The sequence below is a fragment of the Mycobacterium sp. TKK-01-0059 genome (assembly GCF_000709305.1).
Lineage (GTDB): Bacteria > Actinomycetota > Actinomycetes > Mycobacteriales > Mycobacteriaceae > Mycobacterium > Mycobacterium intracellulare.
Map to the genome: position 1 here is coordinate 2,694,218 of NZ_KL446993.1, position 54,924 is coordinate 2,749,141.

58 protein-coding genes, 4 pseudogenes and 1 riboswitch (1 of these 63 running past the window's edge) are annotated in these 54,924 nt (G+C 67.4%); of the genes and pseudogenes, 37 read left to right on the forward strand and 25 right to left on the reverse strand.

Annotated features, from left to right (window positions below):
* Positions 1–86 precede the first annotated feature (86 nt).
* On the forward strand, positions 87–452 hold the full coding sequence (locus K883_RS28260) for a hypothetical protein (RefSeq protein ID WP_036454650.1): 366 nt from the start codon (positions 87–89) through the stop codon (positions 450–452).
* Here K883_RS28260 and K883_RS13115 read toward each other — a convergent pair.
* Positions 449–1,534 carry an IS630 family transposase gene (locus K883_RS13115; protein WP_007168639.1) on the reverse strand — a complete coding sequence of 362 codons (1,086 nt, stop codon included), beginning with the start codon at positions 1,532–1,534 and terminating at the stop codon, positions 449–451. The two genes, K883_RS28260 and K883_RS13115, sit on opposite strands and share 4 nt — an antisense overlap.
* Positions 1,535–1,610: 76 nt before the next feature.
* A complete protein-coding gene (locus K883_RS13120) occupies positions 1,611–2,204 on the reverse strand; it encodes a TetR/AcrR family transcriptional regulator (protein WP_007168640.1) in 594 nt (197 codons plus the stop codon).
* Positions 2,205–2,310: 106 nt separating this feature from the next.
* On the opposite strand from K883_RS13120, the gene K883_RS13125 reads away from it, so the two are divergent.
* Positions 2,311–3,090 carry a hypothetical protein gene (locus tag K883_RS13125; protein WP_007168641.1) on the forward strand — a complete coding sequence of 260 codons (780 nt, stop codon included), beginning with the start codon at positions 2,311–2,313 and terminating at the stop codon, positions 3,088–3,090.
* Positions 3,091–3,101: 11 nt separating this feature from the next.
* On the opposite strand, the gene K883_RS13130 is transcribed toward K883_RS13125, so the two are convergent.
* A complete protein-coding gene (locus tag K883_RS13130; protein ID WP_007168642.1) occupies positions 3,102–4,346 on the reverse strand; it encodes an IS110 family RNA-guided transposase in 1,245 nt (414 codons plus the stop codon).
* Positions 4,347–4,645: 299 nt separating this feature from the next.
* Between K883_RS13130 and K883_RS13135 the strand changes: the two genes are divergently transcribed.
* The 3 genes from K883_RS13135 to K883_RS13145 are packed head-to-tail and all read left to right on the forward strand — an operon-like array spanning position 4,646 to position 6,337.
* Entirely contained in the window at positions 4,646–5,470 is an 825-nt protein-coding gene (locus K883_RS13135; RefSeq protein WP_007168644.1) for a hypothetical protein, read from the forward strand.
* The gene (locus K883_RS13140; RefSeq protein WP_036454654.1) at positions 5,470–6,048 is read left to right on the forward strand and encodes a cytochrome c oxidase subunit 3 family protein; all 579 of its coding nucleotides are present in this window, start codon (positions 5,470–5,472) and stop codon (positions 6,046–6,048) included. Before K883_RS13135 ends, K883_RS13140 begins: the two co-directional genes overlap by 1 nt.
* Positions 6,049–6,055: 7 nt before the next feature.
* Complete coding sequence (locus K883_RS13145; protein ID WP_036455485.1) at positions 6,056–6,337, forward strand: cytochrome C oxidase subunit IV family protein; 282 nt, start codon at positions 6,056–6,058, stop codon at positions 6,335–6,337.
* Between the two features lie 42 nt (positions 6,338–6,379).
* Here K883_RS13145 and K883_RS13150 read toward each other — a convergent pair whose 3' ends face one another.
* Positions 6,380–7,657 (reverse strand): cytochrome P450, encoded by a 1,278-nt coding sequence (locus K883_RS13150; protein WP_007168647.1) that lies wholly within the window; start codon positions 7,655–7,657, stop codon positions 6,380–6,382.
* A gap of 204 nt (positions 7,658–7,861) precedes the next feature.
* Here K883_RS13150 and K883_RS13155 point away from each other — a divergent pair, with 204 nt between their 5' ends.
* Complete coding sequence (locus K883_RS13155; RefSeq protein ID WP_020821659.1) at positions 7,862–8,563, forward strand: TetR/AcrR family transcriptional regulator; 702 nt, start codon at positions 7,862–7,864, stop codon at positions 8,561–8,563.
* On the opposite strand, the gene K883_RS13160 is transcribed toward K883_RS13155, so the two are convergent.
* Both K883_RS13160 and K883_RS13165 read right to left on the reverse strand, forming a co-directional pair.
* Positions 8,479–8,907 carry a hypothetical protein gene (locus tag K883_RS13160; protein WP_007168649.1) on the reverse strand — a complete coding sequence of 143 codons (429 nt, stop codon included), beginning with the start codon at positions 8,905–8,907 and terminating at the stop codon, positions 8,479–8,481. The genes K883_RS13155 and K883_RS13160 overlap by 85 nt on opposite strands.
* Positions 8,904–9,650, reverse strand: a complete 747-nt coding sequence (locus K883_RS13165; protein ID WP_007168650.1) for an enoyl-CoA hydratase/isomerase family protein — start codon at positions 9,648–9,650, stop codon at positions 8,904–8,906. Before K883_RS13165 ends, K883_RS13160 begins: the two co-directional genes overlap by 4 nt.
* Before the next feature lie 115 nt (positions 9,651–9,765).
* Here K883_RS13165 and K883_RS13170 point away from each other — a divergent pair, with 115 nt between their 5' ends.
* From K883_RS13170 to K883_RS26770, 7 genes are all read left to right on the forward strand, one after another.
* Positions 9,766–10,188 (forward strand): lipoprotein LpqH, encoded by a 423-nt coding sequence (locus K883_RS13170; protein ID WP_036454657.1) that lies wholly within the window; start codon positions 9,766–9,768, stop codon positions 10,186–10,188.
* Between the two features lie 90 nt (positions 10,189–10,278).
* Positions 10,279–11,469, forward strand: a complete 1,191-nt coding sequence (locus K883_RS13175; protein WP_007168652.1) for an amidohydrolase family protein — start codon at positions 10,279–10,281, stop codon at positions 11,467–11,469.
* A 7-nt stretch (positions 11,470–11,476) separates the two neighbouring features.
* Positions 11,477–12,913 carry a FadD3 family acyl-CoA ligase gene (locus K883_RS13180; RefSeq protein ID WP_081656309.1) on the forward strand — a complete coding sequence of 479 codons (1,437 nt, stop codon included), beginning with the start codon at positions 11,477–11,479 and terminating at the stop codon, positions 12,911–12,913.
* A 342-nt stretch (positions 12,914–13,255) separates the two neighbouring features.
* The gene (locus K883_RS13185) at positions 13,256–14,134 is read left to right on the forward strand and encodes a hypothetical protein (RefSeq protein WP_036454659.1); all 879 of its coding nucleotides are present in this window, start codon (positions 13,256–13,258) and stop codon (positions 14,132–14,134) included.
* A 152-nt stretch (positions 14,135–14,286) separates the two neighbouring features.
* Positions 14,287–14,805 carry a twin-arginine translocation pathway signal gene (locus K883_RS13190; protein ID WP_231504874.1) on the forward strand — a complete coding sequence of 173 codons (519 nt, stop codon included), beginning with the start codon at positions 14,287–14,289 and terminating at the stop codon, positions 14,803–14,805.
* A gap of 10 nt (positions 14,806–14,815) precedes the next feature.
* On the forward strand, positions 14,816–15,442 hold the full coding sequence (locus tag K883_RS13195) for a fatty-acid--CoA ligase (protein ID WP_086426963.1): 627 nt from the start codon (positions 14,816–14,818) through the stop codon (positions 15,440–15,442).
* Positions 15,443–15,453: 11 nt separating this feature from the next.
* Positions 15,454–15,657, forward strand: coding sequence for a (2Fe-2S)-binding protein (locus tag K883_RS26770; protein WP_007168657.1), 204 nt, complete (start codon positions 15,454–15,456; stop codon positions 15,655–15,657).
* Here the strand turns inward: K883_RS26770 and K883_RS13200 are convergent.
* Positions 15,654–17,339 (reverse strand): alpha-keto acid decarboxylase family protein, encoded by a 1,686-nt coding sequence (locus K883_RS13200; RefSeq protein ID WP_036454662.1) that lies wholly within the window; start codon positions 17,337–17,339, stop codon positions 15,654–15,656. The two genes, K883_RS26770 and K883_RS13200, sit on opposite strands and share 4 nt — an antisense overlap.
* Before the next feature lie 64 nt (positions 17,340–17,403).
* On the opposite strand from K883_RS13200, the gene K883_RS13205 reads away from it, so the two are divergent.
* Positions 17,404–17,847, forward strand: a complete 444-nt coding sequence (locus tag K883_RS13205; RefSeq protein ID WP_007168659.1) for an SRPBCC family protein — start codon at positions 17,404–17,406, stop codon at positions 17,845–17,847.
* A 131-nt stretch (positions 17,848–17,978) separates the two neighbouring features.
* Positions 17,979–18,969, forward strand: a pseudogene (locus K883_RS26775) (IS481 family transposase).
* Here the strand turns inward: K883_RS26775 and K883_RS28555 are convergent.
* A pseudogene (locus K883_RS28555) lies at positions 18,952–19,840 on the reverse strand (IS5 family transposase). The pseudogenes K883_RS26775 and K883_RS28555 overlap by 18 nt on opposite strands.
* Before the next feature lie 55 nt (positions 19,841–19,895).
* Here K883_RS28555 and K883_RS13225 point away from each other — a divergent pair.
* Genes K883_RS13225 through K883_RS13235 form a run of 3 tightly spaced genes read left to right on the forward strand, consistent with a single transcriptional unit; the run spans position 19,896 to position 21,994 of the window.
* The gene (locus K883_RS13225) at positions 19,896–20,975 is read left to right on the forward strand and encodes a CaiB/BaiF CoA transferase family protein (RefSeq protein WP_007168660.1); all 1,080 of its coding nucleotides are present in this window, start codon (positions 19,896–19,898) and stop codon (positions 20,973–20,975) included.
* Positions 20,976–21,032: 57 nt separating this feature from the next.
* Complete coding sequence (locus tag K883_RS13230; protein ID WP_007168661.1) at positions 21,033–21,488, forward strand: SRPBCC family protein; 456 nt, start codon at positions 21,033–21,035, stop codon at positions 21,486–21,488.
* A gap of 56 nt (positions 21,489–21,544) precedes the next feature.
* On the forward strand, positions 21,545–21,994 hold the full coding sequence (locus K883_RS13235; RefSeq protein WP_007168662.1) for an SRPBCC family protein: 450 nt from the start codon (positions 21,545–21,547) through the stop codon (positions 21,992–21,994).
* Here K883_RS13235 and K883_RS13240 read toward each other — a convergent pair.
* Positions 21,990–23,181, reverse strand: a pseudogene (locus K883_RS13240) (pyridoxal phosphate-dependent aminotransferase); the annotation flags it as partial. The gene K883_RS13235 and the pseudogene K883_RS13240 overlap by 5 nt on opposite strands.
* Positions 23,182–23,425: 244 nt before the next feature.
* Here K883_RS13240 and K883_RS13245 point away from each other — a divergent pair.
* Entirely contained in the window at positions 23,426–24,637 is a 1,212-nt protein-coding gene (locus tag K883_RS13245; RefSeq protein ID WP_020821665.1) for an acetyl-CoA C-acetyltransferase, read from the forward strand.
* 4 nt (positions 24,638–24,641) lie between these two features.
* Positions 24,642–26,786, forward strand: a complete 2,145-nt coding sequence (locus K883_RS13250) for a 3-hydroxyacyl-CoA dehydrogenase NAD-binding domain-containing protein (protein WP_020821666.1) — start codon at positions 24,642–24,644, stop codon at positions 26,784–26,786.
* Positions 26,787–26,857: 71 nt separating this feature from the next.
* On the opposite strand, the gene K883_RS13255 is transcribed toward K883_RS13250, so the two are convergent.
* From K883_RS13255 to K883_RS13265, 3 genes are all read right to left on the reverse strand, one after another.
* Positions 26,858–27,463, reverse strand: a complete 606-nt coding sequence (locus K883_RS13255; RefSeq protein ID WP_020821667.1) for a class I SAM-dependent methyltransferase — start codon at positions 27,461–27,463, stop codon at positions 26,858–26,860.
* Between the two features lie 32 nt (positions 27,464–27,495).
* Entirely contained in the window at positions 27,496–28,356 is an 861-nt protein-coding gene (locus tag K883_RS13260) for an LLM class F420-dependent oxidoreductase (protein ID WP_020821668.1), read from the reverse strand.
* 63 nt (positions 28,357–28,419) lie between these two features.
* Positions 28,420–29,628, reverse strand: coding sequence for an FAD-dependent monooxygenase (locus tag K883_RS13265; RefSeq protein ID WP_020821669.1), 1,209 nt, complete (start codon positions 29,626–29,628; stop codon positions 28,420–28,422).
* 81 nt (positions 29,629–29,709) lie between these two features.
* Here K883_RS13265 and K883_RS13270 point away from each other — a divergent pair, with 81 nt between their 5' ends.
* Both K883_RS13270 and K883_RS13275 read left to right on the forward strand, forming a co-directional pair.
* Positions 29,710–30,246: a TetR/AcrR family transcriptional regulator gene (locus tag K883_RS13270; protein ID WP_009951783.1), complete on the forward strand. Its 537-nt coding sequence runs from the start codon at positions 29,710–29,712 to the stop codon at positions 30,244–30,246.
* Between the two features lie 27 nt (positions 30,247–30,273).
* A complete protein-coding gene (locus tag K883_RS13275) occupies positions 30,274–31,263 on the forward strand; it encodes an LLM class F420-dependent oxidoreductase (protein WP_014383880.1) in 990 nt (329 codons plus the stop codon).
* Here the strand turns inward: K883_RS13275 and K883_RS13280 are convergent.
* Positions 31,260–31,754, reverse strand: a complete 495-nt coding sequence (locus tag K883_RS13280) for an anthrone oxygenase family protein (RefSeq protein WP_014383881.1) — start codon at positions 31,752–31,754, stop codon at positions 31,260–31,262. The genes K883_RS13275 and K883_RS13280 overlap by 4 nt on opposite strands.
* A gap of 82 nt (positions 31,755–31,836) precedes the next feature.
* On the opposite strand from K883_RS13280, the gene K883_RS13285 reads away from it, so the two are divergent.
* On the forward strand, positions 31,837–32,769 hold the full coding sequence (locus K883_RS13285) for an AraC family transcriptional regulator (protein WP_014383882.1): 933 nt from the start codon (positions 31,837–31,839) through the stop codon (positions 32,767–32,769).
* 14 nt (positions 32,770–32,783) lie between these two features.
* Here K883_RS13285 and K883_RS13290 read toward each other — a convergent pair whose 3' ends face one another.
* Positions 32,784–33,077 (reverse strand): putative quinol monooxygenase, encoded by a 294-nt coding sequence (locus tag K883_RS13290; RefSeq protein ID WP_008253825.1) that lies wholly within the window; start codon positions 33,075–33,077, stop codon positions 32,784–32,786.
* A 144-nt stretch (positions 33,078–33,221) separates the two neighbouring features.
* On the opposite strand from K883_RS13290, the gene K883_RS13295 reads away from it, so the two are divergent.
* A complete protein-coding gene (locus K883_RS13295) occupies positions 33,222–33,638 on the forward strand; it encodes a Zn-ribbon domain-containing OB-fold protein (RefSeq protein ID WP_009951778.1) in 417 nt (138 codons plus the stop codon).
* 15 nt (positions 33,639–33,653) lie between these two features.
* A complete protein-coding gene (locus K883_RS13300) occupies positions 33,654–34,799 on the forward strand; it encodes a thiolase family protein (protein WP_014383883.1) in 1,146 nt (381 codons plus the stop codon).
* Positions 34,800–34,859: 60 nt separating this feature from the next.
* On the opposite strand, the gene K883_RS13305 is transcribed toward K883_RS13300, so the two are convergent.
* Together K883_RS13305 and K883_RS13310 are read right to left on the reverse strand one after the other, a co-directional pair.
* The gene (locus K883_RS13305) at positions 34,860–36,509 is read right to left on the reverse strand and encodes a DNA repair helicase XPB (protein WP_014379227.1); all 1,650 of its coding nucleotides are present in this window, start codon (positions 36,507–36,509) and stop codon (positions 34,860–34,862) included.
* A gap of 54 nt (positions 36,510–36,563) precedes the next feature.
* Complete coding sequence (locus K883_RS13310; protein ID WP_014383884.1) at positions 36,564–38,822, reverse strand: helicase-associated domain-containing protein; 2,259 nt, start codon at positions 38,820–38,822, stop codon at positions 36,564–36,566.
* Positions 38,823–38,931: 109 nt separating this feature from the next.
* On the opposite strand from K883_RS13310, the gene K883_RS13315 reads away from it, so the two are divergent.
* Genes K883_RS13315 through K883_RS13330 form a run of 4 tightly spaced genes read left to right on the forward strand, consistent with a single transcriptional unit; the run spans position 38,932 to position 40,572 of the window.
* Positions 38,932–39,132, forward strand: a complete 201-nt coding sequence (locus tag K883_RS13315) for a hypothetical protein (RefSeq protein WP_008253834.1) — start codon at positions 38,932–38,934, stop codon at positions 39,130–39,132.
* Positions 39,133–39,140: 8 nt separating this feature from the next.
* Positions 39,141–39,671, forward strand: coding sequence for a cyclic pyranopterin monophosphate synthase MoaC (gene moaC / locus K883_RS13320; RefSeq protein ID WP_026071397.1), 531 nt, complete (start codon positions 39,141–39,143; stop codon positions 39,669–39,671).
* Positions 39,668–40,150 carry a MogA/MoaB family molybdenum cofactor biosynthesis protein gene (locus tag K883_RS13325; protein WP_009951770.1) on the forward strand — a complete coding sequence of 161 codons (483 nt, stop codon included), beginning with the start codon at positions 39,668–39,670 and terminating at the stop codon, positions 40,148–40,150. The genes moaC and K883_RS13325 overlap by 4 nt, the downstream gene beginning before the upstream one ends.
* Positions 40,147–40,572 carry a molybdenum cofactor biosynthesis protein MoaE gene (locus tag K883_RS13330; protein ID WP_020821670.1) on the forward strand — a complete coding sequence of 142 codons (426 nt, stop codon included), beginning with the start codon at positions 40,147–40,149 and terminating at the stop codon, positions 40,570–40,572. The genes K883_RS13325 and K883_RS13330 overlap by 4 nt, the downstream gene beginning before the upstream one ends.
* 100 nt (positions 40,573–40,672) lie before the next feature.
* On the opposite strand, the gene K883_RS13335 is transcribed toward K883_RS13330, so the two are convergent.
* From K883_RS13335 to K883_RS13350, 4 genes are all read right to left on the reverse strand, one after another.
* The gene (locus tag K883_RS13335) at positions 40,673–41,467 is read right to left on the reverse strand and encodes a transglycosylase family protein (RefSeq protein WP_020821671.1); all 795 of its coding nucleotides are present in this window, start codon (positions 41,465–41,467) and stop codon (positions 40,673–40,675) included.
* Between the two features lie 13 nt (positions 41,468–41,480).
* Positions 41,481–41,689, reverse strand: a riboswitch (cyclic di-AMP (ydaO/yuaA leader).
* Between the two features lie 207 nt (positions 41,690–41,896).
* On the reverse strand, positions 41,897–42,175 hold the full coding sequence (locus tag K883_RS13340) for a MoaD/ThiS family protein (protein ID WP_036454675.1): 279 nt from the start codon (positions 42,173–42,175) through the stop codon (positions 41,897–41,899).
* A gap of 4 nt (positions 42,176–42,179) precedes the next feature.
* The gene (moaA, locus tag K883_RS13345) at positions 42,180–43,274 is read right to left on the reverse strand and encodes a GTP 3',8-cyclase MoaA (protein ID WP_036454677.1); all 1,095 of its coding nucleotides are present in this window, start codon (positions 43,272–43,274) and stop codon (positions 42,180–42,182) included.
* Entirely contained in the window at positions 43,271–43,678 is a 408-nt protein-coding gene (locus K883_RS13350) for a YccF domain-containing protein (protein WP_009957585.1), read from the reverse strand. The genes moaA and K883_RS13350 overlap by 4 nt, the downstream gene beginning before the upstream one ends.
* 165 nt (positions 43,679–43,843) lie before the next feature.
* Here K883_RS13350 and K883_RS13355 point away from each other — a divergent pair, with 165 nt between their 5' ends.
* From K883_RS13355 to K883_RS28560, 4 genes are all read left to right on the forward strand, one after another.
* Positions 43,844–44,251 carry a cold-shock protein gene (locus tag K883_RS13355; RefSeq protein WP_008253852.1) on the forward strand — a complete coding sequence of 136 codons (408 nt, stop codon included), beginning with the start codon at positions 43,844–43,846 and terminating at the stop codon, positions 44,249–44,251.
* A gap of 97 nt (positions 44,252–44,348) precedes the next feature.
* A complete protein-coding gene (locus tag K883_RS13360; protein WP_020821674.1) occupies positions 44,349–46,301 on the forward strand; it encodes an acyl-CoA dehydrogenase family protein in 1,953 nt (650 codons plus the stop codon).
* Between the two features lie 15 nt (positions 46,302–46,316).
* A complete protein-coding gene (locus K883_RS13365; RefSeq protein WP_036455488.1) occupies positions 46,317–47,321 on the forward strand; it encodes a glutathione S-transferase family protein in 1,005 nt (334 codons plus the stop codon).
* Positions 47,322–47,771: 450 nt separating this feature from the next.
* The gene (locus tag K883_RS28560; RefSeq protein ID WP_179945064.1) at positions 47,772–48,041 is read left to right on the forward strand and encodes a hypothetical protein; all 270 of its coding nucleotides are present in this window, start codon (positions 47,772–47,774) and stop codon (positions 48,039–48,041) included.
* 426 nt (positions 48,042–48,467) lie between these two features.
* Here the strand turns inward: K883_RS28560 and K883_RS13370 are convergent, their stop codons facing one another.
* Both K883_RS13370 and K883_RS13375 read right to left on the reverse strand, forming a co-directional pair.
* Positions 48,468–48,956: a DUF2771 domain-containing protein gene (locus tag K883_RS13370; protein WP_086427174.1), complete on the reverse strand. Its 489-nt coding sequence runs from the start codon at positions 48,954–48,956 to the stop codon at positions 48,468–48,470.
* Positions 48,957–48,964: 8 nt separating this feature from the next.
* Positions 48,965–50,635 (reverse strand): MFS transporter, encoded by a 1,671-nt coding sequence (locus K883_RS13375; RefSeq protein ID WP_036454679.1) that lies wholly within the window; start codon positions 50,633–50,635, stop codon positions 48,965–48,967.
* Positions 50,636–50,765: 130 nt separating this feature from the next.
* Here K883_RS13375 and K883_RS13380 point away from each other — a divergent pair.
* A pseudogene (locus K883_RS13380) lies at positions 50,766–51,548 on the forward strand (DUF3027 domain-containing protein); the annotation flags it as partial.
* Between the two features lie 185 nt (positions 51,549–51,733).
* Here the strand turns inward: K883_RS13380 and K883_RS13385 are convergent.
* Together K883_RS13385 and K883_RS13390 are read right to left on the reverse strand one after the other, a co-directional pair.
* Positions 51,734–52,189 carry an SRPBCC family protein gene (locus K883_RS13385; protein ID WP_036454681.1) on the reverse strand — a complete coding sequence of 152 codons (456 nt, stop codon included), beginning with the start codon at positions 52,187–52,189 and terminating at the stop codon, positions 51,734–51,736.
* A 23-nt stretch (positions 52,190–52,212) separates the two neighbouring features.
* Positions 52,213–52,488 carry a DUF2530 domain-containing protein gene (locus K883_RS13390; protein WP_036455492.1) on the reverse strand — a complete coding sequence of 92 codons (276 nt, stop codon included), beginning with the start codon at positions 52,486–52,488 and terminating at the stop codon, positions 52,213–52,215.
* Positions 52,489–52,637: 149 nt separating this feature from the next.
* On the opposite strand from K883_RS13390, the gene K883_RS13395 reads away from it, so the two are divergent.
* The 3 genes from K883_RS13395 to K883_RS13405 are packed head-to-tail and all read left to right on the forward strand — an operon-like array spanning position 52,638 to position 54,200.
* Positions 52,638–53,069 (forward strand): Rv0880 family HTH-type transcriptional regulator, encoded by a 432-nt coding sequence (locus tag K883_RS13395; protein WP_036454683.1) that lies wholly within the window; start codon positions 52,638–52,640, stop codon positions 53,067–53,069.
* Positions 53,066–53,911, forward strand: a complete 846-nt coding sequence (locus K883_RS13400; protein WP_020821682.1) for a TrmH family RNA methyltransferase — start codon at positions 53,066–53,068, stop codon at positions 53,909–53,911. The genes K883_RS13395 and K883_RS13400 overlap by 4 nt, the downstream gene beginning before the upstream one ends.
* Before the next feature lie 10 nt (positions 53,912–53,921).
* On the forward strand, positions 53,922–54,200 hold the full coding sequence (locus K883_RS13405) for a DUF2537 domain-containing protein (RefSeq protein WP_008253878.1): 279 nt from the start codon (positions 53,922–53,924) through the stop codon (positions 54,198–54,200).
* A 60-nt stretch (positions 54,201–54,260) separates the two neighbouring features.
* On the opposite strand, the gene sepH is transcribed toward K883_RS13405, so the two are convergent.
* Positions 54,261–54,924: the 3' portion of a septation protein SepH gene (sepH, locus tag K883_RS13410; protein WP_036454685.1), read on the reverse strand. The gene runs 107 nt beyond the window's last position; the window shows 664 of its 771 coding nt (coding positions 108–771); the start codon falls outside the window, past its right edge; the stop codon is at positions 54,261–54,263.

Genomic DNA, 54,924 nt, shown 5'->3' on the forward strand with positions numbered 1-54,924 from the left:
TTCTCAGAACACGAGAGTTTTACTCTCAATTGTGAGAGAGTAATGCAGTGCGATTCGTCGCGGTAGCACTGGCCGCGTTGCTCGGGATGAGTCTGTTGACAGCGCCGCAGGCAGGCGCGGGTCCGACTGTTTGCGACTACCCAGACTGTACTCCCGGTATCACCCCGCACATGGTTCTGGGCGCCAACTGCGACAACACCACCTACTACGTTTTCGGGACCGCCGACTACGACGTCTCTTTCGCCACCCAGCCCGGACGACTGATGTTCTGCGGTTCACCGCGACGGTTTGAGCCCAGGTGGTTCCGGTCTCCGCCAATGGCTGGAGTCAAAGAGGAGAATTCCAGTTGCGCCCAGTGGCCGGAATACTATGTCGCGCAGGCGCCCGACGGTCTGTTCCTGGCCTGCGTAGCGCAGAACGGTCACTCTCGCTGGGTGCGTGGCGACACCTAGTGTCCTGGGTCGTTAATTCGTATGCAGTAATTGGCGACGGACTCCAGGATCTGGTCGGCGGTCTTCGTCCAGACGTAGGGCTTGGGGTTGTCGTTCCAGGTGTCGATCCAGGCACGGATGTCGGCGTTGAGTTGTGGCACCGAGGTGTGGGTGCTGCGGCGCAGTTTCTTGGTGGTCAGTTCGGCGAACCAGCGTTCGACGAGGTTCAACCACGATGAGCTGGTCGGGGTGAAGTGCAGGACGAACCGAGGATGGTTGGTCAGCCAGCGTTGCACCGCCGGCGTCTTGTGGGTGGAGGCGTTGTCGAGCACGACGTGGCAGTCCAGATCGTTGGGTACTTCTGCGTCGATTTTCTTGAGGAACGCCAGGAACTCCTGCGCGCGGTGACGCGAGTGCAGTGACCCGATCACCTTGCCGGTGGCCAGATCGAGCGCGGCGTAGAGACTGGAGGTGCCGTGGCGGACGTAGTCGTGGGTGGCCTGCGCGGGTGTGCCGGGCAGCATCGGGAACACCGGCGCGGTGCGGTTGAGCGCCTGGATCTGAGTTTTCTCATCCACACACAGGACCATCGCGCGCTCCGGCGGGTTCAGGTAGAGCCCGACGAGGTCACGGACCTTGGCCACGAACAGCGGATCCTTGGATAGCTTCCACGAATCCTGTTTGTGGGGAGCCAATCCGAACGCCCGCCAAACACGGGAGACCATCGACTGACTCAGTCCCAGGTGCTCGGCCATCGACCGCGTCGACCACTGCGTGGCATCCGGTGGCGTGGTCTCCAACGTCGCGGTGATCAACGCTTCGATCTGTTCGTCGCCGACCACTCGCGGCCGGCCCGGCCGCGGCTCGTCGAGCAGTCCGTCGCAGCGCTTCTCGGCGAATCTGCTGCGCCACTTACGAATCGTGCCGCGAGTCAACTCCAGCCGATCGGCCACCTCGACATTGCTGCCGCCATCGGCACACGCGAGCACGATCCGCGCACGCTGGGCCAAGCCGGCCGCGCTGTTGCGCCGACGCGCCCAGCCCTCCAGTTCGACACGTTCGTCACCGGTCAACACGATCCTGGCAGCATGCGGAGACGGCATTACCCATACTAACAAGAGGAACCGAATTAACGACTCACGACACTAGAAGCGGCTTCTAAGGTCCGCATCGGCGCCTTCACGCCGTATCGTCCGACTCGGTCGCGATGAGTCGGCGGATCGTACGCCTAAGCTGAGAACGCAAGTTACCGTCGCTGACGTCGGCGACCAAGGGATGTAGGACACCAACTGCGATGGCGCCCGACAGCATCGCCGCCGAGACTCGCGCGTCCTCGGCGGCGTTGTCGAGGAGCACGCGGTAGAGCCGCTGGATGAAATGCTGGAACGGTTCGTGCTCGGCCAGCAACCGTACGATCACGGGATCGAACTGCAGCGTGCTTGCGGCCCCGCGGCGCTCGACGGCGACGTCGATGACCCGGTCGAGCAGCACTTCCCGCGCCCTGCTTCGGTGGTGATCCGCCTCCGCGGCCTCCAGCGCCTCCTCGAGACCCCCGAGCTCGCGCTCCGTGAGCGCGATAATGATTTGCTCCTTGGTCTTGAACTGGTGGTAGACGGCGGCCTTGGTGACCCCGATGGCGTCGGCGATCATCTGCAGCGAGGTTCCACCCACGCCGTGCTCGCCGATGAGCTGCAGCGCGGCGTCGAGGATGCGCGTCTGCGCGGGACTGCGCGTGATGAACCGAAACCGGCTCCTGGTCTGCGGGGATACCACACCGGAAGCGTAGCCGATCGGCTATTGACCGCGGATAGCCGATCGGCTAGTTTTCCTGACTAGCCGAGCGCAGCCAGACGACCTGGCGCGCTGGAAGGAGTCACCGATGACCGACATCGGCGCCAACCAAACTCCGGACGTTCCGCGAAACGCGTTGCGGCGCATCGATGGTGAGCTGATCCTGCTGTGGACGTTGCCGGCGACGCTGATCATCTGGATCGCCGGCTTTGTCCTGTTTCCGGGTTTCCATCCGCCGATGTCACCCACCATGACGGCCGAGCAGGTCGCCGCGTTCTACCGCGATCCTGCCCACCTCCCGGAGATCCGGTACAGCATGATCGTGTTCAACTGGTTCGGCGTGTGCCTGGTGCCGATTCTGGCGCTGATCGTGCTGCAGATCCGCAGGATGGCGCATCGGACACCGATCTTCTCCTACGCGATGCTGGGCTGCGTGGCCGGCGGTCCCACTCTTTTCCTCATCGCGAACGTCTGCTGGCTGCTGGCCGCCTTCCGTACTGAACGCAGCCCCGAGTTGACCCAGTTGCTCAACGACTTCGCCTGGATAACTTTCACGATTCTCGTTCCGTTCCTGATCGGGCAAAGCGTGATTCTTGCCCTGGCAATCTATTTGGATGATCAGCCACGCCCTGTCTTCAAACGCTGGGTGGCCCACTTCAACGTTCTCGTGGCGGCCATGCTGATACCCGCGGCATTCGTCGGCGTGACCCTGACCGGCCCGCTGGCCTGGAACGGCTTCCTGTCCTTCTGGGTGAAGAACGTTGCCATTGCCGTCTGGATCGTCGTGATGGGCGTCGCTTTGGGCCGGGCCGTCTATCAGGAACGCGCCGAGAACGGCAGGCGCGGCGCGGAACTGGTCGACGCATGAGTTGCCCTGTGTCAAGCCGCTCCGGGTTGTGGTCGGTTGAGCAGTTGTTGGAGGGCTCGGTGGTGGGCTGGGTCGTAGGTGGTGTTGTCTTGCCAGCAGTGCCAGATGATGTAGAGCCAGGCGCGGGCGAGGATGCGGACGGCGTGGGGGTGGTCGTGTCCGCGGGCTCGGGCTCGGTTGTAGAGGTCGGCGGCCCAGGGGTTGGCGCGTCGGCTGTCACCGGCGAAATCGCAGACGGTGTCGCGGAGTTGTTTGTCTGCGGCCCAACGGAATCCCACGTGTTTGCCTTTTCCGGATTGGCGGGTGGAAGGGGCGACGCCTGCCAGGCAGGCCAACGATTCGGGCGTGGGGAATCGGGCGTGGCAGTCGCCGATCGCGACTATGCGGGCGGCGCGGAAGGTGCCCGAGCGGGGCAGGCTGGTGAAGATGTGGGCATCAGCGTGCGTGCTGAGTTGTTCGGCGATGCTGTCGTCGAGGGTTTTGATCTGGTCGTTCAATGTGGTCAGGGTCGCGACGTAGGCGGCGGTGATGGTGGTTCCGTTGAGGCCGGTGGCGCCGCGTGTGGCATTGGTGAGACGGCGGTGCAGTTCGCGGGGGTGCGTGCGGCCGCTGTAACGGACGCTGGCCAGCCAGTTGGCCCAGCGGGTGACCGACAGCCAGTCGGCACGCTCCTGGCAGTCGAAGCGGTTCAAGAAGGCCAGTTTGATCGGCGAGTCGATCTCTGCGAACAACCCGACGGCGCCGGGAAAGACGATCATCAGGTGGGCGCGCAGCTGGTGGTTGGCGACCGCGACGCGGTGAGCGACGAGGTCCTTGCGGCCTCGACAGGTTTGGCGCAAGGCGACGGTGGCTGGGCTATCGGGCAGCAGGGGACGCAGCCGTGCACGGTCGGTGCGCAAAGTGTCGGCCAGGACGAAGGCGTCGAAGCGGTCGTCTTTGTTTCCCGCCGATCCGTAGCGTCCGCGCAGGTTCTGGAGTTGATGGGGGCTGATGATCACCACGGTGATGCCGGCCTCGAGCAGGGCGGCCACAACCGGGCCGTCTGGGCGTTCGATAGCGACTTCACGGGCACCGGCTTGATCCAGCGTGGTGAGCATATCGCGGAGTCCAGCCGCGTCGTGACTGATCGCATTGCGGGTGGTTTCGCGGCCGCTGGCGTTGACGATCGACAGTGCGTGATCATCACGCGCCCAGTTGATTCCACACGTGAGCCCGTTGACGGGTTCCGGTGGCAGGGTATTTCGGGCAAACTTCATGACAGCCTCCTCGCTGCTAAGCCCAGTGGGGAGGCACCCTCGTGTGATACCGGGGCACGACTGCTCGTTCGCTCACCGTGCGGCGCTCAACGGCGCTTAGCCCTGTCGACGGTCGGCGTGCCCCGGGTAACCGCCGGCCCCCGCAGAACTCATGCTGGACGTCAACGGCGTCGAGCGAGCAGGGCGATGAACCAGCAGCCACCTCGGGTGCATCGACGATCCATCCAAGATCACCGACACACCGGATCGTGCGCCAGTCAACCCTCAGAACAGATCAACGACACACGGATGGTGCACCAATGAGCGCGGTGGTGACGCCGTCGTCGTCCGCGCCTACGCCGCCTTCGGGGCCACTGCATCACCGAATCGGTTGGCACCTGCGGCACGGCCCCAAGCGCGAGCTCTGGCTGGCCTGGGGGATACTCGTCGTCTTCTACAACCTCTTCTTCCCAATGTTTTTCATCGTGGCACAGGTTCAGCCACCGCCGCAGCCCACCTGGGACCTAGTGACGCAGGTGCACTGGTTTAACGAACGCCACCTCGCGATACCTGTCGGCTTTGGCATCATCTTCGCCATCGGCGGCATGATCGCGGTCAACAACGCCCTCATCGCGTATTCGATGCGGCGAATGTCGGTCAGTCCGGCGTTCGGGTATTCGTATCTGGTCATCTACTCGCTCAGTGCGATTCCCGGCCTGTACCTGCTCTGCATCGCGCTGATCGTCGGGACGCTGCGGGAAGACCGAGACCCCGAAGCGATCGGTTGGCTGTACGACTTCGCCTTCTTGTCTTTCGACGGGACCATGGGAGTTTTCCTGATCGGCTCGTTGATCTGGATGGCCGCGATCTTGCTCGACAAGAATCGGGTCTTCCCCAAGTGGTTCGGCTATCTCAACCTGTGCAACGCGCTCACCGAGGTCGTCGTGGCACCGTGCTGGATCTTCCGGCGTGGCGTGTTGGCGTGGAACGGTCAGATCGCCTGGTGGCTGGACATGGTCGTGTTCGGTGTCTATCAAGTCACTTTCATCGTCATGTTGTTTCGCATGATCCGGCGCGAGGACTTTGGTACCGGCCCTCTCCCGGAGTTCAAGCGGGAGGTTTCCCGGAAAACGGTGGCCGCGTGATGGCCGGGGTAGCCGAGAAGAGGGCACGCGCCAGGTCCGTTCCGGGCCAGCCAGACATGTGGGTTTTCGTCCTATTCGAAACGCTGGTCTTCACAGGGTATTTCGGCTTCTACCTGTTCTACCGCAGCCGAAGCCCGGAGCTTTTCCTGCACTCTCAGGCGCAGCTCGACCTGCGTATCGGGGTCTTCAACACGTTGGTTCTGTTGCTGAGCTCCTGGTCGGTGGCGCGGTGTGTTCAGTCGGCTAGGGCCGGCGCCTACCGCGCGGCAGTGCGCGACGTCTTCCTCGCGGCCGCGTTCGCCGCGGTGTTCCTCTGTTTCAAGGTGTTCGAGTGGGCCCGGTTGGTTCGCATGGGAAACGGCCTGGACAGCAACGACTTCTTCACCTACTACTTCTTCCTGACCGGAATCCATTTCGTGCACCTGCTGATCGGCTTCGTGGTGCTCGGTGTCATCGTCTACCAACTTCGAAGCCCGGCCCGGCGATCCCAGGAGCTGGTCGAGACATGCGCCACCTATTGGCACACCGTCGACTTCCTCTGGGTGCTCATCTTCGCGCTGCTGTACGTGGTGAGGTGAGAAGGTGATCGCGTTCAACAAACGGCTGTTGGTGGTGTGGCTGGTGCTGGCGTCGCTCACCCTGGGCTACCTGTTGATCGATCACTCGGTGGATGGGTCGTCCGGGCCGAGCGCGGTGGTCACGTCGAGCGTCATCGTGATCGCAGTCATCAAGGTGCGCATCATCTTTCGCGAGTTCATGGAAGTCAGGCAGGCGCCGGTCTTACTGTGCCGCCTGACGGACGCCTGGGTGATACTCATCGCGGTGAGTCTGCTGAGCTGCTACTTCGTGGGAACGATGATCCGCTAGCTCGCAACGCCGATGTCAAGGGCGTGTACGCCGCGCCGGCCCTTACCCCTTCGGTGTGAACGTGAGGTGGAGTTCGCTGAGGCCGCGCAGGATGTACGTCGGCTCGTAGGTGTACCGCCGGTCGCCGGCCGGCCCGTGTTTGACCTCGTTGATCTTGATGTCGCCCATTAGGTCCAGGATGCGTTCGATGGAGACGCGACCCTCCACCCGGGCCAGCGGTCCGCCCGGGCACGAGTGCACGCCGCGCGCGAACGCCATGTGCTCGCGGACGTTCTTGCGGCGGAGGTCGAACTCGTGCGGGTTGTCGAACCGGCGTGGATCGCGGTTGGCCGCGCCGGGCAACACCATGACGACGGTGCCGGCGGGGATGTCGACGCCGCCGACCGTGGTGGCCCTGCGGGCCAGCCGGGAGTCGCTTTTGACCGGGCTGTCCATCCGAAGTGATTCCTCGATGAACCCGGGAATGAGGCTGCGGTCGTCGCGCAGCTGTTGCTGGATGTCGGGCCGGTCGCCCATCACCTGGAGCGCGGCGCTGAGCAGCTTGGCTGTCGTTTCCTGCCCGGCGGCGAAAAGGAAGGTTGCGGAACGGACCACGTCGATGACGTCGGGTGTGGACGCGTCCGGGTATTTCGCCGTCGCGAGGGAGGTCAGCACGTCGTTGCGCGGCTCCCGCCGCCTGTCCTCGATGTAGGAGCAGAACTTGTCGTCGAGCCATTCCAGCGGGTTGACGCCGACGCTCTCATGGTCGAGGGCGCCCACGCGTGTGTCGGGGCGGTCGGCGCCCAACACCACGCGGAACTCCTTGTGGTCCTCCTCGGGGACGCCGAGCAGGTCGGCAATCACCAAGGTGGCGAACGGCTTTGAGTACTCGCTGATGAACTCGCACTCGCCGTTGACCAGAAACTCGTCGAGCTGGCGGTCGGCGAGGCGCCACATGAACTCCTCGTTCTGCTTGAGCCGGCTCGGGGTGAGCAGCTTGGCCAGCACCGATCGGGCCTTGGTGTGTTCCGGCGGATCCATGGTCACCATGTGCTCGTTCATCGGGAAGTAGCTGCGGTGGGCGTCGATCTGCGGGCTGATGTCGTCGCCCTCGGGCTCGAATGGCAGCGGGGGAAACGGGCCCCCGAGGCAGACGATGTTCGAGAACGTGTCGGGATCCTTATAGATTTCGGTCGCCTCGTCGTAGCCGGTGACGGCGACGACCCCATGGTGCGGCAGCCGCAGCACCGGGTTCTGGCTGCGCAGGTAGTCGAAGTAGGGGTGCGGATCGGGCACTAGCGATTGATCGGTGAAGAAGTCGATCGTGTCGAAGCTGGTCATGTCGTGCGTGCCTCCAAGAGCCGGCGTTGGCCGAATGCTGATTCAGCGGCGAGACTCTGCGCCGCCCCAGTCAGATGTCCGTTATCCATGAAGTGCTGAGCACTTGCTTAGCATGGCGGTAATGTCGGGGTCAAGGTCACTGGGGCGTGTCACGATACGATCCGTGTGGTCGGTACGGGCTTGGCGAGAGTATGGAGTGAACTGATGACATCGGCCCGCAGGATCGGGGCGCCGGACGCGAAGAATCGCGGCCTCCTGCTCGACGCGGCCGAGCAGCTGATGCTCGAGGAGGGCTATGCCTCCGTCACCTCGCGGCGGCTCGCCAGCCGGGCCGGGCTGAAACCCCAACTGGTGCACTACTACTTCCGCACCATGGACGAGCTCTTCCTCGAGGTGTTCCGCCGCCGCGCCGAAGAGGGGCTGCAGGCGCAGGCGCGGGCGCTGCAAAGCCCCCAACCGCTGTGGGCCTTGTGGAGATTCGGCACCGATCCCGGCTTCACCCGAATCTCGATGGAGTTCATGGCCTTGGCCAACCATCGCAAGGAGATGCGCGCCGAGATCGCGTACTACGCGGAACGCTTCCGCGAGGAGCAACGCCGGGTGGTGGCCGCCGCGCTGCGGCGTTACGGCGCCGAGAGCGAGGACGTGCCGCCGGTGGTGTGGACGGTCCTGATGACCAGCCTGTCGCGGTTCCTGGTCCTCGAGCAGGCGGTGGGCATATCCGGCGGGCACGCTGAAACCCTGGAGTTGGTCGAGACCTACCTGCGCCGGCTGGAAGGCGAACCGCAGCCCGTGGCTGGGGTACCGCCCACCTGGGTGGTTCACCAGGTGCGCAGCGAACAGAGCGCGCCCTTGGGGCCGATCTTGGAGACCACGACCTTGCCGTCCACCGACAGGTCGCATTGAATGCCGCCCTGTGCCATGGGTTCGCGGCCGGTAGTGACGGTGACCATCGCCCATTGATCGGGGTTCAACAGGTTCACCGGTTGAACCCACGGCTTATCCGGGCCGACGTCGGCGTGGACCTGCGGGGTGAAGGCATACGGGTTGTGGCTGTAGTCGGAGAAGAGTGTCGGGTCCTGGTCCTGGTAGAAGATGTCGACGTAGGCCGGGCTCGTGGACGATACGATGTACACGACCTGATGCCAGACCGGGTCGGCCTGTGCGCGCCCGGTGTTGACCAGCAGGCCCGTCAGCGCCATCAAGATCGCCGCGCCAGCGCCCAACAGTTTCAACGCGGTGCTTGTCATGTCGCTCCTTCGGCTGCCGGGCGCCGACTGGCGGTGCGGTTCATGACCCGCTCTGCGGCCCGCCAGTGTGCATCGGCAACCCACAGCCGCGCAAAGGATGCTATCGCTTCGTCCGCAGAAATGCCGCTGATTGCCCGCTTTATCTCGGTCGCCGGGTGGCGGGCCAGCGACCTCGCGATGGATTGCCAACCCTCGTCGAACGAGGCGCGGGGGAACACCCGGTCCACCAAGCCGACTCGCTCGGCCTCGGCGGCGGTGAGGGCGGTTCCGGTACCGGCCAACAACAGCGCCCGGCTCTTTCCGACGAGCTCGGCCAGCCGCTCGGCGCCGCCCCAGGCCGGCATGATCGCGAGCTCCACCTGATTGAAGGCGATCTTGATGTCGTCGGCCGCCAGCCGGATGTCGGCAGCAACGGCGACTTCGGCGCCACCGCCGAAGGCATGGCCGTTCAGCGCGGCGATCACTGGAGCCGGAAAGCTGGCAAGCTGATCGCAGATCGCCCGCATCCGCTTGGCCATCGCCGCCGCGTCCTCTTCGGTGCGCAGCGCGCGCAGCTCCTTGAGGTCGCCGCCGGATACGAAAGCCCGGTCTCCCGCGCCCTTGATCACGAGGGTCTTGGCGCCCCCCGCCGCATCGAGCGCCTTCTCCAGCTGCTGCATGGTGTCCAGCGCGATTGCGTTGCGCGCGTGCGGGCGGTCGATGGTGAGCACCGCGAGCCCGCCATCGATCTCTAGGTCCACCATGCGTTATCGCTCCAGTGAAAAAGACTGCGGATCACCGATATTGGCATTCTCTTTCGGGGAGAATAACATCGTCGCAGCAGGTCCAGAAGTTTGTCACCGAGATCGAGGTGCCAGGGTGCATAACCGAATCGTGGTGGTAGCCGCCGCGGCGCTTGTCGTCGGGGGCCTTGACGCCTGTAGCCTCAAGCCGCAAAGCGCGGTCTCTAGCACGGCGTCGGTGACCGTCAACGGCTACGACACGAACTTCCGTCTAATCAAATGCAGCCAGTTGGAATGGTACCGGACCATCGATATCGGCGGCGATTTCGCCGGAGCCAAGGTTGTCATCGATCAACGAGCACAGCCACTAACCGCCGAGTCGGTGCACATTCAAAATCTACGGGGCTTCACCGGCATGTACTCCGCGCATGACGGGAACGGCGCGGTCACGAACCTGAGCGGCGACAGGTTTACCATCACCGGCACCGCCACCGGCTATAAGTCCGACAAACCCACCGAACCCGCTACCGCGACGTTCAAGATCGTCGCAACCTGCTGAGAGTGCCGGCCAGAACCTCCAAAGGAGGGGCGCGTTGCGATTCGACGCTCGTAGAGAATAGTATTCTCGTAAATCAAGAAGGAGGATTCCATGGGCCAGTTGTCGCATCGTGAAGACGTCCCGTTTCCGATCTTTGACGCGGATAACCATCTCTACGAGCCGCCGGAGGCGCTGACCAAGTTCCTGCCCAAGGCATACAAGGACTACGTCCAGTACGTGCAGGTCAACGGGCGCACCAAGATTGCGATCCGGGGCCACATCAGCAACTACATCCCCAATCCCACGTTCGAGGTGGTCGCCCGGCCGGGCGCGTGGGAGGAGTACTTCAAGTACGGCAACCCGGACGGCAAGAGCAAGCGCGAGCTGTTCGGTGAGCCGATGCGCGCGATCCCGGCGTTCTTCGAGCCCGGCCCGCGCCTGGAGAAGATGAACGAGCTGGGACTGGACCGCACCCTGATGTTTCCGACGCTGGCCAGCCTGCTCGAGGAGCGGCTGCGCGACGACCCGGTGGCCATCCACGTCCTGATCCACGCGCTGAACGAGTGGCTCGACGAGGTCTGGGGCTTCAACTACCAGAACCGGATCTTCACCACCCCGGTCATCACCCTGCCGATCGTGGAGAAGGCGATCGAGGAGCTGGAGTGGGCGGTCAAGCGCGGCGCGCGCTGCATCCTGATCCGCCCGGCCCCCGTCCCCGGCTTCCGCGGCCCGCGGTCGTTCGCGGTGCCCGAGTTCGACCCGTTCTGGGAGCGGGTCGTCGAGCACGACGTGCTGGTCGGCATGCACTCGTCCGACAGCGGCTACTCCCGGTACACCTCCGAGTGGGACGGTGCCGAGCAGGAGATGCTGCCGTTCCAGACCAACGCGATGGGCATCCTCAACGAGTGGCGGCCCATCCAGGACGCGGTGGGCTCGTGGGTGATCCACGGCGCGCTGTACCGCCACCCCAAGCTGAAGGTCGCGATCGTCGAGGCCGGGTCGAAGTGGATGACCCCGTTGCTGGACGGCCTGGCCGAGGTCTTCCGGAAGGCCCCGGAAGTCTTCCCGAGCGACCCCGTCGAGATGGTCAAGAGCCGCATTCACGTCAGCCCGTTCTTCGAGGACGGCATCGACGATCTGGTCAACCTCGTCGGCGTGGACCGGGTGCTGTACGGCTCGGACTGGCCGCACCCCGAAGGGCTGGCCGAGCCGACGTTCTACGTCAACGCGCTGTCGCACCTGTCGGTCGACGACCAGGCGAAGATCATGGGCGGCAACCTCGGCCGGCTCGTCACGGTGTGACGGGATCCTGAACAGCCAACCGTGGCGGACCATCCCCGAGATGGTCTCGACCGCGGCGGACCGGTTCGGCGACGCGGAAGCGATCGTGGACGGTCCGCTGCGGCTCACCTTCTCCGAAGCGGTCGAGCGAATCCGGTGCGCGGCAGGCGCCTTCGCCGGCCTCGGCATCGACAAGGGCGACCGCGTCGCGATCTGGGCGCCCAACTCGGCGGAGTGGATCGTCGCGGCTTTCGGGCTGCTCACCGCGGGCGGCGTACTCGTCCCGGTCAACACGCGGTTCAAGGCCGACGAAGCGGGCGACATCATCACCCGCAGCAAGGCCAGGGCCGTCATGGTCCAGAAGGGATTCCTGGGGCAGGAGTACACCGCGCCGGCCGGGATACCGGTCATCGACCTGAAGTCCGATTTCCTTTCCGGCGGCGCCCCGTTCGAGCGCGCGGTGAGCGGTGACGACATCGCCGATGTCATCTTCACCTCGGGCACGACCGGCCGCCCGAAGGGCGCGATGATGAACCACCGCCAGACGCTGCGCATGTACGAGGAATGGGCGACGCTCGCGGACCTGCGCGAGGGCGACCGCTACCTGCAGGTCAACCCGTACTTCCACACGTTCGGCCTGAAGGCGGGACTCGTCACGTCGTTTCTGCGCGGCGCGACGATGCTGCCGGTCCCGGTGTTCGACGTCGGTGAGGTGGTGGATCTCATTGAGCGCGAACGTGTCACGATGCTGCCCGGCCCGCCGACCCTGTATCACTCGTTGCTGACGGTCCCCGACAAGGCCAAGCTGTCATCGTTGCGGGCGGGCGTGACCGGGGCGGCCGACATCCCGGTCGAACTGGTCCGCCGCATACACGGCGAATTGCCGTTCCAGACGCTGATGACCGGATACGGGCTCACCGAGGCCGGCAACGTCACCCTGTCCCGGCCCGGCGACTCGTTCGAGGACGTGGCCACCACCGCCGGCCTGCCCTGCGACGGGGTCGAGGTGCGCATCGCCGACGACGGCGAGGTGCTGGTCCGCGGCTACGGCGTGATGCAGGGCTACCTCGACGACCCGGAGGGCACCGCGGCGGCGATCGACGCCGACGGCTGGCTGCACACCGGGGACCTGGGCAACCTGGACGACGCGGGCCGGCTGCGCATCGTCGGGCGCAAGAAGGACATGTTCATCGTCGGCGGCTTCAACGCGTACCCCGCCGAGATCGAGGGCTTCCTGATGCACCACCCGGCCGTGGCGCAGGCGGCGGTCATCGGTGTTCCCGACGAGCGCCTCGGACAGGTGGGCAAGGCGTTCGTCGTCGCGAAAGATGCTGTCACCGCCGAGGAGTTGATCGCCTGGTGCCGCGAACGCATGGCCGGCTTCAAGGTGCCACGATCGGTCGAGTTCCTGGACGTGCTGCCCCTCAACGCCACCGGCAAGGTGGTCAAGGACCTGCTGCGTTAGGCCTGCTGGCACCGTCGTATGCCCGATACGAGAATCGCGTTTCCACAGCTTGTTAGGATTCAGTTAGGCGGTCGCACGGCGGCATCGGCCGAACGCTCAGGAAAAGGTGATAACGTGGTTCTCCTCGTCGTTACGACCGTCGCGGCTGAATGAATATCGCGCGGGTGCTCGCGCGCTGACGCGTAGCCCGAGTAGGGTTGCCCAACGGCGACGGCCACAAGAAGACTTGCTACGAGGCAAGCGGTAGAGGAGTTTCGCATTGAGTCAGGAACAGCCTCGTTCTCGGGCTGGTGAGCGGTGAGTGGCGGCACCCGCCAGAATGCCGCTGAAAAATCGGTTCCGGTGAACGAGGACGAAACGCCAAGCACCGCCGCCGAAATCCGAGCGCTGGCCGAACAGGCCGAGGCCGAGGCCCAAGAAGCGGAGGCTCTCGCCACCGCGGCGCGCGCCCGCGCCCGCGCCCTTAAGTTGCGCCGCGAGGCCGAACTCGCCGAAGCCAAGAAACAAGCCGCAGAGGAAACCGCCGCAGCGGTTCCCGCAGAGGCCGAGCCGGAGGCGACGGCGTCCGTGGCGACCGAGGCGCCCGACGCGGAGGTGGACGCCACCGAGGCTGCGGACGATGCGGAAACCGTCGGGGCCGAAGAGTCGGTCGCGGAGGCCGAAGCGGATGCGTCCGCCGACACGGCCCAGCCCGCGCGCCGCCGGCGCCGCCTGTCCGGCCGCTTTCGTCGTCCCAAGTGGTCGACCCTCGCCGCCAGCCTGGCGGTGCTGGTCATCATCGCTGCGCTGGCGGGCAGCGGCTACATGATCAACGAGCATCGCGATGCGGTACAGCAGCGTCAGCATGCGGCCGAATTCGTCGCAGCGGCCCGACAGGGTGTCGTGACCCTGACGTCGCTGGACTTCAACAACGCCAAACAGGGGGTGCAGCGCATCCTCGAGAACTCCACCGGCTCGTTCAAGGACGACTTCGTGAAGATGGCCGACGATTTCACCAAGGTGGTGGAGCAGTCGAAGGTGATCTCGCAGGGCAGCGTGCAGGCAGCGGCCGTGGACTTGGACACGATGACGAAGGATTCAGCGGTGGTGCTGGTCGCCTCCACCTCCGATGTCACGAATGCGGCTGGCGCCAAGCAGGATCCGCGCAACTACCGGTTGATCGTGACTGTCGCCCGCGACGGTCGCCAGCTCAAGATGTCGAAAGTCGAGTTCGTGCCGTGACCGCAGATAAGACATCGGCTCAAGAGACCGCGGAAGTCGAGGAGACCCCAGAAGTCGCAGAGGTTGAGGAAACGGTTGACGCCGCAAAGCCCGGCGACGCCGACTCCGCCGAGGACGTCCATGCCGTCGACCACGACAAGGAACCGGGTCGCCTGAAGCGGTTCGCCGCGCGGGCGAGGAAGCGCTCGTCGGGAAAAATCGTCCCCGCGGTGCTGGCGCTGCTCGTGGTCGCGTCGCTCGCCTTGCTCGGCGGACTGTATTGGTTCTCCTACCGGCCGGACCGCGCGACCGACGCGGCGGCCGCGAAGTCGGCGATTTCGGCCGCCAGTGACGGGACGGTGGCGGTGCTGTCGTATTCGCCCGACACCCTCGACCGCGACTTCTCTTCCGCGAAGTCACATTTGACCGGTGACTTCCTCTCCTACTACGACCAATTCACCCAGCAGATCGTCGCCCCGGCCGCCAAGCAGAAGGCGGTGAAGACCACCGCGGTGGTCCTTCGGGCCGCGGTGTCGGATCTGCATCCCAATTCCGCCGTGGTGCTGTTGTTCGTCAACCAGAGTACGCAGAGCAAGGATCGACCGGAGCCGACCTTCACCAACAGCAGCGTGTCGGTCACGCTGACGAAAGCTGATGGCAAATGGCTGATTTCGTCGTTCAACCCCATATAGGGCCGTCGCGTTGACCACAGGCGACATTCATTCGATGGTGATCGCGTCGGACTACCGCGTTCCGGATCCCAGCCGGGTCTGGCCGCTGCTCGAGCGCCGGAAGGCGGCGCTGGCCGACATCGGCGCCCACCACGTCCTGGTCTACACCTCGACGCATGACTACGGCCGCGTGCTGGTGATGATCGGCGTCCACAGCCGCGAGCCGATCGTGGAGTTGCTGCGCGCCCGGATCTTCTTCGACTGGTTCGACGCGGCCGGCGTCGACGACATCCCCGCCGTCTTCGCCGGCGAGATCGTCGACAGGTTCGTCCCGGCGTCCACGGGAACGACCGAGGCGCCCGGCGTCGTGGTCGCCACCATCGCCTCCGTCCACGACGTGTCGGCGCTGGCCGCCGAAGTCGCCTCGGCCATGGACCGATTCGTCGCGGCCGGCATCCGCAAGACCTGGATCTTCCAGGCCTTCGACGACGAGCACGAGGTGCTGATCATGTCCGAGTTGCCCGACGAGGACAGCGCCCGGCGATGGATCGAGCATCCCGATGCCGCGGCGGAATGGATGTCGGGCGCCGGGGTGGGGCCCTACCCGCCGATATTCGTCGGCCGATTCACCAACATGATGCGCATCGAGGCGGACTGAGCGGCCACCTCATGTTCGTCTGCCTGTGTAACGGGGTCACCAGCCAAACGGTGACCGAGGCGGTCGAAGCCGGGGCCTGCACGACCAAGGACGTCGCCCGGGCCTGTGGAGCGGGCGCCGACTGCGGGCGGTGCCGGCTAACCGTCCAGGCGATATTGCGGTCGTCGAACCCGAACGGCGCGACCGCTCACCCCGGACCCCAGCCGGGGCGCTAGCGGCGAACGCTGCCGTCCGGCGACATCGGCTGGACGAGTTCGACGAGCAGCGGCGGGATTTCGAGCCGCGGCAAGACCACCTCGACGAGCACCATGTTGTCGCGGTGCCGAGCCGCGGCGGTCAGGGCGTCATCGAGCTCGCCGTAGGTCCGCACCCGGAACGCCAGGTGGTCGGTGAAGCCCAGCGCGCCGGGGATGTCGGTCCACTTCCAGTTCACGATGTCGTTGTAGGGGGCCGTCTCGCCGTGGATCGCCCGTTCGACGGTGTAGCCGTCGTTGTTGACCACCACGATGACCGGGGACAGTCCCTCCCGCGAAAAGCTGCCCAGCTCTTGGACGGTCAGCTGCGCGGCACCGTCACCGATCAGCAGCACCGTCCGGCGGTCCGGGTGCGCCACCGCCGCGCCCAGCGCCGCGGGCAGCGTGTAACCGATTGAGCCCCAGAGGGGTTGGCCGATGAAGGTCACCCCCTGGGGCAGGCGGTGGTCGGCCATGCCGTAGAAGGACGTGCCCTGGTCGGCGAGGACGACGTTGCCCGGGGTGAGCGCCGTGCACAGGCGGTCCCACAACATCTCCTGCGTCAGCGGCTGGTCGCGCGGCGGCGGCGGGGGCAGCGCCTCGGCGGGCGGCGACGCCACCGGCGGTGACGTGACCGCGCGCCGGGTCAGGATGGTGGCCAGCGCCTCCAGGGCGGCGCCCATCTCCAGCGGCGCGAAGACCTCACCCGCCACGCTGCTCTGGTACTGCCCCACGTCGATGGTGCGCGCCGGGTCGATCCGCTGGCTGAAGAAGCCGCTGACCATGTCGGTGAACACCACGCCGGCGGTCACCAGCACCGGTGCCTCCTCGATCGCGGTGCGCACCGCCGGGGCACTGGCCGACCCCGCGTAGATCCCCAGGTAGTTGGGTGAGCTCTCGTCGAGCAGGCTCTTACCCCACATCAGCGTGGCGTAGGGCACGACATCGGCCGCCAGCAGCGCCTCGAGTTCTTTGACCACCTGCAGCCGGTGCACCAGCAGGTCGGCCAGGACGGTCAGCTGGTGGTCGGCGATGAGCCGGGAGGCGGCCTCGACGAACAGCGAGAGGGCCCGCGGGCTGGTGCCGCCGGTGTAGCGGGGCAGTGGGTCGCGCGGCGGTTCGGTGGGGAAGCGGGCCACGTCGGTGGACAACAGGATGTATCCGGGCCGCTTCTGCTCGCGCACCTCGGACAGCACCCGGTCGATCTCACGGCGGGCCGTCGCGGGCATGAGGTTGGCTTGGGCACAGGTGATCTCGCGGCTGACCCGGAAGAAGTGCTCGAAGTCTCCGTCGCCCAGCGAGTGGTGCAGCGCGCGCCGGGTGCCCTGCGCGTCCTTGGAGGGCCCGCCGACGATGTGCACGACGGGCACCTGCTCGGCGTAACTGCCCGCAATCGCGTTTGCCGCCGACAGCTCGCCGACCCCGAAAGTCGTTACGACGGCAGCCATTCCGCGCAACCGGCCGTACCCGTCGGCGGCGTACCCGGCGTTCAGCTCGTTGGCGTTGCCCACCCAGCGGATGGCGGGGTGCGCGACGATGTGGTCGAGGAATTCCAGGTTGTAGTCGCCGGGAACGCCGAAGATTTCGGTGACGCCGAGTTCGGCGAGGCGGTCCAACAGGTAGTCACCGACGGTGTAGACGGGCCCGGTCGCTGCGTCAGTCACAAGCACGACGGTACCTCGGTCGAATTCGTTCCGGCGGCCACGCCGTTTCAGTATCGTGCGGGCTATGGCACTCAAAGAATCCCGCGACATCGTCATCGAAGCCAGCCCGGAGGAGATTCTCGACGTCATCGCCGATTTCGAGGCGATGCCCGAATGGTCCGAACCCCACCAGAGTGCGGAGGTCCTCTCGACCGGGGCCGACGGCCGGCCCGAACAGGTCAAGATGAAGGTGAAGGTCGCCGGGATCACCGACGAACAGGTGGTGGCCTACACCTGGGCGGCGGACTCGGTCAGCTGGAAGCTGGTGAGCTCCTCGCAGCAGAAGGCGCAGGACGGGAAGTACACCCTGGTGCCGCAGGGAGACGCGACCCTGGTCAAGTTCGAGCTGCTCGCGGACCCGAACGTGCCGTTGCCCGGCTTCGTCCTCAAACGCGCCGTGAAGGGGACCATCGATTCGGCGACCAAGGCGCTGCGCGAGCGGGTGCTCAAGGTCAAGAAGGGCAACTAGGGCGTGTCTGACAAGTGGGCTAGCTGTTCTGACCACGGACGTTGGTGACGGCGTGGCGTGGTGACATGACGAAGACCTCCGAGTGAAGTGCGAGCTGTCTAGGAACGCACTGCTCACCCTCGGAGGTCTTCGTGTCCCACCGTAATGCCCCGTTGTCCGAAACTGGCCGTCTGCGATTGGCCCGTTGTGTTGTCGATGATGGTTGGCCGCTGCGGCGCGCCGCCGAGCGGTTTCAAGTCTCAGTGACCACGGCGGCCCGGTGGGCCGGCCGTTACCGTGTGCTCGGGCCGGCTGGGATGGCCGACCGCAGCTCGCGACCGCATCACAGCCCGCAACGCACCCCCACCCGCACCGAGCGACGGATCATCAAGGTTCGGGTCCTGCGCAGGTGGGGGCCACACCGGGATCGCTTATCTGTTGGGCATGCACCCCTCCACGGTGCATCGGGTGTTGACCCGTTACGGGCTGGCTAAACTACGCTGGTTGGACCGCCCTACCGGGCGGGTAATCCGTCGCATCGAGTCATTGCGGTGTGGGGATCTGGTGCATGTCGATGTCAAGAAACTCGGCAAGATCCCCGCCGGCGGGGGCTGGCGGATACTGGGCCGCACCGCGGGCAATCGCAACTCCCGCAACGACACCAGCAGCGGGGTCAAAAGCAAGCGATATCACCCGCTGCACGGTCATCACTTTTTGCATACCGCCCTCGACGGGCATTCACGGCTGGCCTACAGCGAGCTGTTGACCGATGAACGTCAAGACACCGCTGCAGGGTTTTGGCTACGTGCTAACGCCTGGTTCGCCGATCATGGCATAACTGTGCGAAAGGTGTTGACTGACAATGGTTCCTGTTACCGATCACGCACATTCGCCGATGCTCTAGGTGCCGTTGAACACCGCAGAACCCGGCCCTACCGGCCGCAGACGAACGGGAAAGTGGAGAGATTCCACCGCACCCTCGCCGACGAGTGGGCCTATGCCCGGCTCTACACCAGCGACGCCGAGCGCTGTCAGGAGTTCCCGATCTGGCTACACACCTACAATCACCATCGCGGCCACACCGCACTCGGCGGCCAACCACCCGCCAGCCGCGTACCTAACCTCTCAGGTCAGAACAGCTAGCCAGATGGTGATGGCTCTGAGCACGGCTGCGGCGCGATAGACGATGGCGAGTTTGTCATAGCGGGTGGCCAGGCCGCGCCATTGCTTGACGACGTTGAAGCTGCGTTCAATGACGTTGCGGCCCTTGTAGTCCTGGGCGTCGAAGGCCGGCGGCCGCCCGCCGCGCGAGCCCCGTCGTTTGCGGTGAGCGATCTGGTCTGAGGGCTCCGGGATCACCGCAACGATGCCGCGCCGACGTAACTGGGCGCGGGTGGATCGACTTGAATATGCCTTATCGGCGCGAACCCGTTCGGGACGCGTCCGCGGCGAACCGCCACCACCGGGGGCCACCTTCAAATGCGCTAGCAAATGCTCAAAGACGGGGCCGTCGTGGGCTTGCCCGGCCGAAACCAGAACCACCAGCGGGCGCCCGGCGCCGTCGACGAGGTGATGGATCTTGCTGGTCCAGCCGCCGCGGGAACGGCCAATACCGTGGTCAAGCGGCTCGACGCGGAGATTCTTGTAATTCGACCCAGCCCCCTGTGTGCCGAGTGACGTTTGTGGCGTGCTGATGCGCGCGAGCGATCGTGGAATCCACCGCCACCGCCCAGTCGATGATCCCCGCCTCCTGGGCAGCAGTCAGCAACCGCGCCAACACCACATCCCACGTGCCATCTTCACTCAGGCGCCGATGCCAGGTCCAGATCGTCTGCCAGGGCCCGAACACCTCAGGCACGTCCCGCCAGGCGATCCCACACCGATACCGGTAGATGATCCCCTCCACCATCTGGCGAGCATCCCGAAAAGGCCTGCCCTTCTTGCCCGTCCGAACAGGCAACAAATCCTCGATCAATGACCACTGAGCATCAGAAAGCAACCGAAACCGCGACATGACCTAAGCCTCAGGCATAACACCTGAAACACTTGTCAGACACGCCCTAGTCGCGGTGGGCGACGGCGGGCCCCTGGCCGGGGTGAAGGTGATCGAGCTCGGCGGGATCGGACCGGGGCCGCACGCGGGGATGATGCTCGCCGACCTCGGGGCCGACGTGGTGCGGGTGCGGCGCCCGGGCGGCTTGGTGATGCCGCCCGAGGACCGCGACCTGTTGCACCGCGGGAAGCGGATCGTCGACCTGGACGTCAAGACGCAGCCTCAGGCGCTGCTCGGGCTCGCGGCCCGAGCCGACGTGCTGCTGGACTGTTTCCGCCCCGGCACCTGCGAGCGGCTCGGGATCGGCCCCGACGAGTGCGCGGCGGTCAATCCGCGGCTGATCTTCGCGCGGATCACCGGCTGGGGGCAGGACGGACCGCTGGCCCGGACGGCGGGCCACGACATCAATTACCTGTCGCAGACCGGCGCACTCTCGGCGCTGGGCTATGCCGACCGGCCCCCGATGCCGCCGCTGAACTTGGTCGCCGACTTCGGCGGCGGGTCGATGCTGGTGCTCCTCGGCATCGTGGCGGCGCTCTACGAGCGGGAGCGCTCGGGCGCGGGGCAGGTGATCGACGCGGCGATGGTCGACGGCGTCAGCCTGCTCGCCCAGATGATGTGGACCATGAAGTCGACGGGAGCGCTGCGCGACCGGCGCGAATCGTTCCTGCTCGACGGCGGCGCCCCGTTCTACCGCTGTTATGAGACCGCCGACGGCAAATACATGGCCGTCGGCGCCATCGAGCCGCAATTCTTCGCGGCGTTGCTGACCGGGCTCGGCCTGTCGGCCGGGGAGGTGCCCGGCCAGCTCGACGTCGCGTCCTACCCGCGGATGTACGAGGTGTTCGCGCAACGGTTCGCCAGCCGGACCCGCGACGAGTGGACGACCACCTTCGCCGGCACCGACGCGTGCGTCACCCCGGTACTGACGTGGACCGAGGCGGCGGCCGACGAGCACCTGAGGGCGCGGTCCACGGTGGTCACCGCACACGGGGTCGACCAGGCCGCACCCGGCCCACGCTTCTCGCGGACCCCGGCCGCGCCGGTCGGGCGGCCGCCGGCGGCCACCTCGCCCATCACCGAAATCGGTTGGTAGTAAACCTTTTACGCCGAACCATTCCGGGGCGGGGCCGCGGTTGCTAGGTTGAGCTCAGTGGCCGTAAAAGCATCACGTGAATTTGTCGTCGACGCGCCGCCGGAAGTGGTCATGGAGGCGCTCACCGATGTCGGCGTGCTGTCAGCGTGGTCGCCCCTGCACAAGAACATCGAAGTGATCGACCGCTATCCCGACGGCCGGCCCCACCACGTCAAGACCACCATCAAGATTCTGGGGCTCGTCGACAAGGAGATCCTGGAATACCACTGGGGTCCCGATTGGGTCGTCTATGACGCCAGAGGGACTTCCCAGCAGCACGGCCAGCATGTCGAGTACAACCTCAAACCCGAGGGCCTCGACAAGACACGGGTGCGTTTCGACGTCACTGTCGAACCGGGCCGGCCGATGCCCGCCTTCATCGTCCGGCGTGCCAGTGAGAGCGTGCTCGACTCGGCGGTCAAGGGATTGTGCGAATTGGTAAACCGTGTCAACGGTTCGACCGAGCCGGAATAGCCGGCGGCTCGCATTTTGCCTTCGGTACCGCCTGACCGGTTGCTAGCTTATTAGCAGTGGCCGTTCAAGCGTCGTCGGAAATCGTCATCGACGCGCCTCCGGAAGTGATCATGGAGGCGCTGGCCGACATGGACGCCGTGCCGTCGTGGTCGCCGGTGCACAAGCGGGTCGAGGTCATCGACAAGCACCCCGACGGGCGTCCGTACCACGTGAAGGTCACCATCTCGGTCACCGGCATCCACGACACGGAACTGCTCGAATACCACTGGGGTCCGGACTGGATGGTGTGGGACGCCGAGAAGACGGCCCAGCAACGGGGCCAGCACGGGGAGTACACCCTGACCAGGGAGGGTTACGACAAGACCAGGGTGCGGTTCGCCATCACGGTCGAACCGTTCGCGCCGCTGCCGGAGTTCTGGGTCAGCCGGGCCCGCAAGAAAATCCTGCACGCCGCGCTGGAGGGTCTGCGTCGGCGCGTGGTCGAGGGCTTCGGTTCGGGCGGGTAGGCGGCCGGTCAGCGCAGGACGGCCAGCCTCCTGATCGCCTCGTCAAGGGTATCCTCGCGTTTGCAGAAGGTGAAGCGCACCAAGTGATTCCACACCTTGGCTTGCGCCGAGGCGTGCTCGGCCGCCGGATCGCAGAACGGCGACAGGGGGATCGCGGCGACGCCCGCCTTCTCCGGCAGGGCCGCGCAGAACGCGGTGCTGTCGTCGTAGCCGAGGGGCCGCGGGTCGGCGCACAGGAAGTAGGTGCCGGCGCTGTCGTGCACCTCGAAGCCGATGTCGGACAGCCCGGCGGCCAGCCGGTCGCGACGGGCCCGCAACGAGTCGCGCAGCCCGGCCACCCACGCGTCCTCGGTGTCGAGCGCGAGGGCCACCGCCGGCTGGAACGGCGCGCCGCCGACGTAGCTCAGGTATTGCTTTGCCGCACGCACCCCGGCAATGAGTTCCGCTGGCCCGCAAGCCCATCCGATCTTCCAGCCGGTGCAGTTGAACATCTTGGCCGCGCTGGAGATGGTGATCGTGCGCTCGGCCATGCCGTCGAGGCCGGCCAGCGGAAGGTGTCGGTGTTCGTCGAACACCAGGTGCTCGTAGACCTCGTCGGTGATCACCAACAGGTCGGCGGCGATCGCGACCTCCGCGATGGCGGTGAGCTCGGCCGGGCTGAGCACGGTGCCGGTCGGGTTGTGCGGCGAGTTGACGATCAGCGCGCGGGTGCGTGGCGTCACCGCGCGGCGCAGGGCGTCGGCGTCCAGGGCGAACCCGCGGCCATGGGGCACCAGGGGCACCGCCACCCGGTGCGCGCCGGCCATCGCCAACACCGGCGAGTAGGAGTCGTAGAACGGCTCGATCAGGAGCACCTCCGAGCCGGGCTCGACCAGGCCCAGCACCGCGGACGCGATGGCCTCGGTCGCCCCGACGGTCACCAGCACCTCGGTGTCGGGGTCGTACTCGATCCCGAACCGCCGCTGCCGCTGGGCGGCGATGGCGGTTCGCAGCGACGGCACGCCGATGCCGGGCGGGTACTGATTGTGTCCCTCGGCGATGGCGTCTTGGGCGGCCTTCAACATGGCCGCGGGCCCGTCCTCGTCGGGGAAGCCCTGCCCGAGGTTGACCGCACCGACCCGCGCGGCCAGCGCCGACATCTCGGCGAACACCGTGGTCGCGTACGGACGCAGCCGCGACACCGTCATGCTGGTCGAGCTTAGGGGGCGCGGGCCCTCGAGCGTCACGCCAGTGTGGCGCTCGCACGCCGGCGCCACGCTGGCGTGTCCCCGGCAGGCGGCGGTACCCCCAGCTCGGCGCGGGAGGCGCCCGGCACTGATGACCAGCGGCGATCGGCCCAACCAACAGGTTGGCCGGGCACTTTGTTAGGGTGCGGTATCTGGACCTACCTTTAATACGGATCCGAAACCCACTCGTGAAGAGGAACTCGACATGTCCGAAGAAGCCTTCATCTATGAGGCCATCCGCACGCCGCGGGGCAAGCAACGAAATGGCTCGCTGAACGAGGTCAAGCCGCTGAACCTGGTGGTCGGGCTGGTCGAAGAGCTGCGCCGGCGCAACCCCGACCTGGACGAGAGCCTGATCAGCGACATGATCCTCGGCTGCGTGTCCCCGGTCGGTGACCAGGGCGGCGACATCGCCCGCACCGCGGTGCTGGCCGCCGGGCTGCCCGAGACCACGGGCGGCGTGCAGCTCAACCGGTTCTGCGCCTCGGGCCTGGAGGCCGTCAACACCGCCGCGCAGAAGGTGCGCTCCGGCTGGGACGACCTGGTGCTGGCCGGCGGTGTCGAGTCGATGAGCCGCGTCCCGATGGGCTCCGACGGCGGCGCCTGGGCGCTGGACCCCGAGACCAACTACCAGATCGGCTTCGTGCCGCAGGGCATCGGCGCCGACCTGATCGCCACCATCGAGGGCTTCTCCCGCGAGGACGTCGACGCGTACGCGCTGCGCTCCCAGCAGAAGGCGGCCGAGGCCTGGTCGGGCGGCTACTTCGCCAAGTCGGTCGTGCCGGTGCGCGACCAGAACGGTCTGGTCATCCTCGACCACGACGAGCACATGCGGCCCGACACCACGATGGAGGGCCTGGCCAAGCTGAAGACCGCGTTCGACGGCATCGGCGAGATGGGCGGCTTCGACGACGTGGCGCTGCAGAAGTACCACTGGGTCGAAAAGATCAACCACGTGCACACCGGCGGTAACAGCTCGGGCATCGTCGACGGCGCCGCGCTGGTGCTGGTCGGCTCGGAGAAGGCGGGCACGTCGCAGGGCCTGACCCCGCGCGCCCGCATCGTCGCCACCGCGACCAGTGGTTCCGACCCGGTGATCATGCTGACCGGCCCGACCCCGGCCACCCGCAAGGTCCTCGACCGCGCGGGGCTAACCGTGGACGACATCGACCTGTTCGAACTGAACGAGGCGTTCGCCTCGGTGGTGCTGAAGTTCCAGAAGGACCTCAACATCCCCGACGAGAAGCTGAACGTCAACGGTGGCGCCATCGCGATGGGCCACCCGCTGGGCGCCACCGGCGCCATGATCACCGGCACCATGGTCGACGAGCTCGAGCGCCGCAACGCGCGTCGCGCGCTGATCACGCTGTGCATCGGCGGCGGCATGGGTGTCGCCACCATCATCGAGAGGGTTTAAGACCATGGCAGAGAACACCATTGCGTGGGACAAGGATGCCGACGGCATCGTCACGCTGACGCTCGACGACCCCACCGGGTCGGCGAACGTGATGAACGAGCACTACAAGGAGTCGATGCACAAGGCGGTCGAACGCCTTGTCGCGGAGAAGGATTCGGTCACCGGCGTGGTGATCACCAGCGCGAAGAAGACGTTCTTCGCCGGCGGCGATCTGAAGAGCATGATCAACGCCGGACCGGAGAACGCCGGCGACGTCTTCACCGAGGTCGAGGACATCAAGCGCGACCTGCGGACCCTGGAGACCCTGGGCAAGCCGGTGGTGGCCGCCATCAACGGCGCCGCGCTGGGCGGGGGCCTGGAGATCGCGCTGGCCTGCCATCACCGCATCGCCGCGGACGTCAAGGGCCTCGTCGTCGGTCTGCCCGAGGTGACGCTGGGCCTGCTGCCGGGCGGCGGCGGGGTGACCCGCACCGTGCGGATGTTCGGCATCCAGAAGGCATTCATGGAGGTGTTGAGCCAGGGCACCCGCTTCAAGCCGGCGAAAGCCAAGGAGATCGGCCTGGTCGACGAGCTCGTCGGCTCGGTCGACGAACTGGTGTCCGCCGCCAAGGCGTGGATCAAGGCCAACCCCGATTCGCACGAACAGCCTTGGGACAAAAAGGGTTACAAGATGCCCGGCGGCACCCCGTCCAGCCCCGCGCTGGCGGGCATCCTGCCGTCGTTCCCGGCGCTGCTGAAGAAGCAACTGAAGGGCGCCCCGATGCCGGCGCCGCGGGCCATCCTGGACGCGGCCGTCGAGGGCGCGCAGGTGGACTTCGACACGGCCAGCCGCATCGAAAGCCGTTACTTCACCCAGCTGGTCACCGGCCAGGTCGCCAAGAACATGATCCAGGCGTTCTTCTTCGACCTGCAGCACATCAACGGCGGCGGTTCGCGCCCCGACGGCATCGAGCCGGTCAAGATCAACAAGATCGGTGTGCTGGGCGCGGGCATGATGGGCGCCGGCATCGCCTACGTGTCGGCCAAGGCCGGCTTCGACGTGGTGCTCAAGGACGTCGACATCGAGGCCGCCCAGAAGGGCAAGGGTTACTCGGAAAAGCTTGAGGCCAAGGCACTTCAGCGTGGCAAGACCACCGAGGAGAAGAGCAAGGCGCTGCTGGACCGCATCACGCCGACTGCCGACCCCGCCGAGCTGGCGGGCGTCGACTTCGTGATCGAGGCGGTCTTCGAGAACCAGGAACTCAAGCACAAGGTGTTCCAGGAGATCGAGGACATCGTCGAACCCAACGCGCTGCTCGGGTCGAACACCTCCACCCTGCCGATCACCGGTCTGGCGACCGGCGTCAAGCGGCAGGAGGACTTCATCGGAATCCACTTCTTCTCGCCGGTCGACAAGATGCCGCTGGTGGAAATCATCAAGGGCGAGAAGACTTCCGACGAGGCCCTGGCCCGGGTGTTCGACTACACGCTGGCGATCGGCAAGACGCCGATCGTGGTCAACGACAGCCGCGGGTTTTTCACCAGCCGCGTGATCGGCACGTTCGTGAACGAGGCGCTGGCGATGCTCGGCGAGGGCGTGGCCCCGGCCAGCATCGAGCACGCCGGTTCGCAGGCCGGCTACCCGGCGCCGCCGCTGCAGCTGTCCGACGAGCTCAACCTGGAGCTGATGCACAAGATCGCCGCGGCCACCCGCAAGGGCGTCGAGGACGCGGGCGGCACCTACGAGCCGCACCCGGCCGAGGCCGTCGTGGAGAAGATGATCGAGATCGGACGGCCCAGCCGCTTGAAGGGTGCCGGCTTCTACGAGTACGTGGACGGCAAGCGGACCCGGCTGTGGCCCGGCCTGGCCGAGACGTTCAAGTCGGGCAGCGCGGAGATTCCGTTGCAGGACATGATCGATCGCATGCTGTTCGCCGAGGCGCTCGAGACGCAGAAGTGTCTGGACGAGGGCGTGCTGACCTCGACCGCCGACGCCAACATCGGCTCGATCATGGGCATCGGCTTCCCGCCGTACACCGGTGGTAGCGCGCAGTTCATCGTCGGTTACTCCGGTGCCGGCGGCACGGGCAAGGACGCGTTCGTGGCCCGCGCCAAGGAACTGGCGGCCAAGTACGGCGAGCGGTTCCTGCCGCCGAAGTCACTGAGTTAAGTCCTGCCGCGAGCAGACGCGGAATCGCACTGCGCGGGGATTGCGCGTGCGATTCTGCGTCTGCTCGCCGGTCAGGTGCGCCGCTGGAACAGGTAGTACCGAGCCGGGGTCTTTTCGGCGTGGTCCAGTTCGCGTTCCGCGCCCGCGGACAGCAAAGTCCAGTGGGGAGTGAAGCGCCGTTCCATCTCGGCGTGGTCGATGCCGCGCACCCCGACGCGGCCGCCGGGCACGAACGCGATGATCAGCAGCCGGGCATGCGGGGCTGCCACGGCGCTGACCTCGCGGACGTAGGCGTCGCGATCGGCGTCGCTCATGTTGTGCAGGCAGGCGTTGTCGACGATCAGCTCGAAGTTCGCGCCGATTCCGGCCTGGCTCAGCTGGGTGACGTCGGCCTGGACGAAGTCGACGGACGCGCCGGCCTTGGCGGCCTTGGCCCGCGCTCGCTCCAGGGGTTTGGCCACGAAATCCACCGCGGTGACGCGCCAGCCGTGTTGGGCGAGATAGATCGAGCAGTCACCGGTACCGCATCCGAGTTCGAGGGCGGACCCGGCGGGAAGCGCGGCGGCGTCGGCCGTCCCCTCGACGAGGTCTCGCACGCTCTGGGCGAGCGGATGGCCGTCCCACGGGGTAAAACCGATGCGGTAGAAGATCCGAAACAGCATCTGTTTGGAAGCCATAGCTCACCCTATGCCGCGCGGCGGATCACCTGCTATCGGCAGGCGGCGGCGATTCGGCGCCATTCCTCGCGCGGGAAGGCTCTCGGATCGGCCCGCAACACCTGGACGCAGACGTGATCGGCGCCGGCGGAACGATGTTCGGCGACCCTGCCCATGATGGCGTCTTCGTCACCCCAGGCGATGATCGCGTTGAACAGTCGATCGCTCACCTGCGCCACATCGTCTTCGGAGAAGCCGCTGCGCAGCAGGTTGTTCGCGTAGTTGGGCAACGCCAAATAGGACCGCAGCCACTCGGTTCCGATCTGACGCGCCTCGTCGGCGCTGTCGGTCAGGATGACCGTCTGCTCCGGCAGGAGCAGGGGGCCCTGGCCCAAAGTCGAACGGGCAGAAGCGGTGTGGTCGGGGGTGACCAGGTAGGGGTGGGCGCCCGCGGCGCGGCTCGCGGACAGCTTCAGCATCTTCGGTCCGAGCGCGGCAAGAACCCGGCGCCCGGTGGGAACCGGCCGCGGCGCGGCGTCCAACCCGTCCAGGAACGACGCCGTGGCCGCGAGCGGTTTGCGGTAGCGTCCGGGCTGGCCGGTGTCGATCAGCGGTGCGTGGCTGACGCCGATTCCGAGCAGGAAGCGGTCGCCGTGCTCAGCGGTGAGCGTCGCATAGGATTCGGCGACGTCGCCGGGCCCATGCATCCATAGATTCAGGATGCCGGTGGCGATCACGGTCCGCTTGGTCGCGGCGAGCAGATGACCGACCGAGTCGAACACCGGCCCACCGACGTCGGGAATCCACAGCGCGGGGAAGCCGAGTTCATCGAGTTCGGCTGCGGCGTCGGCGGATTCGGCCGGGTCGCCGTAGCGCAGTTGACTGCTCCAGATCCCAACACCGGTCAGTTCCATCTGAGGCCTTCCCTTCGTGGCACGCGCGCGGCCGCTCGGGTCCGCGGCCTACTGGACATGCTGTCAGACGTCGCTTCCGGCGTAGTCGGGGACCGGCATCGAGTCGTGCATGCGGACGCCCTTGGTGTTCAGCTTGGCCAGCGACCGGGACAGCGACCCCGGCATCGCCGAGATCAGTTGGGCTCCACGGGTTAACGCCCAGACTCCGGCGCGGGAACCGGGGATGATGCCCGTGGCCGCGCCGCGGGCGAAGGACCGGCTGCGATGCACCGGTTCGCGCATCTGCAGTTCGTAGGCGGCGAAGGCGCGCAGGTGGTCGCCGTCGGCGCGGGCGAGTTCTCCGGCGAGCACGTAGGCGCCGAGGACGGCGAGGCTGGTGCTGCCGCCCACCGCCGGCCCGGGGCAGTATCCGGCATCGCCGACCAGGGTGACGCGGCGGCGCGACCACCTGTCCGTGCGGAGCTGGGTGATGGAGTCGAAGTAGAAGGTGGGCGTGCGCTCGATTTCGGCCAGCCAGCCGTCCACCTGGTCATGCATCCCGGTGAACGCGTCGCGCAGTAACTCCTTCTGCCGCAACACATCGCGGTGGTCGTAGTCGGGTTCTTCCCGGCGGCGAAACAGAAACACCACCCGCGCGTCGTCCAGGTGGTCCGCAGTGTAGATACCGGCGAAGCGGCCGACGCCGACGTGGCCGACCATCTCGCCGGCCCGCACCAGCGCCTTGGGCGCCGACAGCACCGACAGGTATCCCCCGAGGAAGCGCGTCAGGCCGGCTTCCTCGCCGAAGGTCAGGCGCCGAACGTTGGAGTGCAGGCCGTCGGCGCCGACGATGACGTCGAAGGTGCGTGCCTCGGAGCGCTCGAACGCCACGGTGCCGTCGTGCTCGATCTCGGTGATCGAGTCGCCGAACAGGTACTCGACGTCGTCGCGGGCGGCGTCGTAGTAGATCTCGCTGAGGTCGTCGCGCATGATCTCCACGTGCCGGTCGGAGCTGGCGGCGTAGATCTTGGTGAGGTCGATGTCGGTGGCCCGCGGCCGGCCTTCTCGGTACAGCGCCAGGCGGGTGGTTCCGGTGGCCAGGGCCTCGATGCGGGGCAGGACGCCCATCTTCGCCGAGATCTCCATCGCCGGACGGAACAAGTCGACGGCGTGGCCGCCGGTTTTGCGCAGCGTCGGGGCGCGCTCGACGACGGTGACGTCGAAGCCGTAGCGGGACAGCCAGTACGCCAGCACCGGGCCGGCGACGCTGGCGCCGGAAATGAGTATCCGCACGATCCACCTCCCGCACTTACTTAACGTTCGGTAAGCATAGCATCCCACTTACCGATCGGTAAGTCAGATAAACTCGGGCGGGTGAGCAGGCCCCGGTCAGACACGCGCGAGCGGATTCAGGAGGTCGCTCGCGAGCTGTTTTTGCAGCGCGGCGTGCAGCGCACCAGCCTGCAGGACATCGCCAACCAGCTGGGCATCACCAAACCCGCGCTGTACTACCACTTTCCGTCACGCGAGGACCTGGTGCGCAGCATCCTGGTGCCGCTGATCGACGAGGGCGAGCGGTTCGTCGCCGACCACGAGGGCCGCGGCGCCGTCGATGTTCGCGAGTTGTTGGAGGGCTATTTCGATTTCCACTACCGGCACCGCCGGGACCTGGTGCTGTTGCTGACCGAGTTGTCGACGCTGATCGACCTGGACCTCATCGACACCGTGCTGGCGTGGCGAGAGCGGTTGGCGCGGCTGGTGTTCGGTGAGACGCCGACGCTCGCACAGTCCACCCGCGCGGTCGTCGCGTTCGGCGGCTTGCAGGATTGCTGCGTGCAGTTCGTCGACGCGCCGCAGGAGGAACTGCGCGAGAAGTCGGTCGCGGCCGCGTTCGACGCGCTGAATGGCTGAATAGTGGCGGGGCTAAAGTCCGTTGGTATGCGCTTCGGTCTCTTCATTCCGCAAGGCTGGCGGATGGATCTGGTCGGCATCGAACCCGACAAACACTGGGCGGTGATGCGCGATCTGGCCGATCACGCGGACCGCGGCCGGTGGGACTCGTTGTGGGTCTACGACCACTTCCACACCGTCCCGGTGCCCACCGGGGAAGCCACCCACGAGGCGTGGTCGCTCATGTCCGCGTACGCGGCCACCACGTCGCGCATCAAGCTCGGCCAGATGTGCACGGCCATGAGCTACCGCAACCCGGTCTACCTCGCCAAGGTGGCCGCGACGGCCGACATCATCTCCGGTGGCCGGATTCAGATGGGGATCGGCGGCGGCTGGTACGAACATGAATGGCGCGCTTACGGTTACGGATTCCCGTCGGCGGGCGTCCGGTTGGGTCGCCTCGACGAAGGCGTCCAGATCATGCGCGACGCCTGGCGCGACGGCAAGGTCAGCTTCGACGGCAAGCACTACCAGGTGGACGGCGCGATCGTCGCCCCTAAGCCACTGCAGGACAACGGGATTCCGCTGTGGATCGCCGGCGGCGGCGAGAAGGTGACCTTGCGTATCGCCGCCCGGTACGCGCAGTACACCAACTTCACGCCCGAGCCGGCCGCGTTCGCCCACAAGTCGCAGGTGCTGGCCGGGCACTGCCGCGAAGTGGGCACCGACTTCGACGCCATCGTGCGTTCGGTCAACGTCAACGCCGTCGTCGGCCCGTCGGAGGCCGACGTCAAAGACCGGCTGCAACGGGTCCGCGGACGCATGGCCGATTACGTCGGGGAGGCCGCCGCGGACGCGATGATCGCCGGCACCAGCGGGCCGGACTCGGCCACCGGCACGCCGGAACAGGTCGTCGAGCGTCTGACGAAGCTCCGAGATCTCGGATGCGACTACGCCATCTGCTATTTCCCCGAGGCCGCCTACGACCGTTCCGGCATCGAGCTGTTCGAACGAGAGGTCATTCCCGCACTGAGCTAGCGGCAGCGCAGCCCGACCAGCATCAGTGCGGCGCCGAGGAACGCGGTGACGGTGCGGACATGGTTCCATGCCGTCCACGTGGAGAAGTACGTCTGCCATTCGCGCGCGGCGTCGGCGGCCGACAGCCCCACCGGGTCTACGCCGTCGAGACGGTTGTTCAGCGGCACGTTGAACACCACCGTGATGATCGCGGCGAGGATCGCGAAAACCGCTCCCGCCAACAGCCACCAGCTGCCGGGTTGGGGCAACTGCGTCACCGCAACGACGCCGACCGCCAAGGCGAGGATCGCCGCACCAAAATACGCGAGCAGAAACGCGGGACTGGAATTCGCTGCGACGTTGATACCGCGCATCGCGGCAATCGCCTCGCGCGAATCGATGCCATTCAGGCCGCGCATCACGAATGTGGAGAACACGTACATCATTCCGCCGGCGGCGGCGCCGACGATCGTGGCGATGGAGGTCAGGATGACAACCGGACTTGCGTTCATGGCCTGAAGTCAACCGCGGGCCGGCTGAGACCATCCATCGCTATCCGTCCCGATTACATATGCGCCCGTCTACGATCCGGTTGTGGACGCCGTGGTGGGATTGCTCGACGGCGTTCGGGCGCGCGGGGCATTTGTGTTGCGCATGATGATGGACCCGCCGTGGTCGCTGCGCATCCAGGACGACGCGCCGCTGGCGATCATCTGCCAGACGCATGGCAGCGCCGTCATCGTCGGCGACGACAGCGGCACCGATTGGCTACGTCCCGGGGACATTGCGCTCACCCGCGGCACCCAGCATTACGTCTTCGCGGACGACCCGGGGACCGCCCCGACGGCGGTGATCCATCCGGGTCAACGGTGCACCACGCAGACCGGGGACGACTTGCACTTCGAAATGTCGTTGGGCGTGCGGACGTGGGGTAACAGTCCCTCGGGTGCGACCCGCTCCATCGTCTGCGCGTACGAGGGACGCAGCGAGGTCAGCGCCCGGTTGCTCGACGCGCTGCCCGCCGTGCTGGTGTTGCGCGCGGACGAATGGGACAGTCCGCTGGTTCCGCTGTTGGCCAGCGAGGCCGGCCGTGGCGGCCCCGGCCAAGAGGCGTATCTGGATCGGCTGCTCGACTTGCTGCTCATCGGGGTGCTGCGCATCTGGTTCGACAACGACGTCAACGCGCCCGCCTGGTGGCACGCCGAACGCGACGCGGTGGTGGGGCCGGCCTTGAAGCTGATCTACAGCAACCCCGCGCACCCCTGGACCGTCGCGAATCTCGCTGCGGCAGTTGGCGCGTCACGCGCAGCGTTCGCCCGCCGGTTCACCGAGCAGGTGGGCGAGCCGCCGATCGCTTTCCTGACCGGTTGGCGGCTTGCGTTGGCCGCCGATCTGCTGCGGTCCAGCCAGGCGACCATCGCCGCCGTCGCCCGAGAGGTCGGCTACGCCACCCCGTTCGCGTTGAGTACCGCCTTCAAACGCGCCTACGGGGTGAGCCCGAATACCCACCGCGCCGGCGCGGGCTGATCGGCCGGCGCGAGCTACACGTCGCTGGTGAGATACCTGGTCTTGGCCGGGGGCGCGGCCAGCAGCGGGGGAAGCTGCGTCAGCTTGCCCTCGCCCGCGCGGAACGCGCGGTAAGCCTCGTCGTGCTCGACCGTCTCCCAAATTTCGTAAATCAGCCAGTGCGCTTCATCGTCTTCGTCGACGAGCACGTCGGTGCGGACATTCCCGTCGAACGCGCGGGTGTCCTGCAGCGCCCGGCCCATCAGCTCGCGCCCCGCGGCGACCTCGTCGGGCTTGAACCTGAGCTCGAGTATCACGGTGACCGTCATGGCGCCAACATATCTTCCCCGCGCCCGACGCCAGTCCTCGCCCATTGCGCGGAGGCGAGAATGCGGTTTCCACTTTTCGGAAAGCTGTTATACGGTTCAGTGAGTTCTGTTGGCGGATTGTCGACGTTCCTGGAGGACCCCCCGATGCAGAAGGCACTTGCCCCGGAGATCTCTACCTGGCCCGATGAGAGCCCGCAGCTCATCGGCAGCCGATGCGGCAGCTGCGAGGCGACCACCTTCCCGGTGCAGCAGTGGTGCCCGCGCTGCAGCGGTGGCGAGATGTCCGACGTGCTGTTGCCCCGGCGCGGAACGCTGGTGGCGTGGACGACCCAGGGCTTTCCCCCTGGAGCCCCTTACATCGGCCCGGCCGGTAAGGACTTCGTGCCCTTCGGAGTGGGACTGGTCCAGCTCGGTGATGTGATCCGGGTCGAAGGCCGCCTGACCGAGAACGACCCGGCCAAGTTGAAGTTCGGCCAGGAAGTCGAACTCACCATGGTGCCGTTCGCCACCGACGACGAGGGCGCCGAAATCATCACCTTCGCGTTCCAGCCCGTCGCCTGAGTCAGGAGGATCGAGATGACCAACGACGTCGCCATCATCGGCGTGGGCCTGCACCCGTTCGGCAGGTTCGACAAGACGGCGATGCAGATGGGCGCCGAGGCCGTCCAGCTCGCGCTCAAAGACGCCGGAGTGGACTGGAAAGACATCCAATTCGGATTCGGCGGCAGCTACGAGGTCTCCAACCCCGACGCCGTGACCCGCCTGGTCGGCCTGACCGGCATCACGTTCACCAACGTGTTCAACGCCTGCGCCACCGCGGCCAGCGCCATCCAGCAGACCGCCGACACCATCCGGTTGGGCAAGTACGACATCGGTATTGCCATCGGCCTCGACAAGCATCCGCGCGGTGCCTTCACCGACGACCCCGCCAAGCTGGCGCTGCCGCAGTGGTACGCCAACAACGGGCAGTTCGTCACCACCAAGTTCTTCGGCATGAAGGCCAACAAGTACATCCACGACCACAACATCTCCCAGGAGACGCTGGCGCGGGTGGCCAACAAGAACTTCCGCAACGGTGCGCTGAACCCGAATGCCTTCCGGCGCAAGGAGATCTCCGTCGAGGAGATCCTCGCCTCGCCCGCGCTGAACTACCCGTTGACGCAGTACATGTTCTGCGCGCCCGACGAGGGGGCGGCCGCGGTCATCATGTGTCGCGCCGACATGGCCGAGAAATTCACCGACAAGCCGGTCTATGTGCGCGCCTGCGAGATTCGCACCCGGCGCTTCGGCGCCTACGAGGTGCACGCCACGTCGGCGCCGCTGGACGAGGACGCGTCACCGACCGTGTACGCGGCCAAGGCCGCCTACGAGGCGGCCGGCATCGGACCCGAAGACGTCGACGTCGCGCAGTTGCAGGACACCGACGCCGGCGCCGAGGTGATCCACATGGCCGAGACCGGATTGTGCGCGGACGGCGAACAGGAGAAGCTGCTGGCCGACGGCGCCACCGAGATCCACGGCTCGATTCCCGTCAACACCGACGGCGGGCTGATCGCCAACGGCGAGCCGATCGGTGCGTCGGGGCTGCGGCAGATGCACGAACTGGTGCGCCAGTTGCGCGGCGAGGCGGGGGAGCGTCAGGTCCCCGGCGATCCGCGCGTCGGCCTGGCCCAGGTGTACGGCGCGCCCGGCACCGCCTCGGCGACCATCCTGTCTCGGTAGCGCCGCCAGACGCAAAAGCCCCCGAAACAACGGAGTTTCGGGGGCTTTTGCGTTCGCTCGCTAGATGGCCGGACCCAGGAGGTCGTCGGCGTCGCGGATGATGTAGCCGTAACCCTGCTCGGCCAGGAAACGCTGCCGGTGGGCGGCGTATTCGGCGTCCAGGCTGTCGCGCGCCACCACGGAATAGAAGATGGCGCCGCCGCCGTCGGCCTTGGGCCGCAGCAACCGGCCCAGCCGCTGCGCCTCTTCCTGGCGCGAGCCGAAGGTTCCCGAAACCTGCACGGCCACCGCGGCTTCCGGCAAGTCGATGGAGAAGTTGGCGACCTTGGAAACCACCAGCGTGTTCACCTCGCCGCGGCGGAAGCCGTCGAACAGCTCCTCGCGTTCCTTGGTCCGCGTGGAGCCCTGGATCACCGGGGCGCCCAGCTCGGCGCCCAGCTCGTCGAGCTGATCGAGGTACGCGCCGATCACCAGGGTCTGCTCACCCGGATGCTTCGCCAGAATCGATTTGACCACAGCGATTTTGGTGTGCACCGTCGAGCACAGCTTGTAGCGCTCTTCGGGCTCGGCGGTGGCGTACATCATCCGCTCGTTGTCGGTCATGGTGACCCGCACCTCGACGCACTCCGCCGGTGCGATCCACCCCTGCGCCTCGATGTCCTTCCACGGCGCGTCATAGCGTTTCGGGCCGATCAGGGAGAACACGTCGCCCTCGCGGCCGTCCTCGCGGACCAGCGTGGCGGTCAGCCCCAGGCGCCGCTTGGATTGCAGATCGGCGGTCATCCGAAACACCGGCGCCGGCAACAAGTGGACCTCGTCGTAGATGATCAGCCCCCAGTCGCGGCTGTCGAAGAGCTCGAGGTGGCGGTACTCGCCCTTGGTGCGGCGAGTGATCATCTGGTACGTCGAGATGGTCACCGGCCGAATCTCCTTGCGCTCACCGGAGTATTCGCCGATCTCGTCCTCGGTGAGCGAGGTGCGGGCGATCAGCTCACGCTTCCACTGCCGCGCCGCGACGATGTTGGTGACCAAAATCAGCGTTGTCGCACCGGCTTTCGCCATCGCGGCGGCGCCCACCAAGGTCTTGCCGGCGCCACAGGGAAGCACCACCACGCCGGAGCCACCCGACCAGAACGAGTCGGTGGCCATCTGCTGGTAGTCGCGCAGGTGCCAGCCGTCCTGGGCCAGGCTGATCGGATGCGCCTCGCCGTCGACGTAGCCAGCGAGATCCTCTGCGGGCCAACCGATCTTGAGTAGCATTTGCTTGACCCGGCCGCGCTCGCTCGGGTGGACGATGACCGTGTCGTCGTCGATCCGGGCGCCGAGCATCGGGGCGATCTTCTTGTTGCGCAACACTTCCTCGAGCACCGCGCGGTCCAGGCTCACCAGCGTCAGGCCGTGCGCCGGGTTTTTCACCAGCTGTAAGCGGCCGTAGCGGGCCATGGTGTCGACGATGTCGACCAGCAGCGGCTGCGGCACCGCGTAGCGGGAGAAGGAGACCAGCGCGTCGACGACCTGTTCGGCGTCGTGCCCGGCGGCGCGGGCGTTCCACAGTGCCAGCGGTGTGATGCGGTAGGTGTGCACGTGCTCGGGTGCGCGTTCCAGCTCGGCGAACGGCGCGATCGCGGCCCGCGCCGCGCCGGCCTGTTCGTGCTCCACCTCGAGCAGCACCGTCTTGTCTGACTGCACGATCAACGGTCCGTCAGACATAGATGGCGCCACTCCTCATCGCTTCGCCCTGCATAAGCTCCGGCATGCCGTCCATTATCGGCCCGAGCCCGACACCACCGACGTGATGCGGTGGATGGCGAAGTCGCGCAGCCTGCCCGATGCCGAATCAAAGGCCACCAGCTGACCGCCCCGGACGGTGATCGGCGACACGACGCGCTGGGTGGCCACGCCGGCCGCGTCTAGATAACCGATCACCAGGGTGTCTTGTTCCCGGGCGGCGCGCTGCAACAGCGTCATGGTGGCCGCCGGATCGACGCGAACGTTGCCGAACGGTGCGGCGGTGACCTTGCGCAGCACCGCGACCACCGCGTGGAGACTGTCGCTGTTGGGACGGCGCAGCGGGCGATAGGGACGGCGTTGTTGCGGTGTGGCCACCCGGGCGCCCCGGGGCCGGACGTCGACGATGGCGCCGGTCGAGTCCTCGGCCGCCGGAGCGAAGCCCGCGGCTCGCAGCGCGGCGAGCACCTCGCCGATCGGCGCCGGCGACACCGCCACCGTGGGGGCCAGGGCGCGCAACTGCACCTCTTCGGTCGCGGGAGCGGCCACGGCCTGGGCCAGCAGCGCCGGATCCTCGCACCGCACGAACGCCGCGGCCATGCCGATCCGCAGCTGCCCGTGCCTGCGCGCGACGTCGTCGATGAGATAGGTAAGCCCTTGGGGCACTGGCGTTTTGGAGTGCTTGGCGAACAGGGCATGCATCCAGTCGCTGGTCTTGCCGACGTCGAGCGCATGCCGGATCGACTGCTCGCTGACGCGGTACACCATCGCCGTGCCCGCCGATTCGACGGTGGCCACGGTGGCGAGTTGCTCGGCCAGGTCGCGCTGCAGCGGACCCGGCACGACAACCGTCAGGTCCGCCTGCACCAGGAAGTGATCGACCGGTTCGGGCAGCGCCCTGGTCATGGCGTCGATCGCGGCCTGCGGATCGTTGTCCTCGTCCAGCAGCGCCCGGCCGGGCGTGCTGATCGCCCCGCGCCCCACCAGCCCCATGGCGTGGCCTTCGGCGAGCAGATCCCCGACGGGCCCCGGCTGTAACCGCTTGGCCCACCGCGGACGCCGCCAGATCAGCGCGGCCGATGCTTCCGCCGCGTCGACGCCGGCCCCGGGCGGGAGCCCGGACAGCATGCCGAGCAACAGGCGGCGATCCAGCGGCGCGGCGGTGGAATACAGGGCATCGGTAAGGGCCCCATAGGGTTTGGCGTCGGGACCGCGCGTGCCGATCAGCGCCGGCCGGCTGGGCAGGTCGAGCCAGCTGCTGGCCAACAGGCGCCAACGCTCGGCGGCGGACAGCGCGGCGAACCGATCGGTGGCGACCGTCGGCGCCCAGTACGGTGCCTCGCCGGCCGCCGGTTCGGGGTCGGGCATGCCGCTGGCGATCAACCCGGCCGCGGCGGCGACTTCGAGGATCAAACCCAGCCGTGACTCGTCGATCCCGGTCACCTTGCTCAGCCGCTTGACGTCCCGGATTCCCAGGCCCCCGCTGCGCAACTCGGAAACCGGTGCGGCGGAAAGCGTTTCGAGCAGAACGTCGAGCTCCCGCAGCAGGTCGATGGCGGCTCCGGCGGCCGTCGCGTCGACGTCGTCGGCGGTGGTGGTCGACACCACCGGGTTCGGCGCGGTCAGTTGCATCGGGCCGGGCCGCTCGCCGCGCAGCACCTGTCCCACGTGGCGGGGCAGGATCACGGTCTCGGCGTCGATGCGCCGCAACAGGCCCATGGCCAGCAGCTGGGGCACCGGGCGGTCCGCCGCCGCGCCCGGCGCCGCGTCGCGGGTGCGGCCCATCGGGGAGCCTTCGAGAAGTTTCTCCAGCACCTCGAGCTGCGCCCGGTCGAGGTCGTCGATCAGGGCCGCGATCTGCTCGGCGTCGCGCGAGGTGTCCTCGAGCATGACCTGCCCCGGATGCCACGGCATTCCCGTCCCGGCGTCGGGGGCGACCCGCAGCGCGGTCTCGCCCCAGACCAGGACGCGTTGCCGGAGGTCGTCGACCGCGTCGAGGACGTCGCCTTCGGGGGCGCGATCACCGATCAGCGCCAGCAGCTTCGCGGTCGGCACCGGTTCCGCGTCGGCCCGCAGCACCAGCAGCGCGTCGAGCACCGCCAGCCGCAGGAAGTCGAGGTCGTCGGTGGCGGCCTTGATCGACTGGCGGGCCTGGGCTCGGGCCGCCAGTGCGGCGATGCTGCCGGGCGGGGGCTGGGCGAGGTCCCGCCGCAATTCCAGCAGTCGGATCAGGCGCTCATCGGACAACTCGGCCAGCCACGACCCCAGCGGGATATCCGGGGTGTTGTCGGTCATCGCTGACCAGCGTAAAGCAGGTCGTGGATGCCGAGCAGATCGCGAAGGGGCGGCGCGAACCTACGGTCTTGCGCCACGCGCTCCTGGGTCACCTGTCAGAATGGACCTCGTGGCTGACACTGCTGAGGGCAAAGCTCGCAAAACCAAGTACGTCGACAACGGCTGGCCGACGACGGACCCCGACGACCACGCGGTCAGTGAACTCGTCACCGACCGGACGGGTGCGCTGTCGCCCTTCGGCGAGCTGACGTTCCCGCTGCCCTCCACCGAGCTGCCCTACCTGCACCCGGTCACCGTCGTCAATCGGTAGGTCTTTCCATGGCTAGGGCCTCTGAGGCCTCGAAAGCCTCGGCGACCTGGGCGTCGGGAGAATCCCGCTCGGGTGCGCTGTCACACGTGGACGACCAGGGGGCGGCCCACATGGTCGACGTCAGCGAGAAGGTAGCCACCAAGCGGACCGCCGTCGCCGCGGGCGCCCTGCGCACGTCGGCACACGTGGTGGAGCTGATCTCGACCGGGGGCCTGCCCAAGGGCGACGCGCTTGCCACCGCCCGGGTAGCGGGTATCCAAGCGGCGAAGCGCACCAGCGAGCTCATCCCGCTCTGCCATCAGCTGGCGCTGACCGGGGTCGACATCGACTTCGACGTGGCGGAGTCGGACATCGAGATCACCGCGACGGTGCGCAGCACCGACCGCACGGGGGTGGAGATGGAAGCGCTGAGCGCCGTCAGCGTCGCGGCCCTGACGCTCTACGACATGATCAAAGCGGTCGACCCGGCCGCGCGGATCGATGACATTCGAGTCCTGCGCAAGGAAGGCGGCAAAACCGGAATGTGGACGCGGTCATGAGCACCCGATCGGCCCGCGTCATCATCGCCTCGACCCGGGCGTCGGCCGGACAGTACGAAGACCGATGCGGGCCGATCATCACCGAATGGCTGACCCAGCGGGGCTTTTCGGCCGGGGAGCCGGAGGTGGTCGCCGACGGGTCGCCGGTCGGTGATGCGCTGCGCAACGCGATCGATGACGACGTCGACGTCATCCTCACCTCCGGCGGCACCGGCATCTCACCCAGTGACAGCACCCCGGACCAGACCGTGGCCGTCATCGATTACCTCATCCCCGGCTTGGCAGAGGCGATCCGCCAGTCGGGCCTGCCCAAGGTGCCGACGTCGGTGTTGTCCCGCAGCGTGTGCGGGGTGGCCGGACGGACCCTGATCGTCAACCTGCCGGGTTCACCCGGTGGGGTGCGCGACGGGCTCGGGGTGCTCGCCGACGTGCTCGACCACGCGCTCGATCAACTCGCCGGTAAAGACCATCAGCGATGACGCTGGTCGTGCGCGCAGCCATGACCGAGCAGCCGATTCTTCTGGCTGAGCACGAAGAGCTGGTGGGCCATCAGTCGGCGGGGGCCATCGTCGGGTTCGTCGGCATGATCCGCGACCACGACGTGGGGCGCCGGGTGGTGCGGCTGGAGTACTCGGCGCACCCCTCGGCCGCCCAGGTCATGGCCGACGTGGTGGCCGATGTGGCGGCGCAGTCCAGCGGCGTCCGCGCCCTCGCCGCCAGCCACCGCGTCGGTGTGCTGCACATCGGAGAGGCGGCATTGGTCGCGGCCGTCGCCGCCGACCACCGCCAGGCGGCATTCACCACCTGTGCGCGACTCGTCGACACCATCAAGGCGCGGCTACCGGTGTGGAAGCACCAGTTCTTCGCCGACGGCACCGAGGAGTGGGTGGGCTCGGCCTGACACCGTAGCCAGCTGAGTCCGGGAGTTGGTGCGCCGTGCCCAACACGCCCCGAACAGGAGGGTTTTCGGGGCGTGCGGGGAATCTGGTGGCGCTAGAGACTCAGGCGTTGGGCGACGGCTGCGCCAGGGCGTCCAGCGCGTCGTTCCCCTGAACATCCTGTGCCCGAATCGCTTCCCACAGCTGCTGGGTGTAGCTGGCGTCGGAGGCGACCTCCGGCATGCCGACGGGGACGAAACCGTGGAAGTCCGCGTCCGCTACGGGTGCGGGCGGCATCGCGTCGGCCGGCGGGGCGGGGGGCAGATCGGCCGGGGGAGCGGCGTCCGCGGGGGGAGCGGGCGGCAACTCCTCAGGGGGCGCCGGCAGCTCGGCCGGGGGAGCCTCCGGCGGTGCCGGACGGTCGAAGGAGGCCAGCTGCACTGGAGCGGGCGGCGGGGCGTCCTGCGGCGGAGAGTCGGGTGCCGGGGCACCGTTGATGCCGGGCGCATCCAGCGGGGCGTCCAGGCCGGCCGGGGCGGGCACTTCGCGCGGGCTGGGACCCGACAGCGGGCCGCCGCAGACGGGCCACGCGCCGCGACCCTGGGTCGCCAGCACCCGCTCGGCGACGGCGATCTGCTGTTCCTTGGTCGCAAGCTCGGCCGACGGGGCGTATTGGCCGCCACCGTGCGAGGACCACGTGCTGGCGCTGAATTGCACCCCGCCGTGGTAGCCGTTGCCGGTATTGATGGCCCAGTTCCCGCCGGACTCGCAACGGGCTACCTGGTCCCATTCGCCGTCGGTGGCCGCGGCCGCCTGGCCGGCTAGGGCGATACTGCCGCCACCAAGCACTGCGCCGGTAAAGGCGATCTTGGCGACGTTGACACTGGATGCGGTGGGCTTACGGTGACGTCCGCTCATGCGCGCCGATGTATTCCTCTCTCGTCACGCGCCTGCGAGGTCAGCTGTCGGGTTCGGGTTGGAGAGGCCACCCGGCCGGCGCGGCCGTCGAGGACGACGCCGGCTTCACCCCTAGGGGCCGCGAACGGCCCCAGTCCGATCACGGTGGACCGGTGGGTCCCCCGTCTCCATCCATGAGTTGGTGGCCCCCGCCTATTGGATGGAGCTCGGCGCGATAGGGAGGGGAGGTCCGCCAATCGGGATGGCTGGCGAGCCTTCGGAGACCGTAACGGTTTCTGTTGGTCTCGTCACGTGTCGCGAAACCTGGCGTTTCGCTCTCGGTCATCTGCGAAAACCGCAGCAACACACGGTGTTTGCGCAGGTCATTACACTCGAGATTAGAGCGTGACCGCGCCGTTATCGTTCCGTTATGTGAGATGTTTCACAGTTTCAACCGCCGGAAAACGGCGGCAAAACATCGATCGTGTCACCGGATTGCAACGCGGTGGTCTCGTCGCGCACGGCGACCCCGTCGCACAGGTACGAGCATCGGCTCAAGACGGTGGCAAGGCGTGATCCGTGCGCGGCCAGCCGCTCGACCAACTCGCCGACCGTGGTGCCGCGGCGCACCACCAGCGTCTCGGCTTCGACGCCCGCGGCCGCCTGGGCGGCCGCGAAGTAGCGCACCGTCACTGAAATGCCGGTCTCCTGGGCGGGGGACTGCCCCATGGGGCTAGCCACCGATCGCGCTCATCGGGCGGTCGGGCTGGATGAAGTTCGGGTCGTTGATGCCGTGGCCGGCGGGCTTGCCCCACATCGCGGTACGCCACGCCGCCTCGATCGCCTCGTCGGGTGCGCCGTTGCGCAGCAGCGCCCGAAGGTCCGTCTCTTCCTTGGCGAACAGGCAGCTGCGGATCTGCCCGTCGGCCGTCAACCGGGTGCGGTCACACGTCGAGCAAAACGCGTGCGAGACCGACGCGATGACACCCACCTTGCCGGCCGGCGTGCCGGGGCCCTCATCGACCAGCCACAGCTCGGCGGGAGCGGATCCCCGCGGCGCCGGGTCCGGTCGCAGCCGGAAATGCGGGCGCAGCGCGGCCAGCACGTCCTCGGCGCTCAACGCCGCGTCGCGCCGCCATTGGTGCCCGGCGTCGAGCGGCATCTGCTCGATGACACGCAACTGGTAACCGTGCTCGAGGCAGAACCGCAACAGGTCCACCACGTCCTCGCGTCCCGTCGCGGGGTCGAGCACGGCGTTCACCTTCACCGGCGCCAGGCCGGCCTCGTGGGCGGCGGCCAGCCCGGCCAGCACGTCGTCGAGCCGATCACGGCGGGTGATGGCCGCGAAGTGCTGCCGATCCACGCTGTCCAGCGAGACGTTGACGCGGTCCAGGCCCGCCCGGGCGAGCCCGGCGGCCCGCCGTGCCAGCCCGACGCCGTTTGTCGTCAGTGAGATCTCCGGGCGGGGTCGTAGCCCGGCCGCCGCGGCGATGACGTCCTCGAGGTGACGCGCCAGCAACGGCTCACCACCGGTGAACCGGACGCTGGTGACCCCCAGCCGGGTGACCGCGATGTCCATCAGTCTGGCCAGCTCGCCGGCAGTCAGCAGTTGCTCGCCCGGCAGCCAGTCCAGGCCCTCGGCGGGCATGCAGTAGGTGCAGCGCAGGTTGCAGCGATCGGTCAGCGAGATCCGCAGGTCCGTGGCGACCCGCCCGTAGGTGTCCACCAATGGGCCCGCGGACGGCGCCGTCCCAGCGACGGCACGCCCGCCGGCCGGGCCGTCAGGGCGGCTCCGCACGGTCGGGAAACCCAACGCCGTCAGGGTCATGCGGCCACCGGCGGCGCGTAATGAACCGGCGAGTCGACGGGAACGATCTCCTTGCCCAGCGGCATCAGCGACACCGGAATCAGTTTGAGATTGGCCAGCGCCAGCGGAATACCGACGATCGTCAGCGCCATCGTCACCGCACTGACCAGATGACCGATCGCGAGCCAGAGCCCGAACAGCACCACCCAGATGATGTTTCCGATCAGCGCGCCCGACCCCGAGGTCGGCTTGTCGACGATCGTGCGGCCGAACGGCCACAGCGCATAGGAGGCGATGCGCAGCGACGCGAAGCCGAACGGGATGGTGATGATCAGCAGAAAGCTGACGAGCGCCGCGACGAGGTATCCGGCGGCCATCCATAGGCCGCCGAACAGAAGCCAGATGATGTTCAGGATCAGGCGCATATCACCTCCGCGGGTAATACCAAGCGTACCGAGTGACCAATAACGGGGGTGCTCGTTAGGGCCGCATCCGAGTAGGATCAGACTCTTAATACGGCGTCCTGCGCAGGCGGGACGCTTATTGTGTTGCCTATTTCTATTGATCCGTAAGACAAGCAGGTGAGACCAGTGCCGACCGGCAAGGTTAAGTGGTACGACGCTGACAAGGGCTTCGGCTTCCTGTCGCAAGAGGACGGCGAAGACGTCTACGTCCGCTCGTCGGCGCTGCCCGCTGGGGTCGAGGGGCTCAAGGCGGGCCAGCGGGTGGAATTCGGTATCGCTTCGGGACGGCGCGGACCGCAGGCGTTGAGCCTCAAGCTGATTGAGCCGCCGCCCAGCCTGACCAAGGCGCGGCGCGACGCGCCCGCCGAACACAAGCACAACCCCGACGAACTGCACGGCATGGTCGAGGACATGATCACGCTGCTGGAGAGCACCGTGCAGCCCGAGCTGCGCAAGGGTCGCTACCCGGACCGCAAGACCGCGCGCCGGGTGTCCGAGGTCGTCAAGGCCGTGGCGCGGGAGCTCGACGCCTAACGCGCGAAACGCAGCCAATTCGCAGGCGACGGCTCGGTGGCGAGCCGCAGATGGGGTACTCCACACCCCATGACGGTCGTCTAGCAAGGAGGCTGCGATGGCACAGCAAGCGCAGGTCACCGAGGAACAGGCGAGAGCGCTCGCCGAGGAGTCTCGCGAAACAGGTTGGGATAAACCGTCCTTCGCGAAAGAACTATTTCTCGGTCGTTTTCCGCTGGAGCTGATACACCCGTTCCCCACTCCCACGGAAGCCGACGAGACCCGCACCCGCGCGTTTCTCGACAGCGTGCGCGAATTCCTGGAGACCGTCGATGGCAGCGTCATCGAACGCGACGCCCAAATTCCCGACGAGTACGTGAAGGGTTTGGCCGACCTGGGCTGCTTCGGGATGAAGATTCCCACCGAATACGGCGGCCTGGGGATGTCGCAGGTCGCCTACAACCGGGCGCTGATGATGGTGACGAGCGTTCATCCCAGTCTCGGCGCACTGTTGTCGGCCCATCAATCCATCGGGGTGCCCGAGCCGCTCAAACTCGCCGGGACCCCCGAGCAGAAAAAGAAGTTTTTGCCGCGCTGCGCCGCCGGCGCCATATCGGCGTTTTTGCTGACCGAACCCGACGTCGGCTCCGATCCCGCCCGATTGGCGTCGACGGCGACCCCCATCGACGGCGGGCAGGCCTACGAGCTCGACGGCGTCAAGTTGTGGACTACCAACGGCGTGGTCGCCGAACTGCTGGTGATCATGGCGCGGGTGCCGAAGAGCGAAGGGCGCCGCGGCGGCATCAGCGCCTTCGTCGTCGAGGCCGATTCACCCGGAATCACCGTGGAACGGCGCAACAAGTTCATGGGCCTGCGCGGCATCGAAAACGGCGTGACCCGGCTGCACCGCGTTCGGGTCCCGCGCGAAAACCTGATCGGCTCCGAGGGAGACGGTTTGAAGATCGCGTTGACCACGCTCAACGCCGGACGGTTGTCGATCCCCGCGAGCGCGACGGGCTCGTCGAAGTGGGCGTTGAAGATCGCGCGCGAATGGTCCGGCGAGCGTGTGCAGTGGGGCAAGCCGCTGGCCGAGCACGAAGCGGTGGCCCGCAAGCTCTCGTTCATCGCCGCGACCGTCTATGCGCTCGACGCCGTGCTCGAGCTGTCCGCGCAGATGGCCGACGAAGGGCGCAACGACATCCGGATCGAGGCGGCGTTGGCCAAGCTGTGGTCCAGCGAGATGGCCTGCGTGATCGCCGACGAGGTCATGCAGATCCGGGGCGGTCGGGGCTACGAGACCGCGGAGTCTCTGGCCGCACGCGGCGAACGCGCCGTGCCCGTCGAGCAGGCGTTGCGGGACCTGCGGATCAACCGCATCTTCGAGGGTTCCAGCGAGATCATGCGGTTGCTCATCGCGCGCGAGGCGGTCGACGCGCACCTTGCCGCGGCCGGCGACCTCGCCAAGCCCGACACGGGGTTGCGGCAGAAGGCCGCTGCGGCGGTCGGTGCGAGCGGATTCTATGCAAAGTGGTTGCCGCAGTTGGTGTTCGGTGAAGGACAGCGGCCGCGGGCCTACCACGAGTTCGGTCCGCTGGCGGCGCACCTGCGGTTCATCGAACGCTCCAGCCGCAAGCTCGCCCGAAACACCTTCTATGGCATGGCGCGCTGGCAGGCCAAGCTGGAGCAGCGGCAGGGGTTCCTCGGGCGCGTCGTGGACATCGGTGCCGAGCTGTTCGCGATGTCCGCGGCGTGCGTGCACGCGGAGTCGCAACGCGCCGCCGATCCGGTGGTGGGGCAGCAGGCCTACGAGCTGGCCGAGGCGTTCTGCGCCCAGGCGACCCTGCGGGTGGAGGCGCTGTTTCGCGGGTTGTGGGACAACACCGACGCAAGCGATGTGCAGCTGACGCGCAACCTGCTGCAGGGCCGGTACGGCTGGCTCGAGGCCGGGATCATCGATCAGTCCGAGGGCACCGGGCCGTGGATCGCCCACTGGGAAGAGGGTGAGTCGACCGAGGCCAATCTGGCCCGGCGGTTCTCATCCGGCGACCGTTCGGCAACGAGCCCGCGTTGAGCCACGATGGAACACATGGCTTCCTACATCGCCCAAGAAGGCGAGTTCAATCGCGACACCGACTACATCACCACCCGCATCACCGCCGATGGCCGTGACGGCTACCCGGTCGAGCCCGACCGGTACCGGCTCGTCGTGGCGCGCGCGTGCCCGTGGGCCAACCGCGCCATCATCGTCCGCCGGTTGTTGGGCCTCGAAGGCGTTCTCTCCATTGGCTTTTGCGGCCCGACGCACGACGAGCGCAGTTGGACGTTCGATCTCGATCCCGGTGGTGTGGACCCGGTCTTGAAGATCCCGCGGCTGCAGGACGCCTACTTCAAGCAGTTCCCCGATTACCCCAAGGGCATCACGGTTCCCGCGATCGTCGACGTGCCGACAGGGGCGGTTGTCACCAACGACTTCGCGCAGATGACGTTGGACCTGTCGACGGAGTGGTCGGCCTATCATCGCGACGGCGCGCCCGAGCTCTACCCCGAGCGGTTGCGTGCGGAGATCGACGAGGTCAACAAGCGGGTCTACACCGAAATCAACAACGGCGTGTACCGGTGCGGCTTCGCCGGCTCGCAGGAGGCCTACGAGTCCGCCTACGACCGGCTGTTCGCCGCGCTGGACTGGGTGAGCGATCGGCTGGGTCGCCAGCGGTATCTGGTGGGTGACACCATCACCGAGGCCGACGTCCGGTTGTTCACCACGTTGGCCCGCTTCGACCCGGTGTATCACGGGCATTTCAAGTGCAATCGCAGCAAATTGAGCGAGATGCCGGTGCTGTGGGCTTACGCGCGCGACCTGTTCCAGACGCCGGGTTTCGGGGACACCGTCGACTTCGTCCAGATCAAGCAGCACTACTACATCGTCCACGCCGATATCAACCCCACCCGCATCGTGCCCAAGGGTCCCGACCTGTCCGGGTGGCTATCGCCGCACGGGCGAGAGAGCTTGGGCGGCAAGCCCTTCGGGGAGGGGACGCCCCCGGGTCCGCCCGTCGAAGGCGAACGGGTACCGCCCGGCCACGGGGCGTGACCCTACCGCCGAACGTGGCCCACCCCCTACCGCCGAACGTGACCCACCCCCTACCGCCGAAGGTGACCCACCCCCTACCGCCGAACGTGGAGTTGTGGCGGGAAATCGCGGCGTTTTGGCCCAACAACTCCACGCTCGGCGGCTGAGACCGGGCATCCCGCTGCGGCCAAAGCGCCGCGGGCGCGCTCCACGATGACGTCGGGCCCGCTGCGCCGGGTCGGTCCAGTGATGTGCGCCGTCGAATTCCACACCGGCCTTCCATTCCTCCCAGCCCATATCGATGCGCGCCAGCACCGCGCCCCATTCGTTGAGCACTTCGATCTGGGTTTGTGGCCGCGGCAATCCGCTGCCGGCGAGTAGTAACCGGGTCCTCGTCTCGTACGGCGATTCAGCGCCCCCGTCGACCATGGTCAGGGCAGTTCGCAACTGCACCAGGCCGCGGGCGCCACGATGACGGTCGGCCAGCAGTTCGACGTCGGCTGGCTTCAAGTCGGTTGCATGTATGAGGGCATCGAGCCGAATCACCGCTGTGGTCAAGCCCTTTCGCCTACCAAGGTCGAACGCCGTGCGCGCCGGCGTGGTCAGGCGCATCCCGTCGCGCGTGCATATTTCGTCGTCGTCCAAGGTGTCGCTGTGCACGATGATGCCCCGTGCTTTGTCGTGGCCGGCGCGGTTGAGCTCGGCCGGCAGCCAGTCGTCGATCCACTTGGTGCGGTGTAACGCCGCCGCGGATAGCCCCGCCAGCGTTGCGGTCCTTCCAGACCACAGCCAGGCGGCGACCGCTCGGGTCACCGGCGTCAACAGTTGTCCACGGCGGATGTAGACGTTGCGATGAACCATCTCGAATTCGGTTCGCAATCGGTGCCGAGTAATGACTCCAGCGGCCAGTGCGTCGGTGCCTCGAAATGGCCAGTCCGGGATTTCCATGGGGACACGGTGCCGGTCGGCACCGACACGTTTAGCCGAACGTGGGGTTGTGGCGGGAATTCGCGGCGTGTCGTCGCAACAAGTCCACGCTGGGCGCGAAGGGTGGCGACACTGGGCGCGAAGGTTGTCGAACGTTGGGCGCGGAGGGGGTCGAACGTGGAGTTGTGGCGGGAATTCGCGGCGTGTCGTCGCAACAAGTCGACGTTCGACGGAAAAGACCTAAAAGACGAGCCGCACAGACCATTCCGCGTGCGGGACATCGCGGAGCTCGCCGGCCGGGTCCACCGCCAAAGTCAGTAACTGCACGACGATCCCGGCGAGCCGACCGCGATGCGGGTCCACCGGCGGAATGGTCACGGCGAGTCGGGTGCCCGGCCGAAAGATGGTGCTGGTGCTGTTCGTTGGATCCTCATACACCTGCACCAGGCGCCACGGCGCCCGGTAGATGGCATCAGGCACCGAGAGCTGAATCGGATACCGCTCGCTGACCTGGAGCTCGCCCTGGGTCTGCGGCGTCGCACAGTCTTCGAGGTTGAGCACGTTGCAATAGAGGTAGGGCCCCACCCGGGTCAGGTGTCCATGCGAGTACGCGCTGATCTCCGGGCGTTGCGGACCGGAGCGGCCCACCAGCAGCCAGGTGCCGACCCCGACGCCCACACAAAGCAGGGCCATCAGGCAGGCCAGCAACACGGCCATGCCGCGGTTGATTCGGGATTTCACTCGGCGACCACCGCTGGGGTGCCGACACGGCGACGCGCGCCCTCCTGTTCGACCATGATGGGCCTATTACCTCCCAGGCCGGGAATCAGCGAGTTGCCGCGGAAGCTGACGAGCGTCTGCGCCAGGCCCAGGATGAGCAGCGCAGTGACCGCGGTGAAACCGACCCACAGTTCGGTGTACACCAGCACCCCCACGGCGCCGCCGAGGACCCAGGCCAACTGCAGCGTCGACTCCGAGCGCCCGAACCCCGATGCGCGGGATTCCTCCGGCAGGTCGTTCTGCAACGAGGCGTCCAGGGAGGCCTTCGCGATCGCGCTGGCCCCAGACGTCACCAAGGTGGCGATCGCGGCCAGCATCAGGTTGCCGCCCACCGAGGCCGCCAACGCGACCGCGCTCACCGCCAGCGTGCAGCGCACCACCAGCGCGGCGGGCCGGCCCAGTTTCAAACGTGCGCTGGTGAAGTTGCCGACGAAATTGCCGATGCCGGCCGCGGCGCCGATCACCCCGAGGATGGCGATCTGCGCCCACCCGCCGGCGTCATGCGCCTTGGCGACGAATGCCGGATACAAGAACAGGAACCCCACCATGACCTTGATGGTGCAGTTGCCCCACAGCGACGTAATGATGTTGCGGCCCAAGGGCTGTCGAAGCGTTGCGGTGGCCTTTTTGGGGACTTTCTTGAATTCCTCGGGCCAGCTTCGGCGCAGGGGTTCGCTGTCCTGGCGGTAGCTCAAGGTGGCGGGCACCTCCCCGGCGGTCACCTCGACCCAGCGCGGAATCCGCATGGACAGCGACGCCCCGGCGACGGTGACGGCCACGACGACGAACAATGCGCCGGGCAGCTTGAACAGGTGGGTGCAGACGAATTCGACGCCCCCGGCGATGGCGCCCCCGGCGATGGTGCCGCCCAGTAGACCGAACATGGTCAGCCGCGAGTTGACCCGCACCAGGTCGATGGTCGGCGGCATCACCCTGGGCGTCACCGCGCTGCGCAGCACGCTGAACGATTTCGAGAACACCATCATGGCCAGCGCACACGGGTACAGCACCATCGACGGGTAGCTCCCGCTGGCGCCGTCGTAGTTCAGGATCAGCACCAGCGCCAACGCCGTGCGCAGGGCGAACGACGCGGCGAGCGCGACGCGGCGGCCGTGCTGCAGTCGGTCCAGCGCCGGACCGATGAGGGGCGCGATCACCGCGAACGGCGCGATGGTGATCAGCAGATACAGCGCGACGCGGCCCTTGCTCTCCCCGGTCGCCGCGGCGAAGAACAACGTGTTGGCCAGCGCGACGGCCATCGCGGCGTCGACCGCGAAGTTGGCCACCGTGGGCCACGTCAGCGCCGTCAGGCCGGACTTGTCGGCGCCGTCGGCCGTCGCGGCGCGCTGCACCATCCAATACATCCGCGAACCCATCTCGCGGCTGCGCAGCGCCGCGGCGCGGGTGACGGTGATCCGCTCGCCCGAAGACGGCCCGCGAGGGGGCGCGCTGCTGCCACGGTCCGGCTCCGTCTGCTGGCCCAGCGGGGGCAGATAGCGGTTGGCGCTCGGCATCGGCGGCGGGCGGCGCGTTCGGCGCTGCGCACCGTCGCCGGCGGGGTAGTTGGCCGCGCCCGGATGTTGTGCGGCCACGCCATTAGGGGCCCGGCGGCCCGGCTTGGAGGCCACCCGGCCCGGATCGTGTTGCCGCCGCCCAGACACTCCCCGATTCTCCCCTATGCCGGCGACATGCGTCTGCAGGTAACGGGGCGTGGCTCGTCAACCTAGTATTGGAACCGCAATGCAGACAGAAGACAACGTGACCAGACCCACCGAAGGATCCTCCGTGGCGACCGTGGACGAGTGGCCCGAAGGGCTGGCGGCGGTGCTCACGGGCGCGGCCGACCAGGCCAGGGCGGCTGTTGTGGAGTTCAGCGGACCGGAGATGGTCGGCGACTACCTGGGCGTCGGCTACGAAGACCCCAACACCGCCACCCACCGGTTCCTGGCGCACCTACCCGGCTACCAGGGGTGGCAGTGGGCCGTGGTCGTGGCCGCCTATCCCGGCGCCGATCACGCCACCGTCAGCGAGGTGGTGCTGGTCCCGGGGCCGACGGCTTTGCTGGCGCCGGAATGGGTGCCGTGGGAACACCGGGTGCGCCCCGGGGACCTCAGTCCCGGGGATTTGTTGGCGCCCGCCGCCGACGATCCCCGCCTGGTTCCCGGCTACACCGCCAGCGGCGACCCGCAGGTCGACGAGACCGCCGCCGAGATCGGGCTGGGCCGTCGCTGGGTGATGAGCGGCGAGGGCCGCGCGGCAGCGGCCGAACGCTGGCACACCGGCGATTACGGCCCCGACTCGCCGATGGCACGATCCACCAAGCGCGTGTGCCGCGACTGCGGCTTCTTCCTGCCGCTGTCGGGATCCCTCGGCGCGATGTTCGGCGTGTGCGGCAACGAGCTGTCGGCCGACGGGCACATCGTCGACAAGCAGTATGGCTGCGGTGCGCACTCGGACACCCCGGCGCCCGCGGGCACCGGGTCCCCCGCGTACGAGCCCTACGACGATGGCCTGCTGGACGTCACCCAGGCGCCGGTCGAGCCGACCGCGCCGTCCGAGCCGACGGAAGAGACGACCGAGCCCACGGAGGAGTCGGCCGAGCCGTCGCAGGAGACGTCGGAAGCCCAGCCGGAGTCGGTGATCCAAACACCGGAGGCGCAGTCCGAGACCGAGACTGCCGAATCCGAGCAGCAGTCCGCACCCGAGCCCCAGAGCGAGTCGCTGGACTAGCCCTTTTCTGCGGCGGCCTTGATGCGCGCCAGCGAGGCGTTCATGCCGTCGAGCAATTCGTGTTCGAAGTTGTCGGTGCCGCCGAAGAGCGCTTTGACCGACAGGTTCGAAAACGCGGTGACGCCGTTTTCGGCGTGGCGGCTCTCGATCACCCGGGTGCCCTCGCCGGCCGGTTCGAGCTCGTAGCTCCAGATGGTGTTGTTGGTGTCGACGCGGAACGCGAGTTTGCGGTCCGGGACGATCTCGACCACCGTGCAGGTGGTCGGCCAGAACATCCGGTTGCGGCGGTTGAGGTTCAGGGTGCGGGTGCCCTGACGCACCGGGCCGAACGGCTTCATCCAGCGGCACTGCGGGCTCCACTCCGGCATTCGCCGAAGATCGGAAATCAATTCCCAGACTTTGGCAACCGGTGCGTTGATGTCGACGTGCGCTTGCAATAGCGGGGCTACCATCGCTCCTCCAATGGGTCAGCGAATCATTTTTCGTCGAGGTAATTTTCGAGTCCGGCCTGGGCGCCGCGGGCGCCGCGGCGTGCCGCCGCGAGTTGGAGCAGGAAAATGGTCGTACCGAGCAGCCCCACGCCCAGACCGGCCAGCGTCACCGGGCGCCAGTTCGTCAGGGCGGGCACCAGGAACGCCGCGGCCGCCGCGACGACCCAACCCAGCGCCCCGAGCGCGATGAACGCCCACGCGTGCACCAGTACCGCCGGCAGCGGCGGCGGTGCGCGGTGGTGATCAGGTTCGGCGGACATCGCGAATAACATAGCCCGCCGCCGTCCCCACCGGAGGCTCACCTACTTGCCGAAACTAAGCGTTTCGATGAAATTCCGCGGCATTTGGCGGAACGAATCAAGAGCCGGTTGGTGTCCCGGTTTCTCAGGCTTGCGTGTAACCTCGCGCCATGCCTGACAGCGATGCGCGGCTCGCCAGCGACCTGTCACTGGCTGTTATGCGGCTGGCCCGCCAGCTGCGGTTCCGCAACCCGTCGTCGCCGGTGTCACTGTCGCAGCTGTCGGCGCTGGCGATGCTGGCCAACGAAGGCCCGATGACGCCGGGCGCCCTGGCGATTCGCGAACGGGTTCGGCCGCCGTCGATGACGCGGGTGATCGCGTCGCTGGCCGAGATGGGTTTGGTGGACCGCGTGCCGCATCCCGTCGACGGCCGGCAGGTGCTCGTCTCGGTGTCCGAATCCGGGGCCGAGTTGGTCAAGGCCAACCGTCGCGCCCGTCAGGAATGGCTGGCCCAGCGGCTGTCGACGCTGGACACCGAGCAGCGCGACATCCTGCGCAGCGCCGCTGATTTGATGTTGGCGCTGGTCGACGAAAGCCCGTGAGCGCCGATGCCGGCAACGTCCAGGACGTCGAGGATCCCGATGACCCGAGGCTCGACGACTTCCGGGACCTGAACAGTGTCGATCGCCGTCCCGACCTGCCGTCGGGCAAGGGGCTGGTGATCGCCGAAGGCGTGCTGGTGGTTCAGCGCATGCTCGCGTCCCGGTTCCACCCGCATGCCCTGCTCGGCACCGACCGCCGGCTCACCGAGCTCAAAGACGACCTCGCCGGCAGCGCCGTCCCCTTCTACCGGACCTCCGCCGACGTCATGGCGCGCGTGGTCGGCTTCCACCTCAATCGCGGCGTGCTGGCGGCCGCCCGGCGGGTCGGGGAGCCCAGCGTGGCCGAGGTGATCGCCGGCGCTCGCACCGTCGCCGTGCTCGAAGGGGTCAACGATCACGAGAACCTGGGCTCGATTTTCCGCAACGCGGCCGGGCTCGGCGTCGACGCCGTGGTATTCGGCAGTGGGTGCGCCGACCCGTTGTACCGCCGCGCCGTGCGGGTGTCGATGGGACACGCGCTGCTGGTGCCGTATGCGCGCGCAACCTGTTGGCCGGCCGAGCTGATGACGTTGAAGGAGAACGGGTTTCGGCTGCTGGCTATGACCCCGCACGAGTCGGCGTGCCCGCTGGCCGAGGCGATGACGGCCGCGCGCGGCGAACGCGTCGCGGTGCTGGTGGGCGCCGAGGGTCCCGGGCTGGCGCCGGCCACCTTGCGGTGCAGCGATGTGCGGGTGCGCGTTCCGATGTCGCGCGGCACCGACTCGCTCAACGTCGCGACCGCGGCTGCGCTGGCGTTCTACGAGCGCTCGGTGACGAAAGGCGGCGATGAACGGTCAGGCTAGGCTTCGGCTGATGAAGGACGAGTCCGTGCCCTGGGCAACGGGTTTGACGGTGGCCGCGTTCGTCGCGGCGGTCACCGCCGCGGCGATCGTCGTGCTCACTCTGGGCTTGGTTCGCGTGCACCTGCTGCTGGCCGTCGGTCTCAACATCGTGGCCGCGGGGGGACTGGCGCCGACCCTGTGGGGGTGGCGGCGCACCCCGGTCCTGCGCTGGTTCGTGCTCGGCGCCGGAGTCGGCGTGACGGGAGCGTGGGTCGCGCTTCTCGCCCTGGCCGCCGCGGGCCGCGCCTAGTGGTGATCGCGAGCGCGGCGCAGCCGGGCGAAGCGGGTCGCCACCATTGGCTCTAGCGGGCTAGCGCTGCCCTCCCGAGCGCACGCCGAGCAGCACGTCCTCCCACGCCGGGATGACCGGCTTGCCCCGGCGGGTGTGCACGGGTTTTTCTTCCGGCTCCGGGGCCGGCTCCTGCGCGACGGGCGGCTTCGCGGGCTCTTCGAAGTCGACGTGGGCCACCCGCGCCACCGGCCGCAGCGGACGCTCGAAGGTCGGGTCGATCAACGCGCTGGCCGCGTCGTCGATGGCGGTGACGGTCCCGCCGTGGGCGCCGGGCGTGAAGCAGAAATGCGCGAGGTTGTCCGAACGGCCGACCTTCCACGCGAGCTGCACCGTCCACCGGTTGTCTTCGTTGCGCCAGGCGTCCCAACTGAGTTTGTCGTGATCGAGGCCCCGCGTCACCAAGGCGGTGCTGACGGTCTCCAGCAGGGTCAGCACGGCGGGACCGTCGGCCAGCATGGGATGGGCGGCGGTTGCCAGCTCCGCGGCCCGGAACCGTTCCAACAGCACCGGGTGGGCAAAGCGGCGGATCCGCGACACGTCCGACCCCGACGCCGCAGCGACCTGCTCGACGGACGCGCCGGCGCGGATCTTGGCCTGAATTTCCTTGGGGCTGAGCATGTTGGTGACTTCGATCTCGAGCTGCGGCTGCTCGGGGTGCTGGGCCGCGTCGCGCAGAACGGCC

Excerpts from the sequence above, each read along its gene's own strand:
- K883_RS28260 (WP_036454650.1), top strand. The coding sequence starts at position 87 with ATGAGTCTGTTGACAGCGCCGCAGGCAGGCGCGGGTCCGACTGTTTGC.
- K883_RS13115 (WP_007168639.1), bottom strand. The coding sequence starts at position 1,534 with ATGCCGTCTCCGCATGCTGCCAGGATCGTGTTGACCGGTGACGAACGT.
- K883_RS13125 (WP_007168641.1), top strand. The coding sequence starts at position 2,311 with ATGACCGACATCGGCGCCAACCAAACTCCGGACGTTCCGCGAAACGCG.
- K883_RS13130 (WP_007168642.1), bottom strand. The coding sequence starts at position 4,346 with ATGAAGTTTGCCCGAAATACCCTGCCACCGGAACCCGTCAACGGGCTC.
- K883_RS13135 (WP_007168644.1), top strand. The coding sequence starts at position 4,646 with ATGAGCGCGGTGGTGACGCCGTCGTCGTCCGCGCCTACGCCGCCTTCG.
- K883_RS13140 (WP_036454654.1), top strand. The coding sequence starts at position 5,470 with ATGGCCGGGGTAGCCGAGAAGAGGGCACGCGCCAGGTCCGTTCCGGGC.
- K883_RS13150 (WP_007168647.1), bottom strand. The coding sequence starts at position 7,657 with ATGACCAGCTTCGACACGATCGACTTCTTCACCGATCAATCGCTAGTG.
- K883_RS13155 (WP_020821659.1), top strand. The coding sequence starts at position 7,862 with ATGACATCGGCCCGCAGGATCGGGGCGCCGGACGCGAAGAATCGCGGC.
- K883_RS13160 (WP_007168649.1), bottom strand. The coding sequence starts at position 8,907 with ATGACAAGCACCGCGTTGAAACTGTTGGGCGCTGGCGCGGCGATCTTG.
- K883_RS13165 (WP_007168650.1), bottom strand. The coding sequence starts at position 9,650 with ATGGTGGACCTAGAGATCGATGGCGGGCTCGCGGTGCTCACCATCGAC.
- K883_RS13175 (WP_007168652.1), top strand. The coding sequence starts at position 10,279 with ATGGGCCAGTTGTCGCATCGTGAAGACGTCCCGTTTCCGATCTTTGAC.
- K883_RS26770 (WP_007168657.1), top strand. The coding sequence starts at position 15,454 with ATGTTCGTCTGCCTGTGTAACGGGGTCACCAGCCAAACGGTGACCGAG.
- K883_RS13205 (WP_007168659.1), top strand. The coding sequence starts at position 17,404 with ATGGCACTCAAAGAATCCCGCGACATCGTCATCGAAGCCAGCCCGGAG.
- K883_RS13245 (WP_020821665.1), top strand. The coding sequence starts at position 23,426 with ATGTCCGAAGAAGCCTTCATCTATGAGGCCATCCGCACGCCGCGGGGC.
- K883_RS13250 (WP_020821666.1), top strand. The coding sequence starts at position 24,642 with ATGGCAGAGAACACCATTGCGTGGGACAAGGATGCCGACGGCATCGTC.
- K883_RS13255 (WP_020821667.1), bottom strand. The coding sequence starts at position 27,463 with ATGGCTTCCAAACAGATGCTGTTTCGGATCTTCTACCGCATCGGTTTT.
- K883_RS13260 (WP_020821668.1), bottom strand. The coding sequence starts at position 28,356 with ATGGAACTGACCGGTGTTGGGATCTGGAGCAGTCAACTGCGCTACGGC.
- K883_RS13275 (WP_014383880.1), top strand. The coding sequence starts at position 30,274 with ATGCGCTTCGGTCTCTTCATTCCGCAAGGCTGGCGGATGGATCTGGTC.
- K883_RS13280 (WP_014383881.1), bottom strand. The coding sequence starts at position 31,754 with ATGAACGCAAGTCCGGTTGTCATCCTGACCTCCATCGCCACGATCGTC.
- K883_RS13290 (WP_008253825.1), bottom strand. The coding sequence starts at position 33,077 with ATGACGGTCACCGTGATACTCGAGCTCAGGTTCAAGCCCGACGAGGTC.
- K883_RS13295 (WP_009951778.1), top strand. The coding sequence starts at position 33,222 with ATGCAGAAGGCACTTGCCCCGGAGATCTCTACCTGGCCCGATGAGAGC.
- K883_RS13300 (WP_014383883.1), top strand. The coding sequence starts at position 33,654 with ATGACCAACGACGTCGCCATCATCGGCGTGGGCCTGCACCCGTTCGGC.
- K883_RS13305 (WP_014379227.1), bottom strand. The coding sequence starts at position 36,509 with ATGTCTGACGGACCGTTGATCGTGCAGTCAGACAAGACGGTGCTGCTC.
- K883_RS13310 (WP_014383884.1), bottom strand. The coding sequence starts at position 38,822 with ATGACCGACAACACCCCGGATATCCCGCTGGGGTCGTGGCTGGCCGAG.
- moaC (WP_026071397.1), top strand. The coding sequence starts at position 39,141 with ATGGCTAGGGCCTCTGAGGCCTCGAAAGCCTCGGCGACCTGGGCGTCG.
- K883_RS13325 (WP_009951770.1), top strand. The coding sequence starts at position 39,668 with ATGAGCACCCGATCGGCCCGCGTCATCATCGCCTCGACCCGGGCGTCG.
- K883_RS13330 (WP_020821670.1), top strand. The coding sequence starts at position 40,147 with ATGACGCTGGTCGTGCGCGCAGCCATGACCGAGCAGCCGATTCTTCTG.
- K883_RS13335 (WP_020821671.1), bottom strand. The coding sequence starts at position 41,467 with ATGAGCGGACGTCACCGTAAGCCCACCGCATCCAGTGTCAACGTCGCC.
- K883_RS13340 (WP_036454675.1), bottom strand. The coding sequence starts at position 42,175 with ATGGGGCAGTCCCCCGCCCAGGAGACCGGCATTTCAGTGACGGTGCGC.
- moaA (WP_036454677.1), bottom strand. The coding sequence starts at position 43,274 with ATGACCCTGACGGCGTTGGGTTTCCCGACCGTGCGGAGCCGCCCTGAC.
- K883_RS13350 (WP_009957585.1), bottom strand. The coding sequence starts at position 43,678 with ATGCGCCTGATCCTGAACATCATCTGGCTTCTGTTCGGCGGCCTATGG.
- K883_RS13360 (WP_020821674.1), top strand. The coding sequence starts at position 44,349 with ATGGCACAGCAAGCGCAGGTCACCGAGGAACAGGCGAGAGCGCTCGCC.
- K883_RS13365 (WP_036455488.1), top strand. The coding sequence starts at position 46,317 with ATGGCTTCCTACATCGCCCAAGAAGGCGAGTTCAATCGCGACACCGAC.
- K883_RS28560 (WP_179945064.1), top strand. The coding sequence starts at position 47,772 with ATGACGGTCGGCCAGCAGTTCGACGTCGGCTGGCTTCAAGTCGGTTGC.
- K883_RS13385 (WP_036454681.1), bottom strand. The coding sequence starts at position 52,189 with ATGGTAGCCCCGCTATTGCAAGCGCACGTCGACATCAACGCACCGGTT.
- K883_RS13390 (WP_036455492.1), bottom strand. The coding sequence starts at position 52,488 with ATGTCCGCCGAACCTGATCACCACCGCGCACCGCCGCCGCTGCCGGCG.
- K883_RS13395 (WP_036454683.1), top strand. The coding sequence starts at position 52,638 with ATGCCTGACAGCGATGCGCGGCTCGCCAGCGACCTGTCACTGGCTGTT.
- K883_RS13405 (WP_008253878.1), top strand. The coding sequence starts at position 53,922 with ATGAAGGACGAGTCCGTGCCCTGGGCAACGGGTTTGACGGTGGCCGCG.